At 62.8% G+C, this 48,556-nt stretch carries 45 protein-coding genes and 1 other RNA gene; 24 read left to right on the forward strand and 22 right to left on the reverse strand.

Going from position 1 to position 48,556, the window contains the following annotated elements:
• From FBR05_04010 to hisB, 3 genes are all read right to left on the reverse strand, one after another.
• On the reverse strand, positions 1-291 hold a 291-nt coding region (locus tag FBR05_04010; protein MDL1871351.1), incomplete at its 3' end, for a 1-(5-phosphoribosyl)-5-((5-phosphoribosylamino)methylideneamino)imidazole-4-carboxamide isomerase.
• On the reverse strand, positions 288-890 hold the full coding sequence (hisH, locus tag FBR05_04015) for an imidazole glycerol phosphate synthase subunit HisH (GenBank protein ID MDL1871352.1): 603 nt from the start codon (positions 888-890) through the stop codon (positions 288-290). The genes FBR05_04010 and hisH, both read right to left, overlap by 4 nt.
• Positions 891-941: 51 nt before the next feature.
• A complete protein-coding gene (hisB, locus tag FBR05_04020) occupies positions 942-1,529 on the reverse strand; it encodes an imidazoleglycerol-phosphate dehydratase HisB (GenBank protein ID MDL1871353.1) in 588 nt (195 codons plus the stop codon).
• A 152-nt stretch (positions 1,530-1,681) separates the two neighbouring features.
• On the opposite strand from hisB, the gene bioB reads away from it, so the two are divergent.
• From bioB to FBR05_04045, 5 genes are all read left to right on the forward strand, one after another.
• On the forward strand, positions 1,682-2,719 hold the full coding sequence (gene bioB, locus FBR05_04025) for a biotin synthase BioB (protein MDL1871354.1): 1,038 nt from the start codon (positions 1,682-1,684) through the stop codon (positions 2,717-2,719).
• 179 nt (positions 2,720-2,898) lie between these two features.
• Complete coding sequence (bioF, locus tag FBR05_04030; GenBank protein ID MDL1871355.1) at positions 2,899-4,119, forward strand: 8-amino-7-oxononanoate synthase; 1,221 nt, start codon at positions 2,899-2,901, stop codon at positions 4,117-4,119.
• Entirely contained in the window at positions 4,119-5,432 is a 1,314-nt protein-coding gene (bioA, locus tag FBR05_04035) for an adenosylmethionine--8-amino-7-oxononanoate transaminase (GenBank protein ID MDL1871356.1), read from the forward strand. Before bioF ends, bioA begins: the two co-directional genes overlap by 1 nt.
• 48 nt (positions 5,433-5,480) lie before the next feature.
• Positions 5,481-6,179 (forward strand): dethiobiotin synthase, encoded by a 699-nt coding sequence (bioD, locus tag FBR05_04040; protein MDL1871357.1) that lies wholly within the window; start codon positions 5,481-5,483, stop codon positions 6,177-6,179.
• Between the two features lie 74 nt (positions 6,180-6,253).
• A complete protein-coding gene (locus FBR05_04045; GenBank protein ID MDL1871358.1) occupies positions 6,254-7,327 on the forward strand; it encodes a hypothetical protein in 1,074 nt (357 codons plus the stop codon).
• 74 nt (positions 7,328-7,401) lie between these two features.
• Here the strand turns inward: FBR05_04045 and FBR05_04050 are convergent, their stop codons facing one another.
• Positions 7,402-10,137 carry a hypothetical protein gene (locus FBR05_04050; protein ID MDL1871359.1) on the reverse strand — a complete coding sequence of 912 codons (2,736 nt, stop codon included), beginning with the start codon at positions 10,135-10,137 and terminating at the stop codon, positions 7,402-7,404.
• Between the two features lie 697 nt (positions 10,138-10,834).
• Between FBR05_04050 and FBR05_04055 the strand changes: the two genes are divergently transcribed.
• Positions 10,835-13,315, forward strand: coding sequence for a LysM peptidoglycan-binding domain-containing protein (locus FBR05_04055; GenBank protein ID MDL1871360.1), 2,481 nt, complete (start codon positions 10,835-10,837; stop codon positions 13,313-13,315).
• A gap of 15 nt (positions 13,316-13,330) precedes the next feature.
• Here FBR05_04055 and FBR05_04060 read toward each other — a convergent pair whose 3' ends face one another.
• A complete protein-coding gene (locus FBR05_04060; protein ID MDL1871361.1) occupies positions 13,331-18,298 on the reverse strand; it encodes a tetratricopeptide repeat protein in 4,968 nt (1,655 codons plus the stop codon).
• Between the two features lie 308 nt (positions 18,299-18,606).
• On the opposite strand from FBR05_04060, the gene FBR05_04065 reads away from it, so the two are divergent.
• From FBR05_04065 to FBR05_04100, 8 genes are all read left to right on the forward strand, one after another.
• Positions 18,607-20,367: a hypothetical protein gene (locus FBR05_04065; protein MDL1871362.1), complete on the forward strand. Its 1,761-nt coding sequence runs from the start codon at positions 18,607-18,609 to the stop codon at positions 20,365-20,367.
• A 3-nt stretch (positions 20,368-20,370) separates the two neighbouring features.
• The gene (locus tag FBR05_04070; protein MDL1871363.1) at positions 20,371-22,098 is read left to right on the forward strand and encodes a hypothetical protein; all 1,728 of its coding nucleotides are present in this window, start codon (positions 20,371-20,373) and stop codon (positions 22,096-22,098) included.
• Between the two features lie 43 nt (positions 22,099-22,141).
• Entirely contained in the window at positions 22,142-22,600 is a 459-nt protein-coding gene (smpB, locus tag FBR05_04075; GenBank protein ID MDL1871364.1) for an SsrA-binding protein SmpB, read from the forward strand.
• A gap of 158 nt (positions 22,601-22,758) precedes the next feature.
• Positions 22,759-23,150: a transfer-messenger RNA gene (gene ssrA, locus FBR05_04080) on the forward strand.
• Positions 23,151-23,298: 148 nt separating this feature from the next.
• Positions 23,299-23,526: a hypothetical protein gene (locus tag FBR05_04085; GenBank protein ID MDL1871365.1), complete on the forward strand. Its 228-nt coding sequence runs from the start codon at positions 23,299-23,301 to the stop codon at positions 23,524-23,526.
• A 112-nt stretch (positions 23,527-23,638) separates the two neighbouring features.
• Positions 23,639-23,854, forward strand: coding sequence for a hypothetical protein (locus tag FBR05_04090; GenBank protein MDL1871366.1), 216 nt, complete (start codon positions 23,639-23,641; stop codon positions 23,852-23,854).
• Positions 23,855-23,941: 87 nt separating this feature from the next.
• Positions 23,942-24,409, forward strand: coding sequence for a hypothetical protein (locus FBR05_04095; protein ID MDL1871367.1), 468 nt, complete (start codon positions 23,942-23,944; stop codon positions 24,407-24,409).
• Between the two features lie 62 nt (positions 24,410-24,471).
• Positions 24,472-25,125, forward strand: coding sequence for a hypothetical protein (locus tag FBR05_04100; GenBank protein MDL1871368.1), 654 nt, complete (start codon positions 24,472-24,474; stop codon positions 25,123-25,125).
• 98 nt (positions 25,126-25,223) lie between these two features.
• Here FBR05_04100 and FBR05_04105 read toward each other — a convergent pair whose 3' ends face one another.
• From FBR05_04105 to FBR05_04140, 8 genes are all read right to left on the reverse strand, one after another.
• Entirely contained in the window at positions 25,224-25,532 is a 309-nt protein-coding gene (locus tag FBR05_04105; protein ID MDL1871369.1) for a hypothetical protein, read from the reverse strand.
• Positions 25,533-25,568: 36 nt separating this feature from the next.
• Entirely contained in the window at positions 25,569-26,033 is a 465-nt protein-coding gene (locus tag FBR05_04110; GenBank protein ID MDL1871370.1) for a hypothetical protein, read from the reverse strand.
• A 16-nt stretch (positions 26,034-26,049) separates the two neighbouring features.
• Entirely contained in the window at positions 26,050-26,367 is a 318-nt protein-coding gene (locus tag FBR05_04115; GenBank protein ID MDL1871371.1) for a DNA-binding transcriptional regulator, read from the reverse strand.
• Positions 26,368-26,715, reverse strand: a complete 348-nt coding sequence (locus FBR05_04120) for a type II toxin-antitoxin system HicB family antitoxin (protein MDL1871372.1) — start codon at positions 26,713-26,715, stop codon at positions 26,368-26,370.
• Entirely contained in the window at positions 26,712-26,945 is a 234-nt protein-coding gene (locus FBR05_04125) for a type II toxin-antitoxin system HicA family toxin (GenBank protein MDL1871373.1), read from the reverse strand. The genes FBR05_04120 and FBR05_04125 overlap by 4 nt, the downstream gene beginning before the upstream one ends.
• A 209-nt stretch (positions 26,946-27,154) precedes the next feature.
• The gene (locus tag FBR05_04130) at positions 27,155-27,571 is read right to left on the reverse strand and encodes a helix-turn-helix domain-containing protein (protein ID MDL1871374.1); all 417 of its coding nucleotides are present in this window, start codon (positions 27,569-27,571) and stop codon (positions 27,155-27,157) included.
• A gap of 8 nt (positions 27,572-27,579) precedes the next feature.
• Positions 27,580-27,768 carry a type II toxin-antitoxin system HicA family toxin gene (locus tag FBR05_04135; GenBank protein MDL1871375.1) on the reverse strand — a complete coding sequence of 63 codons (189 nt, stop codon included), beginning with the start codon at positions 27,766-27,768 and terminating at the stop codon, positions 27,580-27,582.
• Between the two features lie 135 nt (positions 27,769-27,903).
• Positions 27,904-29,142 (reverse strand): DUF2252 domain-containing protein, encoded by a 1,239-nt coding sequence (locus tag FBR05_04140; protein MDL1871376.1) that lies wholly within the window; start codon positions 29,140-29,142, stop codon positions 27,904-27,906.
• A 376-nt stretch (positions 29,143-29,518) separates the two neighbouring features.
• On the opposite strand from FBR05_04140, the gene FBR05_04145 reads away from it, so the two are divergent.
• Positions 29,519-30,958 carry an MFS transporter gene (locus FBR05_04145; GenBank protein MDL1871377.1) on the forward strand — a complete coding sequence of 480 codons (1,440 nt, stop codon included), beginning with the start codon at positions 29,519-29,521 and terminating at the stop codon, positions 30,956-30,958.
• Complete coding sequence (locus FBR05_04150) at positions 30,955-31,506, forward strand: GNAT family N-acetyltransferase (GenBank protein MDL1871378.1); 552 nt, start codon at positions 30,955-30,957, stop codon at positions 31,504-31,506. The genes FBR05_04145 and FBR05_04150 overlap by 4 nt, the downstream gene beginning before the upstream one ends.
• A 3-nt stretch (positions 31,507-31,509) precedes the next feature.
• On the opposite strand, the gene FBR05_04155 is transcribed toward FBR05_04150, so the two are convergent.
• Together FBR05_04155 and FBR05_04160 are read right to left on the reverse strand one after the other, a co-directional pair.
• Positions 31,510-32,139 carry a class I SAM-dependent methyltransferase gene (locus FBR05_04155; protein ID MDL1871379.1) on the reverse strand — a complete coding sequence of 210 codons (630 nt, stop codon included), beginning with the start codon at positions 32,137-32,139 and terminating at the stop codon, positions 31,510-31,512.
• Complete coding sequence (locus FBR05_04160; protein ID MDL1871380.1) at positions 32,121-32,756, reverse strand: 2-hydroxychromene-2-carboxylate isomerase; 636 nt, start codon at positions 32,754-32,756, stop codon at positions 32,121-32,123. Before FBR05_04160 ends, FBR05_04155 begins: the two co-directional genes overlap by 19 nt.
• A gap of 38 nt (positions 32,757-32,794) precedes the next feature.
• Between FBR05_04160 and FBR05_04165 the strand changes: the two genes are divergently transcribed.
• Positions 32,795-33,310, forward strand: coding sequence for a methylated-DNA--[protein]-cysteine S-methyltransferase (locus FBR05_04165; protein MDL1871381.1), 516 nt, complete (start codon positions 32,795-32,797; stop codon positions 33,308-33,310).
• A 48-nt stretch (positions 33,311-33,358) separates the two neighbouring features.
• The gene (locus tag FBR05_04170; protein MDL1871382.1) at positions 33,359-33,880 is read left to right on the forward strand and encodes a hypothetical protein; all 522 of its coding nucleotides are present in this window, start codon (positions 33,359-33,361) and stop codon (positions 33,878-33,880) included.
• Between the two features lie 110 nt (positions 33,881-33,990).
• Here FBR05_04170 and FBR05_04175 read toward each other — a convergent pair whose 3' ends face one another.
• Together FBR05_04175 and FBR05_04180 are read right to left on the reverse strand one after the other, a co-directional pair.
• Positions 33,991-34,422 (reverse strand): glyoxalase, encoded by a 432-nt coding sequence (locus FBR05_04175; protein MDL1871383.1) that lies wholly within the window; start codon positions 34,420-34,422, stop codon positions 33,991-33,993.
• Positions 34,415-35,173 (reverse strand): glutathione S-transferase family protein, encoded by a 759-nt coding sequence (locus FBR05_04180; protein MDL1871384.1) that lies wholly within the window; start codon positions 35,171-35,173, stop codon positions 34,415-34,417. The genes FBR05_04175 and FBR05_04180 overlap by 8 nt, the downstream gene beginning before the upstream one ends.
• Before the next feature lie 107 nt (positions 35,174-35,280).
• Here FBR05_04180 and FBR05_04185 point away from each other — a divergent pair, with 107 nt between their 5' ends.
• From FBR05_04185 to FBR05_04210, 6 genes are all read left to right on the forward strand, one after another.
• The gene (locus tag FBR05_04185) at positions 35,281-36,873 is read left to right on the forward strand and encodes an NAD(P)/FAD-dependent oxidoreductase (protein MDL1871385.1); all 1,593 of its coding nucleotides are present in this window, start codon (positions 35,281-35,283) and stop codon (positions 36,871-36,873) included.
• Positions 36,874-36,953: 80 nt separating this feature from the next.
• Complete coding sequence (locus tag FBR05_04190) at positions 36,954-38,933, forward strand: VCBS repeat-containing protein (protein MDL1871386.1); 1,980 nt, start codon at positions 36,954-36,956, stop codon at positions 38,931-38,933.
• Between the two features lie 148 nt (positions 38,934-39,081).
• Complete coding sequence (locus tag FBR05_04195) at positions 39,082-39,636, forward strand: hypothetical protein (protein ID MDL1871387.1); 555 nt, start codon at positions 39,082-39,084, stop codon at positions 39,634-39,636.
• A gap of 18 nt (positions 39,637-39,654) precedes the next feature.
• Positions 39,655-41,304, forward strand: coding sequence for a hypothetical protein (locus FBR05_04200; GenBank protein MDL1871388.1), 1,650 nt, complete (start codon positions 39,655-39,657; stop codon positions 41,302-41,304).
• A gap of 93 nt (positions 41,305-41,397) precedes the next feature.
• Positions 41,398-42,642 (forward strand): VCBS repeat-containing protein, encoded by a 1,245-nt coding sequence (locus FBR05_04205; GenBank protein MDL1871389.1) that lies wholly within the window; start codon positions 41,398-41,400, stop codon positions 42,640-42,642.
• 173 nt (positions 42,643-42,815) lie between these two features.
• Positions 42,816-43,487: a peroxiredoxin gene (locus FBR05_04210; protein ID MDL1871390.1), complete on the forward strand. Its 672-nt coding sequence runs from the start codon at positions 42,816-42,818 to the stop codon at positions 43,485-43,487.
• A gap of 79 nt (positions 43,488-43,566) precedes the next feature.
• Here FBR05_04210 and FBR05_04215 read toward each other — a convergent pair whose 3' ends face one another.
• From FBR05_04215 to FBR05_04235, 5 genes are all read right to left on the reverse strand, one after another.
• Complete coding sequence (locus FBR05_04215; protein MDL1871391.1) at positions 43,567-44,283, reverse strand: DUF4215 domain-containing protein; 717 nt, start codon at positions 44,281-44,283, stop codon at positions 43,567-43,569.
• Between the two features lie 546 nt (positions 44,284-44,829).
• Positions 44,830-45,621: a hypothetical protein gene (locus FBR05_04220; GenBank protein MDL1871392.1), complete on the reverse strand. Its 792-nt coding sequence runs from the start codon at positions 45,619-45,621 to the stop codon at positions 44,830-44,832.
• 186 nt (positions 45,622-45,807) lie between these two features.
• The gene (locus FBR05_04225) at positions 45,808-47,007 is read right to left on the reverse strand and encodes a hypothetical protein (GenBank protein MDL1871393.1); all 1,200 of its coding nucleotides are present in this window, start codon (positions 47,005-47,007) and stop codon (positions 45,808-45,810) included.
• On the reverse strand, positions 47,007-47,600 hold the full coding sequence (locus tag FBR05_04230; protein MDL1871394.1) for a hypothetical protein: 594 nt from the start codon (positions 47,598-47,600) through the stop codon (positions 47,007-47,009). Before FBR05_04230 ends, FBR05_04225 begins: the two co-directional genes overlap by 1 nt.
• A 215-nt stretch (positions 47,601-47,815) precedes the next feature.
• Positions 47,816-48,277, reverse strand: a complete 462-nt coding sequence (locus FBR05_04235) for a hypothetical protein (GenBank protein MDL1871395.1) — start codon at positions 48,275-48,277, stop codon at positions 47,816-47,818.
• Between the last annotated feature and the right edge of the window lie 279 nt (positions 48,278-48,556).

The raw sequence follows: 48,556 nt of genomic DNA on the forward strand, positions 1-48,556 counted from the left end.
GACGCCGTCGCCGATATATTCCCCCGCGGTCGCCACCGAGCGGATACCGCCGCCGACCTGCAGCCTGGCCGGGACCTCGCGGGCGATGCGGGCGATCAGCTCGCGGTGGACGGGCTTGCCGGCCTTGGCGGCGTCCAAGTCGACGATGTGGATCCACTTCGCGCCCTCCTCGGCGAAGCGCCGGGCCAGGGCGAGCGGGTCGTCGGAGTACTGGGTGACCTGGTCGTAGTCGCCCTGTTGGAGGCGCACGGCCTTGCCGTCTTTCAAGTCGATGGCGGGAAATAGGATCATAGTTTCACGAAGCGTTTCAGCAGGCCCAGCCCCACCTTTTGGGATTTCTCCGGGTGGAACTGGGTCGCGAAGATGTTGTCGGACTCGAGGCTCGCCGCGAACTCGAGGCCGTAGTCGCTGACGGCGGCGATCGCCTTCTTCTTTTCGGGCGCGACGTAGTAGCTGTGCACGAAGTAGACGTAGTCGCCCTCCATGCCCTCCAGCAGCCGCGGCTTGCCCTTCAGCTTCAGCCGGTTCCAGCCCATGTGCGGGACCTTCAGGCCCAGCTCGGGCGAGAAGCGCCGGACCTTGCCGGGCAGGATGCCCAAGCCCCGGTGACGCCCGCCTTCCTCGCTCTCGTCCATCAACAGCTGCATGCCCAGGCAGATGCCGAGGAAGGGCCGGCCGGAGGCGATGAACTCGCGGATGGGCTCGATCAGGCCGTAGCTCTCGAGATTGGCCATGCAGTCCTTGAAGGCGCCGACGCCGGGCAGGATGAGCTTGTCCGCCTTCGCGGCCCGCTTGGGGTCGCGGGTGACGGCGCATTTCCCCCCGACGTCCTCGACGGCCTTCGAGACGCTGCGGAGGTTGCCCATGTCGTAGTCTAAAATGGCGATCATGCGAATCCGCCGGGACCGTTTTCCCGCTTCGAGGACGGGTACGAACGGACCTTACAGCGCCCCTTTTGTCGATGGCACCCCGCGCACCCGAGCGTCCTTCTGCGTCGCCATGTCCACGGCCTTGGCGAAGGCCTTGAACATCGACTCGACGATGTGGTGCCGGTTGCGGCCGTACCAGACGTTGATGTGCAGGTTGACCAGGGCGGCGTTGGTGAAGCCCTGGAAAAATTCCGGCACCAGCTCGACGTCGAAGGTCCCGATGCGCCCGGCCTTCAGCTTGGGGTTGTAGATCATGCAGGGCCGCCCGGCGAAGTCGACGGCGACGGTGGTCAGGACCTCGTCCATCGGCAGCGTGAAGTGCCCGTAGCGCCGGACGCCCTTTTTGTCGCGCAGCGCCTGGGTGAAGGCCTCGCCCAGGGCAATGCCGACGTCCTCGACGGTGTGGTGCAGGTCGACATGGACGTCGCCCTTGGCCTTGACCGTCAGGTCGAAGAGCCCGTGCTTGGCGAAGGCCTCGAGCATGTGGTTCAAGAAGGGGATGGGCGTGTCGACCTTGTACTTCCCCCTCCCGTCAATGTTGAGCTCGACGGAGATCTGGGTTTCTTTGGTATTGCGGACGATTTTGGCCTTTCTGGGCATGGGGAGGCGAAGCTAGGGGATTTTGGGGGGCTTGTCAAACCCGCCCCGCGCCCCTCTATCTAGTTAAAATGACTCGCCCTTCCTAAAAGCCGTTGCCAGCCGGTCGGACCTTGTGTTTTAGGGACCGGCGGTGGGTGTGAAGAAGAGGACTTATGGAAATCCTGCACGATACCTGTGAGATCGCCCGACGGGGCATCGGCCCCGAGCAGGCCCTGGCCATCTTTCGCATGGGAGACGCGGAGTTCTTCGAAAAGATCCTCCCGCTGGCCAAGTCCCTCCGCGAACGCGCCTTCGGCAACCAGATCAGCTTCTGCTCCATCGTCAACGCCAAGAGCGGCGCTTGCGTCGAGAGCTGCAGCTTCTGCGCCCAGTCCAACTCCTATAAGGGCGCCCAGGCGCCGGTCTATCCCCTGATGTCCGCGGATAAGATCCTCGAGAAGGCGAAGGAGGCCGAGTCCTTCGGCGCCACCGAATTTTCCATCGTCACCAGCGGTCGCGGCATGACCAAGCAGAAAGAGCTCGACACCATGGTCGACGCCATCAAAAAGATCCGCGAGCAGACCGACGTCGAGACCTGCGCCTCGTTCGGCTTGATGAGCCGCGAGGACCTCCTGCGCCTCAAAGAGGCCGGGATGATCCACTACCACCACAACATCGAGACCGCGCGCTCCTACTTCCCCAACATCGTCCAAAGTCACAGCTGGGAGGACGAGGTCGCCACCGTCAAGAACGCCAAGGAGCTGGGCTTCGAGGTCTGCTGCGGCGGGATCTTCGGCATGGGCGAGTCGGTCGAGCAGCGGGTCGAGTTCATCTTTCAGTTGAAAGACATCGATCCCGATTCCATCCCGATCAACTTCCTCAACCCCCGCCCCGGCACGCCGCTGGCCGACAAGCACGACCTGACCCCGCTCGACTGCCTGAAGATCATCGCGGTGCTGCGCCTGGCCATGCCCGATAAAGAGCTTTTCGTCTGCGGCGGCCGCGAGGTCAACATGGGCGAGTGGCAAGACAAGATGTTCGACGCCGGGGCCAGCGGCACCATGCTCGGCAACTATCTCACCACCCAGGGTCGCAGCCCCGAGCAAGACCTGGCGCTGATTCGCAGCCAGGGCCTGGTGCCCGTGGCGCCGCACCGCAAGGCTAAGCCCGCAGAGGACGCCTCGGTGTCTTCCGCTGCAGTAGGTGCCTGAGCGTTACGCTTTTGTGGTGCGAAATCCGCGACGGGCCTCGGAACGGGTCCTGTCCGGTCTGCACCCCCACCGTGCTCGCAGGCTGCGCGCGGCGGGGGGCCCCCGCCCGGCCACCCATTCCAAGGCCCGTCGCGGATTTCGATCCATTATGGTTTAGGGTAGTTCTTTTCCGAATTATTATGGGATTCGAACGACTCCATAAAGCCCTCGCGGGCCTCGAGACGGCGGGATTGCGCCGGGACCTGAAAGAGATCCAGGGCGCGCAGGGCCGCGTCCTGCGCCATCAGGGGCGCGACTATCTCAATTTTTCCTCCAACAACTACCTCGGCCTGGCCGATCACCCCGCCCTGCGCGAGGCCGTGGAGCGGGGCCTGCGCGATTGGGGCCTGGGCTCCGGCGCGGCACGCCTGGTGACCGGCTCGCAGGGACCGGTGCACCGCCTGGAAGAGGCCCTGGCGGAGTTCAAGGGCACGGAGGCGGCGCTGGTCTTCAACTCCGGCTACCACGCCAACCTGGGCGCCCTGAGCTGCCTGCTGGGGGAAGGGGACCTGATCTTTTCGGACGAGCTGAATCACGCCTCGATGATCGACGGGATGCGGCTGAGCAAGGCCGAGAAGCTCGTCTACCGGCACAACGATCTCGACGACCTGGGCGATCGCCTGCGCGCGGCGCGAAGGCGCGCGGCGCCGGGGGCGCAGTTTTTGATCGCGACCGAGACGGTCTTCTCGATGGACGGCGACCTGGCTCCCCTGGAATCTTTGCTGCGACTGGCCGAGGAGTTTGACGCGTGGCTTTACTTGGACGAGGCCCACGCCACCGGCGTCTTCGGCCCGACGGGCGCGGGGCTCTTCGAGACCCTGGCCGGGCGCGGGCGCCACGCGGACCGGGTGATCCAGATGGGGACCCTGGGCAAGGCCCTGGGCTGCTTCGGCGCCTACATCGCCGGGCCGCGGGTCCTGGTGGATTTTTTGGTGAACCGGGCGCGGCCCTTCATCTACACGACGGCCTTGCCGCCGGCCTTGGCCGAGGCCGCCCGCGAGGCCCTGCGAATCGTCGTCGGCGAGCCGGAGCGGCGGTCGGCGCTGTGGGATCGGGTGCGGGATTTTGACGCGGGCGCGGGACGGGCGCGGTCCCCGATCGTTCCGGTGCTGGTGGGCGCGGCCGAAGCGGCGGTGGCGATGAGCCGCGCGCTTGCGGAACGCGGGTTCTGGGTCTCGGCGATCCGCCCGCCGACGGTGCCGCCGGGGACGGCGAGGTTGCGGGTGACCTTGATGGCGACGCATACCAAGGAAGACGTGGCGGCCTTAAGGTCGGCACTGCAAAATGTAGGGACGAACCTTGTGTTCGCCCCCGAGCACGGAGGGGAGGGCGAACACAAGGTTCGTCCCTACAAATCCTGATGCACTCGAACGCCCAACACCTCAAAGACCTCGACCGCCGCCTCGTCTGGCACCCCTTCACCCAGATGCAGGAGTACATGGCCGAAGAGCCGATGATCGTCGAGCGCGGCGAGGGCTGCCACTTGATCGACATCGAGGGGCGGCGCTACCTGGACGGCGTCTCCTCGCTGTGGGTGAACGTCCACGGCCACCGCCGCGCCGAGATCGACGCGGCGATCCGCGCCCAGCTTGACAAGATCGCCCACTCCACCCTGCTGGGCCTGGCCAACGTCCCCTCCATCGAGTTGGCCGAGCGCCTGCTGCAAGTCGCCCCGCGCAACCTGAAAAAGGTCTTCTATTCCGACAACGGCGCCACCGCCGTCGAGATCGCGCTCAAGATGGCGTTTCAGTATTGGCAGCAGCGGGGCGGCGCCGACGCGAAGAAGATCCGTTTCGTGACGCTGCGCGACGCCTATCACGGCGACACCCTGGGCTCGGTCAGCGTCGGCGGCATCGACCTCTTCCACAAGGTCTTCCGCCCGCTGCTCTTCGAGTCCCTGGTGATCGAAAACTTCAGCTTCGAGCAGGCCAGCGAGCTCTTCGCGAGACACTCGGGCGAGATCGCCGCCTGCGTCGTCGAGCCGATGATCCAGGGCGCCGCGGGGATGCGCACCCAGCCGCCGGGATTTTTGACGCACCTTCGGAAGCTTTGTGACGCGCACGGCGCCTTTCTGATCTGCGACGAGGTGGCGACCGGTTTCGGGCGCACGGGGAAGATGTTCGCGGTCGAGCACGAGGGCGTCGCGCCGGATTTCCTCTGCCTGGCGAAGGGGATCACCGGCGGCTACCTCCCGCTGGCGGCGACGCTCACCACCGAGCGGGTCTTCCAGGGCTTCTGCGGCGCCTACCGCGACTTCAAGACCTTCTTCCACGGGCACAGCTACACCGGCAATCCCCTGGCCTGCGCCGCGGCGCTCGCCAATTTGAAGATCTTCGAGGAGGAGCGGGTGATCGAGCGCCTGCAGCCCAAGGTAGCCTTGCTTAGCGAGGCCTTGCGGCGCTTCGCCGCGCACCCCCAGGTCCGCGAGGTGCGGCAGATCGGCCTGATGGCGGGGATCGAGCTGGTCGCCGATAAGGCCGCCGGGACGCCTTATCCGCTGGAGGCGAAGATGGGATTTCGGGTCTGCCGCGCGGCGCGCGAGCGGGGCGCCCTGCTCAGGCCGCTTGGAAACGTCCTGGTCGTCTTGCCGCCCCTGGCGATCGAGGCGCGGGACTTGCAGGCCCTGTTGGAAATTTTATGGGAATCGCTTGAGGAAACGACGCGCAATCTCTAGATCCCCAAACTTAGACACTTCGGCACTGCGACACGCCGACACTTGACTATGGCAGGACTCTTCATCACCGGCACCGATACCAACGTCGGCAAGACCCTCGTCACCGCGGGCCTCGCGGCCTACCTGCGCGAGCGCGGCGTCGACGCGGGGGTGATGAAACCGGTCGAGAGCGGCGGGCTCTCCGGCGCGCCTTCCAGCGATTCGGTCTTCCTGAAAAAAATCTCTCAGTCCTCCGACGACCTCGACCTGATCAACACCTATGCCTTCGAGCCGCCGCTGGCGCCGGGCGTGGCGGCGGCGCTGGAGGGCGTCGAGATCTCCTTCGACCGCATCCTCGAATCCTTTCGCCGCCTCGAGCTGTTGCACAAGACGGTCCTGGTCGAGGGCGCTGGCGGGCTGCGCGTCCCGCTGGGTCCGGGGCGCTGCGTGAGCGACCTGATCGCCGCCCTCGAGATCCCGGTCCTGGTGGTGGCGCGGATGGGCCTGGGCACGATCAACCATACGCTCTTGACTCTGGAGGCCCTGGAACGCCGCGAGATCCCGGTCGCGGGGATCGTCCTCAACTGCGACCGGAAGGAGGCGGACCCCTCGGCCAAGCACAACCTGAAGACCCTGGCCGAGTGGACCTCGGTACCGATCTGGGGCGTGATCGCCCACCTGGACAGGCCGCGGGACCGCCGGGAGATCCTGGGCAAGATCAAGGTCGGGATCGGCGCGGCGGTGGAACGGTATTTCGGGATCGCCTGAGGCCGAAACCTTCCAGGGTTTGGAACGACAAGATTGGAATAACGGGTTAGGGAGTGACGACGAGTGCCGACAAGATGAATAAAGCCGAAACCAATTCCTCCGTCTGGATCGGCGGTCCCAAGACCGACCTGATCTTCTTCTGCTTCGGCTGGGTGCCGGTGTTTCTGGCCTTCGTCCTCGCCTTCGAGGCGGGGCGCAAGCAGGATCTGTGGCCCGCGTTGATCGCCTTCGTCCTGATGATCAGCTTCATCCACCGCCATCTCACCTTTCCCTTGGTCTACGCCGACCCCGACCAGCTCGCCGCGCGCAAGAAGGCCTATGTCCTCTTTCCCTTCCTCTTCTTCCTGCTGACCCTGGCGGGCATCCTCTACGTCGAGCCGGGCCTGGGCCCCAAGGCGAGGCCGGTGCGGCCCTTGCTGGCGGTCTTGGTCTTCCTCTCGGTGGTCTGGAATATCTACCACACGCTGATGCAGAAGATGGGTATCCTGCGCGTCTACTCGCGCAAGGCGGGCTACGGCCGGCCCTGGATCGACAAGGCGATGATCTGGGTCTGGTTTCTGTTTCTGCTCCTGCAGCTGGCCTCGAGTCCCAAGGTGCAGCAGGAGGTGGTGCGCTTGAGCGCCGCCGGCAGGATGCTCAACCGCGTCTTCGAGCCGTTGCTGCCCGTCATGCCCTATTTGGCGGGCGCGGCCCTGGCCGCGGGCCTCGTCATCACCGGCTTTTACCTGAAGCAGGAATTCTCTCACCGCGGCCGCTTCCACTGGCCGAAGAACCTCTTCGTGCTGAGCGTCCTGCTGCTCTACGCCACGCTGGGCTACGACTTCGTCGCGGGCTACGCGGCCTTCGGCTTCTCCCATGCCATCGAGTACATCGCCTTCGTCAACGTCTTCTCCCGGCGCAAGTACCTCGCGCGTCCCGCCGAGTCCTCGCCGCTGGCCGCCTGGATCCGCCGCCAGGGTTGGAGCTTCGGCGTCTTCGCGGCGGGGATGGTGACGATCTTCCTGCTTTGGCGCCATTGGTCCTGGACCACGCTGGGCTGGTACATCCTGGCGAGCAGCTTTCTGCACTTCCTCTATGACGGCTGGATTTGGAAGGTCCGCGACCCGAAGGTGGCCCAGCCGCTCGGCATCCGCCCGCAGGAGGCCTGAGAAAATTTTCGCTTCAAAAATAGAAAGAGGGAACCCCTCGCGGGATTCCCCCTTTCCTCTTCCAGGTCCAAAACTTATTGCAGCGAAGCCAGGTCGGTGACCGCCGTGATCTCCTCTTCCTCCTCGGAAGTTTCCGGCGCTTGTCTGAAAAGGCCCAATTCGCGCTCGAAGACCCGAGCGATGCCGTCGGAGCAGGAGAGGATCTTGTCGCCGCGGTCCACCGCGCTCTTCGGGCAGCGGACGCCGCGCAGCTGCTCGTAGACGAGGCGCTGGTCGACGCCGCTGCTCAGGCAGAGGCTGAGCAGGCGGGAAATGGTCTCGGTCTGCGCGCTGGCGCAGGTGCCGGTCGGGCCGAGCTGGGCGCGGACCTCGTAGGGGCCCCGCGCGTCGCGGGCGAAACTGACGTGCATCGGACCGCAGCCGGTGTGGATGAGGCGGTTGCTCGCCTGCAGGACCTCGGGCCGGGGGCGGGGCCGGATGCCGGGCGCGGCGCCGGACGCCGGGTCCGCGACGCCCAGGATGGAGGCGGCGAGGGAATGGGCGGCGGGTTCGGGGGAATCCGCAGTCTCGGAGACCGAGGCCTCCGGTTCGAGGGCCGGCGAATTCTCGGCGGCGAGGCCTGCGGCGTCGGACGCCGCGGCCTCGTCGGAGACCGCTTCGTCCACCGCGGCGGCCAGGTCCTCGAGGCTCAAGACCAAGGAGGCCTCCGCCGCCTCGGCGGCGAGGGGGGCGGTCTCCGCCTCCGTCGCCTCGGGGATCGACGCTTCAGGGAGAAAATGGTGTTCTCCGGCGATGCGGACCTGGCTCAGGCCGTAGCCGCGGGCCGCTCGCAAGAGCTCGACCAGCGCCTCGTGGGTCAGGGCCTCGGGGAGCCCCAGCTCGCCCGTCACCGGCAGGTCGCAGTGTCGCTGGGCGGCGCCGAGGATCTTGAGGGGCCACTCCGGGGCGATCTCAGCGCGCTTGGCGAAAAGCCGGCGCAGCGGGCGGGGCGCGGACTCGGCCTCGCGGACGCTCTGCTTTTCGAGCACCTCCGCCGCGATGGTCTCGTTCCAGACCCGGCGGCGCTGCGCGATCTGCTGCAAGAGAGCGAGCGGGCGCCCTTCCTCGACGACGGAATCGAGCGGCTCGAGTCCGGGGCTGACCTCGGCCAAGTCGGCCAGGCTGACCTCCGCGCGGATCGCCAGCAGGGCCTCGTGCCGCGGCGCGAGCTCGACGGGGCCTTCGGCGGGGGGCTCCCGTCGCTCGGTCAGGGCCGCGGCGGCGGCCTGCGCCTCTTGGCGCAGGAAGCGAAAGATCTTTTCGGCCAGGACCACGGCGTCCTCGCTATCGTAGGGGATGCCCAGCTTCAGCAGAAGCTCGGCAAAGCCCATCACGCCCAGGCCCAGGCGCCGCGGCGTCTCGCGAGGGCTCTCATAGCCGGCGGCGGCGACCTCGAAGAGATTGTCGAGGAAGTGCACCGCGGTGCGCGTCATCCGGCGCAGCTTGGCCCAGTCGACGTCGTCGCCGGCCCCGACGATGGATAAATTAAGCGAGCCGAGACTGCCCCCCTCGTATCGGCTTAGCGCGGGAGTGCCGCCGGGATGGCCGGTCTCCAAATGGCTGAGGCGGGAGTTAGCGCGGGCGCCTGAGGCCTTATCGAAGCAGACCAGGCTCGGCTCGCTTTTCTTCCAGGTCACTAGCAAAACGTTTTCGAGGGCGGAGAGATCGGCTTCCTCCTCCGGGACCCGCCACTCGAAGCGAAACTTGGGATAGTATTTTCCCGAGAGGGCCAGCTCGGCCAAGGCCGCCGCGTCGGGATGGTCCGCGGCCAGGCGCAGGGCCACCGAGGCGGGCAGGGCCTGATCGTCGGGGAGCGCCATCAGGCAGCACTCGACGCCCGAGAAGAAGCGCTCGAGGCTCGCGGTCGCGCTGGATGCGTAGGCCTTCGGCGCCTCGAGGGCGAAGACTACCTCGCCGCCCCTTCGCCACAACGCCGCGGCCTCGTCCAAGAGGGCGGGCAGCGCCTCGGCGTCCATCCGCCAGCGCAGGGCCGTCGGTCCCCAGCGGCGGGGCGGGGAGTCGGGGCCCTCGAGGAATTGGAAGAGGACGGGGAGCTGCGGGTAAAATTCTTGGTTGGCCATCGCGTTGAAGAACTCGACGGCCAGGATCTCCGGCTCGCAGGCCCCCGGCCCTTGGGCCTCGGCACCGGCGGCGAGCGTCGCGATCTCGTCGTAGAAGGCCTCGAGGCGCGCGGCGAGCTGCGGGTCGTCGAGGCCGAAGACCTCGCGCATCCGGCGCAGGGCGCGGGGCGAGACCTTGACGCCGGCCTTCGGCGGCAGGGGGCGCCCCGAGGGCGCCGCGCCGCGGGGCTGCAAAAATTTTTCGAGGGTGGGGAGTTGGGCGGCGGCGAGCTTGGCGGCCGGCGTTTCGGCGGAAGACTTCGCCTCGGGGGCGGGCTCCGGCGGGATCTCGGCGTCGGGATAGAGGGTGACGGTCGGCTCTTCCTCGGGCCGCGTTGCGACCTTGGAGCGGCGCCGGCGGATCTCGATCAGGCCGAGCTCCTCCAGTTTGAATTGCACGATCTCGCTGATGAGCTCGGGGCTTAAATGGGGGTTGGCGCGGCGCTTGAGTTCGGCCTCGACCTCTTCGCCGATCTGTTGGGCCAGCTCGGGGCGCAGCCGCTCGTTGCCCAGCGAGAGCAGCTCGCTGACCAAGCGTTGCCGGTCGAAGAGGGGGGCTTGGCTTTGGGGGGCGGGGCGAACCGTGGATAACTTCCTCCCCGAAAGGTCCTTTTTTACAGCCGAACTCGTTCGCATCCCTCGTTCCTCCATCGAGCTATCCACAGGTCCATTCACAAGTTATACACAGTATATTGGGGCTGTGACTCCTAAACACCACAAGATCTTGTGGTCTGTCAAACATTCGCGTCGGGGACCGGCGGGGGCAAAATTGAAAAGACTCGACATTTTGCGGGCTTGACCGGGAGAAAAAAATTGCGGCGCTTAAGGCGCGGGCACGGGCTCGCGGCGGGTCGATTTTTAAGCCTTTGAAACTCCACAAAAAAATCCGAGGTGAATTTTTTAGGAGGGTCGCGGAGGCGCGAAAAAAAATCGGAGCCGAGGCCTTGTTTTCCGCCTTGCCGTCGCCACAGTGTAAAAAAAGAAAAAAACTCCCTGGGGTTTTTGCACTGAGAAGGGCGAGGCACGCGATCGCGGGGTTTTTGAGAGAGGTCTCGCGAGGGAAGGGAGCGCCTTTCCTCGTGAGATTGCGAGCGCCGTCGCGAAAGAAAAATCATCACACGGCGCGTCAAGCGTCTTGACATTTTCGCTTGAAAGATCAAAGGCTTTGCTACGGGATTTTTCTTGCGATTTTTTTTTTGAATCGAGATAGAATCTTTTGGCGCCTTGGGCGTTAAGCGGAAAAGGCCCCGGACCTGGGCCTTTCCAAATCACAATCGAATTTTTTCTGCGCCGACGCGACGGATGTCGCGCGAAGGGCGCGGGTATTGTTCCGGAAGAAAGGCGCGCGATGCGACGAATACTCCTCCCGATCCTAGCTGCGGTCCTGCTGGTCAGCGCCTGCGGTTCCTCGCCCAAACAAGCCAAGCCCCATCACGCCAAGAGCAAAAAATACTCCGATCTCGCCGTCGACTCCGACGGCCGCCGCGGCGGATTTTCCAATGCTCGGGGCCGCTCCACTAGCGAAGACGAGGCCTTGAGCCTCGAGGACATCATCTACGACTCCTTGGGCCAGAAGCACGCCCCCGGCGTCCGCTACTCCCGCTCCTACGCGGTCGAGGAGGGCAAGTTCGACATCCCGATGACCTATAACGATCGGGTCCAGAAGTGGATCGACTACTTCACCGGCCGCGGGCGCGGCCACTACGAGCGCTACCTCTCGCGCTCGGGCCGCTTCATCCCCTACATGCACGCGGTGCTCAAGAAGTACGGGATGCCCAAGGACATCGTTTATCTGAGCATGATCGAGAGCGGGTTCAACACCCGCGCCAACTCCTGGGCCTCGGCAGTGGGTCCCTGGCAGTTCATCAAGTCGACCGGGGCGCTCTACGGCCTCAACGTCGACTACTATGTCGACGAGCGGCGCGACGTCGAAAAGTCCACGCACGCCGCCGCGCAGCACCTGAAAGATCTCTACGACGAGTTCGGCGATTGGTATCTGGCCTTCGGCGCTTACAACGCGGGCGCGGGCAAGATTCGCAACGCGATCTCGCGGCACGGCCGAAATTTCTGGGACATGGCCGACGGCAACTACCTGCGGCAAGAGACCAAGGATTACGTGCCGAAGATCCTCGCGGCCGCCATCATCGGGCACAATCCGGCGAAGTACGGCTTCCGCGACGTCAACTACCAGGCCCCCATCGACTACGAAAAAGTAAAGATGAGCTCGCCCACCGACCTCGAGGTCGCGGCCGAATGTGCGGGGGTCGACCCCGACCTGATCCGCCTGCTCAACTCCGAGCTTTTGCAAGACATGACGCCGCCGCACATCCCGGGCTATACGCTCAAGATCCCGCGCGGCACGCGCGACCGGTTCATGCGCAAGTACGCGGCCTTGAGCCCTTCCCAGCGCATGCGCAGCATCGAGTACGTCGTGCAGCGCGGCGACTCGCTGGGCGAGATCGCCGACAAGTTCGGCGTCTCTGAGGCCCAGATCGCCAAGGCCAACCCGGGCGACGTCGAGGTCCGCAACGAGAAGCGCACCGAGAAGGTCAAGGTCTACGGCAAGCGTGGCAAGGCCAAGTGGCAGAAGCGTACCTTTACTGTCGCGCGCTACGAAGTCGATCCCGGCAGCCGCCTGACCATCCCGCGGGGCCGCGGCGGTCGCGGCGATTCGATGAGTGACGACGCGGCCGCGCACGCCGCCAAGGGACGCTTCGGCATCAACGTCGCTAAGCTCGGCAGTCCGGGCGACGAGAAGGCGAAAAACAAGAAGGACAAGAAGAAGGACAAGGCCAAGCCGGAGCAGGAGGAATTGCGGGTCGCCCAGCGCGAGCCCTTGCCGGCCGCGCCGGTCGAGGCGGCCAAGCCCCCCGTGCGTCACGACGACCTCGCGATCGAGGGCGATCCCTATGCCGGCCGCGAGGCGCGGCGGGCCAGCGCGGAACCGGCGGCTGCGGAGACACCCGAGGCGCCGGCCCTTCCGAAGAAAGATTCCCCCGGCGAGTTGGTCGCGGGCGGGCCTTCCGACGCGGTCGAAGGTGCCTCCGACAAGGCCAACGCAAATCGCGAGACGCCCTTGGCCTTCAACGACCGTCCCGCCGGCGCGGCGCCCGCCCCGGCGAGCGCCGAGGCGCCCAGCGACGCGCAGCTGCGCGAGGCGGTGGAAGGCGTCCGCAAGACCGACGATTTGGCCCTAAGCCCGGGCGAGGCCGCGGAGGCCTCCGCGCCGGCGGCCGAAGCCGCCGCGCCGGCCGCGGCCCAGCCGGTCAAGGCCGCTTCCTATCACACGGTCAAGCGCGGCGAGACCCTCGCGGGCATCGCGACGAAATACGGCGTCTCGGTGGCGGATCTCAAGGAGTGGAATCCCAAGCGCCTCAAGGGCGGGCTGAAGTCCGGGACCAAACTGGTGGTTTACGGCGAAAAGGCCCCGGCCGTGGCCGCCCCCAAGGGTCGCACCGGCGCGGCGGCGAAATCTTCGCCGCTCTACACCGTGAAGCGCGGCGACACCCTCTCGGAGGTCGCGGCCCAGCACGGCGTCTCGGTGGCCGACCTCCAGCGCTGGAACGGCAAGAAGGTTGCCAACGGCTTGTTGACTGGGACCAAGATCGTCGTCAGCGATCCGGGCACGAAGGCCCCGGCCTCGACACGGGTGGCGAGCGCCGCCCCGGCCAAGGCGAAGGTCGTCAAGTATAAGGTCAAGCGCGGCGACAATCTCACCACCATCGCGCGCAAGCACGACACCACCACGCAGGAGATCCTCAAGCTGAACGGGCTGAAGAGCCCGAAGGTGTTGCCCGGGGCGATCCTCGTGGTGCGGCGGGGGAAATAAAGGAAAGGTTCGCCCCTACTTGTGCCGCTCCTTCGCCTTCTTCAGCACGTTGTAGAAATGCCCCTGCGACACGTCGAGCCACTTGATGGCCGTGTAGGCCTTCTCCCCGGAGGCGACGTAGGCCGCCCAGAAGATATCCTCTAAATAATCGCGCAGCGATTTGCCTTCCGTCAGGACGAAGCCGTCCTGGTAGAGCGCGTTGCCCTTTTCGTTCAGGTTGAAATCCTTGATCCGCTTGTAGAAGGTCGCCATCGAGACTTCGAGGGATTGCGCCGCGCCGATCGGCTTGAAGTCGGCCGCCGCGTAGGCCTTGGCGAAGATCACTTTTTCGTAGTCCTCCCAGGTGCGCCGCGTGTCGTAGCGGTTGTGGGCGTCGATCTTTACCGTCGGCCCTTCCTCGGCGCGCGCGCTGGCGCCGGAAGCGGTCGACGAGGGCGCCTCGGGCCGCGGCGCCGCCGCGCTGCGCTTGCCGAAGTTCTCCGGCAGGGCCTTGGGCGTCAGCTCGCCGCCCTCGGCCAGGGCGCAGGCGACGCGGATCGTGTTCTCCAGCTCGCGGATGTTGCCGGGCCAGTCGTATTCCAAGAGGCGCTTCATCAAACTCCCGCTCACCTTGGGCGCCTTCTTCAGGCCGTGCTCCTTCGCGTAGCTCTCCGCGAAGCGCTCGACCAGCGGCGGGATGTCCTCGCGGCGCTCGCGCAGCGGCGGCAGGGGGATGCGGATCTGGCAGATGCGGTAGAAGAGGTCCTCGCGGAACAGGCCCTTCGCGATCAGGTCCTCGAGGTTCTTGTGGCTGGCGCTGACCACGCGCACGTCGAACTTCACCGGCTTGGAGTCGCCGACCGGGATCACCTCGCCCTCCTGCAGGGCGCGCAGCAGCTTGACCTGCAGCCCCATGTCGAGCTCGGCGACCTCGTCCATGAAGAGGGTCCCGCCGTCGGCCTCGACGAACAGGCCCTTCTTGTCCTTGTTCGCGCCGGTGAAGGCGCCCGCCTTGTAGCCGAAGAGCTCGCTCTCGATCAGGTTGGGCGGGATGCCGCCGCAGTTGATCGCGACGAAGCGCGCCTGGGCGCGCGGCTTGTTGTTGTAGTGCAGCGCCTTCGCAATCAGCTCCTTGCCGGTGCCGGTCTCGCCGTTGATGAACACCGAGATGTTGGTCTCGGTGATCTTGTCGAGCAGCTTGAAGACCTCGTACATCGGCTTGCTGCGGGCGACGATGTTCTCGTAGGCGTACTTGGTGGGCAGCTTGCCCGCGCCCTCGCCGAGCAATTCGTGGTAATGCCCGGCCTCTTCCTCCGCCTTCTCGAGGCGGGCCTTCAGCTCGGCCTGGGCCCTTTCGTATTGTTCGAACAATTTTGCGTTCTCGATCGCGATCCCCGCCTGGTCGCAGAAGGCCTGGAGCAGGGGATAGCGGTCCTTGCGGAAGGCGCCCGGCCGGTAGCGGTGGTCGAGGTAGAGGACGCCGACCGTCTTGTTGCGCGAGTGGATCGGCAGGCAGAGGATGGAGCGCAGCTTGAGGATCATCACGCTCTGGTACTCGTTGAAGCGCCCGTCCTGGCTGGCGTCGTCGGACTCGACCATCTCGCCCGTCTGCAGGGCCTGCTCGGCCACCTTCGAGGAGATCTCGGTCAGGTTGGGGTTGACCGCGGTGTTGATCGAGGCCCGCACCTCGAGGGCCTCGCGCTCGTCGAGCAGCAGGATCAGGCCGCGCTCGGCGCCGGAGAGCTCGAGGGCGTACTGCAGGACGCTCTTCAGGACGAAATCCAGGTTGGTCTCGGCGTTGATGAAGCGGGTGAGCTGCAGCAGTTTGGCGTACTCGCTCTCGGCGACGGGGCTGAAGTAGACCGAGCCCTGCGCGACGCGCGGACCGGCCTCGATCGCGGCCTGCGTGACCGCCGGCTCGCGGGCCGCGGCGCCGCTCTCGAGGAGGTTGGCGAGCTTGGTCAGCTCGATCTGCTGCTCGGCGTCGGGCTTTTCCTTCCGCAGGGCGGCGAGGATCTCGCGGGCCTTGTCGGCCTGCCCCTGGTCGGCGTGCAGCTTCGCCTGCGTCAGGCGGATCGGGAAGCGGCGCGCGGCGAGCGATTCGTGGGCCTCGGCCAGCTCCCAGGCCTCGCGCAGCGCGGTCGCCGCGGCCTCGTAGTCGCGCAGGCGGCGGTAGACGTCGCCCAGCTCGAGCTTGGCCGAGCAGAGGAAGTACTGCTCGTAGGCGCCCTTCGAGCCCATCGAGCCGATCAGATCCACGACCACCTTGAGGTGGCTGACGGCCTCCTGCGGCCGGTCGAGGTTGTTGAGGATGCCGCCGATATTGGTCTCGATCCCGGCCAGGCTTTGGAAGTCTTGGATGCGCTGGGCGATGGCCAAGGCCCGCTCGTAGTACTTCAAGCTCTCGGCGTACTCGTGGCGCAGGTGGTGGAGGTTGCCTAAGCCGTTGTAGGCGCGGAGCAGGAGTTCGAAGTTCTTCTGCCCCTTGGCCAGCTCGATGCAGCTGCGGAAGCTCTCGATGCTCTTGGCAAAATCCTTGAGCGCCAGGCGGATCTCGCCCAACTGGTAGTGGCAGCGGGCCTGAAGGACCTCGTTCTTGTTGCGCCCGTGAAATTCCAGCTCTTCCGTGAACCAGCGCCCCGCCTCCGCGTGCTTGCCCTGCGCCATCAGGACGGCGCCCAAGTCGTTGTTGACGACGCCGCGCTGCTGCTCGGCGCTCAGCTCCTTTTTTTGTCGGGCGTAACTCTCGGCGAAGATCGCCTCCGCCTCCTTCAGGTCGCCCTCCAAAAATCGGATGCGCCCCAGGTAGTTTTCGTTGACCAGCCGCCGCACCAGGTCGCCGCCCGGAAATTCGTCCATCAGGGTCAGGGCCGCGTGGAAGGAGGCCTTGGCCTTCTCGAGGGCGTGGGAGCGCAGGTAGGCCGCGCCGAGGTGCTCGTAGGCGGAGACCTTGAGCTTCACGTTGTCCCCGCTGCTGGGCAATTTCTTGATTTCGTCGCGCAGCTTGTCGAAGTGGGCGAGGGCCTCGGGGACGCGGTTGAGCGAGATCAGCTCCTCGCCGATCTTGAGGCGGATCTTGGTCGCCGCCTCGAGGTCGTCCCCCGCCAGCGGCTCGGCCAGGCGCAGGTTGTCGAGCGAATCTTGGGAAAGCCCCTTGCGGCTCAGCCGCCGCGCCAGTTCGAAGAGGGCCTCGCGGGCCTTGGCGCCCTCCCCGGAGCGGCCGAGATGGTAGAGGGCCTCGTCGGATTCCTTGTCGCGCTTGGCGAAGGCCTTCGCCCAGGCGGCGTGGCGCCGGCGCGCCTCGGCCTCCGGCGTCTGCCGCTCCAGCCAGGTCTTCAAGTAGGGATTGGCGATGCGGTAGCGCTGCGCGGACTCGTCGCGCTGCAGGTAGCCTTGGTTCAGCAGCTCCAAGACCCAGTAAAAGAGATCCTCCTCGCCCGAGACCTCGCTCAAGAGCTCGGCGGAGACGGGCTCGGGGTGCAGGGCCATCCAGGTCAGGACCTCGCGGGCCGGCTGGTCCAGCTTGGAGAAATCCTGGGCCAGGGCGGCCTCGAGGGTCTCGGAGGCGCGCGCGGTCGAGAAGTCGATGCCCAAGTCCTCGAGGGTCTCGGCGCTCCAGCGGCCGTTCTCGTCGAAGAGGGCGCCGCGGCGGATCAGCTCTTCCAGCAGCTCGGTCAGGAAGCGCGGCGAGCCCTGGCTGCGGCGCAGCAGCTCGTCGACCAAGGCCTCGGGCGGCTGGGGCAGGGCGGTCAGGGCCGCGAGGTAGTCGCGGACCTCGGCCTTGCCGAAGGGTTTCAGCGGAAGCACGGTCGCGCCCGGCAGCTCGCCGAGCTCCTCGCGCGTCGCCGCGACCGCCAGGACGGGGCGCTTCAGGCTGAGCAGGCTTAAGGCCAGCTTGCGCAGCTCGGCGGCGCTCAAGTCGTCGTAGATCAGGCAGCTCGACTCGTGGATCTCGGGCAGCTCGGCGCCCGTCAAGTTCTGCGTGCGGACACCGGCGAGCTGCGATTGAAACCGGATCTCCTTGAGCAGCCGCGTCTTGCCCAGGCCCTCCGCGCCGCTCACCGCGACCAAGCGGGCTTGGGCGCCGTCTCCGCCCTGGCGGAAGACTTGGTCGAACTCTGCCTGGAATTTTTTCATCTCCCCGGCTCGGCCGATCAGCTGCGTCTCGTTGGGCAGGTAGCTGAGCGAGGTCGCCTCGGTCTCGAGCGAGATCTTCTTCCCGGAGAGCCGGGCGAGCAGGCGCAGGGCGTTGCCCGCGGTGGCGGGGCGCTCGGCGGGATTCTTCTTCATCAGCTGGGCGAGGGTCTCGGAGAAGGCAGGCGAAATTTGCGGATTGGCCTCATGGGCGGGCGGCGGCGTCAGGCTTTCTTGGCGCCGCAGCATCTCGCTTAGGGCCTTCGCGGCGAAGGGGTTCTTCCCCGTCGCGCATTCGTAGAAGGTGACGCCCAGGCTGTAGAGGTCCGCCCGGGTGTCGGGGCTGTTGCCCAGCACGATCTCGGGCGCCATGTAGGCGGGCGTCCCCGCGAGCTGGCCGCGCGGGCGGAAGCCGGCCATGCCGCAGTCGATGATCTTCACCTGCTCGCCCTCGTGCAGCAGGAGGTTTTCGGGCTTGAGGTCGAAGTGCGGGATGCGATGGGTGTGCAGGTATTCGAGCGCGCGCAGGGCCTGGATGAAAAATTCCTCGAGCCGCTCGGGCGGCAGGCCGCGCGTGGCGTCGTAGAGGTTGCCGCCGGAGACGAACTCGCTCGTATAATAGTGGCGTCCCGTCGCCTCGTCGGTGCCGAAGTCGACGATCTTGGCGATGTGCGGGTGGGAGAGCTGCTTTAAGAGGGAGAACTCCGCCTTGAAGTGGGCGGCGGCCTCCTGTGGGTTGAGGTTGGCGATGGCCTGCTTGAGCAGCTTGAGGGCCAGCTTCTGCTTTCCCTTCTGGACCAAGTAGACCTCGCCGGCCAGTCCCTGGCCCAGGGTTTTCAGCACCTGGTAATCCTTGTCGATGGTCTGCATTCCGCAACTCCGGGCCCCGGCGGGGCGATAATATATTGGAAGAAATCTTTTTCTTACGGGGGCCGTCGGGCACACGGCCTTAAATGTAATGAAAAATCAGGGGGTTGTTAATCCTACCCGCACCGTCATTACAGAAATTATACATTTCTGTCCCCCGACCCGACTATCAAAATTCTATAAAATAGAACAATTTCTTAAGGGAAGGGCCTCCTCTTCGGAGCCTGGCCACAAGCCGAGGCTTTCACAGGGGAATCAGGCCTGCTAAGGTTATCCGAGCGGGGGCGCGAGGGTATTTTGGAGCGTAGGGAATGAAGCGGAACATGTGGCACATCTTGGGGTTCTTTCTGGCCGCCCTGCTTTGGGGCTGTGGCGGTGCGGGCGGTCCTGCCGCCGGCGCCGGCGGCGCCTTGGACGGCGGCGGGAATTTCGCCGCGGGGCCGGTGTCCCTGCCGGCGCCCAGCATCGTGGCGCCCGACGCGCCTGTCACCTGGACCAGCATCTCCTGCACCAACACCCCCGGCCCCAACTTCGAGTGCCGCGGGACCTCTCAGTCGGTCCTTCCCAACACCGAGATTCAATTTCGCATCTTCGCCCCCGCTGCGGCGGTGCCCCGCGACACCTTCACTACCGTCGCCGACGCCCAAGGCGTGTGGTCGGTGACCCGCGCCGGCGAGGCGGGCGAGTCCGTCGAGATCTGCCCCAAGGAAAACGGCGTCTGCGGCTCCTTCCGTCTCTACAAGCTGCCGCCGGAGGGTGGCGTGGTGGACGGCAATTCCGGGACGATGAAGAACTTAGTGATCGACCCGCAGGGTGACAGTTGGCACTCGCGGCTCATGCCGAAGAGTTTTAGGTTGGGTCGTCTCGTCGCCTCCTGGTTCGTGCCGGAGGCGCGGGCCCAAGAGGCGCTGCGTCCCTACACCCCCATCTTTTGCGGGGACCTGACGTCTTTCGAGATCCTGGAGGCCGTCGGCACGGCTCCTGTCCCGAAGTGCGACCTGTTCCGGGCCCAACGCGGCGGCGGTCCTTCGATACGCGCCGTTACCTTCGACAATTGCCAGCAGAGCGACATCCGCTCGGTGGTCAGCCTGCGCCACCCGCGCACCGGCCAGCCGGTCTTGCTGGTTGCGGTGAAGAACCGCGTCCACGTCGTGGAGACGCAGCCCTCGCCGCGCATCGTGTGGGCCTATAGCTTCCCGGGCGACGTCGTTTCTATCTTGGATCAGGGAGATCGATTCGTCGCCGTCGTCAATGCCCCCACCGGCGTTGCGCACAATCTTTACTATGTTGATCTGAGGCAGAAGGCGCCGGAAGGCACGGGCTGCTACCCCGCCCTCGATTGGTTGAAGGGGACGGAGAACGTCACCTCGTCAGACAGCTTAAGCGAAACCTTCACGATGGTGGTCTACAAGCAGCCGGGCGTCTACCAGGTGATGCTGGGCCGGCACGTCCCGGGCAGCACGGCCTTTCGTAATCAGCCCTGGCCGCTGCTGCCGCCTTCCAACACGCCACTGGAGGCCCGAATCCTCAAGGTCGAGCAGAACTGGGTCTGGGTCGCGGTCCTGAACGCCGCGCAGAAGAACATCAAGATCGTGAAGCACTTCATGCCCGACGCCGACGTCCTCGTCCTGGGCGGCGAGCCGGATCCAGTGCAGGAGATCGCCCTCGAGGGACTGTCGCTGGGAACCGGCAACCTGAGTGTCTTTCGCCCGCACCTCTTCAACGTCAACCGCGAGACCCGCGAGCTGGTCTTCGTCGACGTGTCGGAGCAGGGCTCGAAGTTCGTGGCGATCCCCTACGCCTGGGTGGACGGCAACGTCGGCCCCGTCCGCACGGCGAGCGTCACCGACTTGGGCGGCGCCAGCCCCGCCTCGTTGCGCCGGGACACCAGCGAGGCCGGCGCCGGCTGGGCCTACAACGACGGCACTTGGCAGATCCGCCGCGTACGCACGCAGCGCGAAAATTTGCAGATTCAGCTGCCCGCGCATCTTCTGACGGAGGGTGTGCCGGTACAATTCTACCTCCGGGACGGCGCCGCTCCGGCCCCTGCGACGGAAGAGGATGAGGAATAAGCGATGAAATTTCCCCGCATCCATGGCGTCGCCGCGTTCTGCGGCGCCCTGATCCTGGCCGCCCTGCTTGCCTGCAGCGGCGGCGCGGGCCCCGGCGCCGAGGGAATGGCCGGCGGTCCGATGGACGGGAGCGGCAACTACGCCGCGGGCCCGATGTCCTTGCCCGCGCCCAGCATCATCAACAAAGGCCTGGTGAGCTGCGAAAACGTCCCCGGTCCGACGGTGCAGTGCCGCGGCACCGCGGGCGCGGTGCCGGCCAACGCGCGCGTCAAGCTGACCGTCTACGGCCGCCACATCGCGGCGGCCCCGCACTGGAGCGATTGGCTGGTGCCGAGCGCGCAGGCCGTTCCCGGCAACACCTCCATTTGCAACGCCAACGGGGCGGGCGCCTTCGGTCTGGCGGGCGAGTGCTCGGTGATCGCCGCCACCGGCGAGAAGATCGGTATCTGCGTCGCGAGCGGCGACGCCTGCGTCAGCGCCGAACTGCTGTTGACCGTCCCCGTCGAGGGCGGCGTCGTCAGCGGCGCCACCGCCACCATCAAAAGCATGTCGACGACGAGCGACGGCTACATCATCTTCGGACGCCGCGCCGAGCCGCGCAAGGAATCCGCATTTGCCTTCCGTTGGACCGACCTGTTTTTCGGCACCGCCCGCGCCCAAGAAGTCGAGGGGGCGCCGAAGTTGACCCTGCCGCCGGCCGTCGCGGCGAGCTGTCCCGGAAATCCGAACGCGCAGGTGGATCTTGCGGAGACCTACAAGGCCCCCGAAGGGCAATGGCTGACGATCAAGGCGCAAAAGGGCGGTGCGGTGCAGGAGTTGTTCCAACTTCCCGGGACCCAGGACGACTTGCAGGCGATCAATGCCGACAAGATCGGCAACATTACTTATATCTCGGTGGCGATGAAGAATACTTTGGTGATTGTGCACCGTGATTCGAAGCGGCCAATGACGCAGATCGTGTTTCCCGCCTCGATCAAGTCGATGCGCGGCGGCTCCACGATGGAAGTTTTTCTGGAGGTGCCGAAGGGTGAGCCGTCTTTATACGAGGTCAAGGCGGACAGCTTCGAGACCCAATGCGTCGATACCGTCGAGTCCAATTCCCTGACGCGCCCCATCTCCTTTTCCCGCTCCATCGGGCAATACCGTCCGCCCGGCGAGGGCTTCCGGGTGCCGCAGCCCTTCGGTGTCTCCGGCGGGGTGGGCGAGAACGAGCCGACGGCGGATTTTCAGTTGGTGTATTCTCAAGAGGGGCAGGGCGATATCCCCGCCTTCGAAGGCGTGATCCACCGCCAGGCGACGCCCCTGAGGGATTTTTATATCCTGGCCGTGACGCAGGAGCGCGCGCAGATGGCGGTCTTGGATCCCGCCGCCAACCGTATCTTGTTCTTCAGCCGCGACTTGGTCTCGGGCGAGAACCACATGACGCCCTTGTCGTTGGAAGGGATCACCGTCAGTCCGGTCGCGATGAAGTATGTCAATCAGGACAGGTATCCCTATTTCTTCGTGGTGCTGGACTCCAACGAGCGCGGCGCCAAGGCCGTGATGATCCCGTTGAACCGCAGGGCCGAGGGCGGCGAGCTGCAGCCTTATCTGGCGGGCGTCCGCTCGGTCGACTTGGGGCCCATCGTCGCCGACACGCTCGAGCTCAACCAGATGGCCTTTTGGGAGTGGGCCACCTTCGACCGCGTCGGCGGGCAGGTGAAGACCTTCGTCCTGGGTCCCCGCGATTGACTTTCCCCGATATCTCTGATGTTTTTGCGCCCCGAGGTCCAAGATGGGCGGAAAGCCGCTTTGCGAGAACCGCAAGGCACGATTCAATTACGAGATTTTGGAGAAGTTCGAGGCGGGCATCGCCCTGCTGGGCAGCGAGGTGAAGTCGCTGCGCGAGGGCGGCGGCAACCTCGCGGACGCCTACGCGCATTTCCAGCGCGGCGAGCTGTGGCTGGCCAACGCGCACATCGCGCATTTCAAGGCGGCGAACCAGTTCAACCACGAGCCGACGCGGCAGCGTAAGTTGTTGATGAAACACCAGGAGCTGGAACGCCTCCAAGGAAAAATCCAGGAGAAGGGCTTGACCCTGATCCCGATGAGCTTATATTTGAAGAACGGCCGCGTGAAGGTCGAGTTGGGTTTGGGGAAGGGCAAGAAGGCCCACGACAAGCGCGACACGATCAAGAAGCGCGAGAGCGACCGCGAGCTGAAGCGGGTGCAGAAGTCGCTCAAGAGGTTTTAGTTCGGTCTTTTACAATGATGGCAAGCTCTTTTGATTCGTCGATGTATTCCCCATGCTGTTAATGATGAAGGTACCTTAACCGCTGGGGGTTGAAGGGGGAGGGCGGAGCCCGCCCCCTGGGCTTTAGCCGGGACGGACTTGCTCCGGCCCGGCGAATAGGGGCTGACATGGCTTCGACGGAGATTCGGAGGTGCCTGTGGCAGGCCGAGGAGTATGGACCTCGTCAAAACTATGCAAAACCACAATTGCCAACAGCAATGTGATCAAGGTGGACTTCGCTCGCAAGAGCGTTGCTCCCCTCGCCTTAGCGGCCTAATCCGCTTAGCTAAGCCGTCCCCCCCGTCGCGCCCATAAGCGGGGTCAGGGCGTCATTACTTGGGCTAGCGAGCGCCGGTGCTTAGGACGGCGTGAGCGAAACAACTCTTAGGCTGGTCCAGGGACGATCCTGTCGGCGGGGTCGAACTGGATAAGAATAAATACACCGAATAAGCCTGTAGAAGCATGTATCGAAGGTCTTCGGACGCGGGTTCGATTCCCGCCAGCTCCACAAAAAACCCACCTATTTGGTGGGTTTTCTTTTTTAGGAATAAAAAAATATAAAAAAGACGCAGGTATGAAAATCGGTCGAATTATCCCGATCTAGTTCGAAATTCGAACCTCCGTCTTCAGGGGTTTCATTAGACCTTTTGGAGATTTACTTGGATGAGACATACAGCCTGAATGGATTTCTGGATGCTGAAAAGAGGCTCCGTTTCATAATTGAACTTGTCAGCTCCACCATCTATCGCGTGAAAGATGATATCCAATACATTTTTAGGTTGGCAGACGAGGCCCGCAAAGCTCATGAAGTTGAGCAAGCTGCACAAGATGTACTGCAAAGAGCTGCTGGAAAGGTCGCTTCGACTCCAGAAATTGAGAAGGTCTAATTGTTCAAAGTCAAGCGGGCTCCGGGAAATTACCGGGGCCCGCTTATTGTGTCCTCAAGCAATATGGAAGTGTTTGATTACCCCCAATTTTCCAACCCCTAAGCTGAATGCGATGGCCACCGCGGTGGGCGATATTGCCGAAATGAGCCTGAGCACACTACGCACGGTCAAAAAATTCCTAGAGGACATATCGCCCGGTAATCCGGACTCGCAAGCTTTGCAGGATCTTCTCTTGCTTGTTGCTGACTCCATCAGTCGGATCAATGATGATATTGTGTATATTTCTGGTTTGAATGAGAAACCTAGCGATTGTAATGGAAAAATATGAAACGCCTGAAATGGGGGTAGTGATGAGTGTCATGCTATTTAGAGGATGTTATTGACTCTAACAATTTTAGCCGTTTAATTTATCCGAGTGAATTTCAACGTTGAAAAACTGTTGGGGTATTGGGGAGCCGGGCTTTCAACTGTCCTTGCCATCCTGAAGATTTATGATTTTTACTACGACAGAGTACACATCAAGGTGAAAGTGAAGGGCGGATGGAGAGCTGGGCCGGTCAGCCCTTATGGAGATAAAGATCTTATTTTGATTTCAGTCTGTAACGAAGGAAGGAGATCGGCCACTATAACGAAAGCAGCCCTATTAATGCCGCGGACGATTGACCACAAGTATGTGGTTTGTCTTGATTCTATCACGGCGGTGAGGCCTGTAGACCTTACTGAAGGAAAAGCTCACGACTATGTGATAGTTGAAGATGAAGTCAAAAAGCTAGGAAGCATTAACCCTCAAAAATATGTAGCAGTTGTTTATGATGCCACAGGAAAAGGTTATTGGTCTCATGGTCCAATCAGAAGATTGTGGCGGGTAGGGAGATGGGCATAGACACAGACGCGGTCAACTACAGGAGGGTGAAACATCTCTTATTGGCTGTTGCCTAATTCTCCATGAATATTGCTGAGGTAAAATTGAAAATCGATGCTAGCCAACCTTCTCATATAGATTTGATAAGGTTAATGGTAGCGATTAACGATATTCAACGAGCAAACCGTTGCATGATTGCCGATATTGTTCCGCCACCAAATGTTCCAGTAATTGGTTTTGATAAGGATTCTAGAGGTTACAATTTATATTTTGTTCGTCTGGTTTGTGGTCACCTAAAAGAAGGATTGAATGCTTTTAGAAAACTTGTCCAGGACCCTATTGCGAGAAAAATTATTCTTAACTGGGAGGGAGAAAAAAAACGAGTTTACGAAGTTTTGTGTAAAGCTTCTGACCCTAACGATCCTCAATGTTTTTTTAAAAAGGAACTTGCCGACTTGCGAGATGATGCCTGTTTTCATTATCCGTATGAAAAATTCCAAAACCAAATTACAAATGATTCTAAAGAAGGACTTCCTGCAATTATTTATGCAGGAGAAACTTATGGAGAAACTTATTATCGATATGCTGACGATCTCATTGCTAGAATCATTTTTAAAACCGCAAATGGAACTGAGGATGGATTTAAAGCTCTCATTGCACAGGTGAGAGATCTTCAAAGAGATTTAACTATATTTGTTGACGCCTATTTATCGGACTCCGGATTGATAGACGGATGATCCAGGTATTTCTAAATTAAAACTGCGCCTGCGATTGTCCTTATGTGAATTAGGCTAACAAAAATCCTGCTGAAAGATGGTCCTTTCTATTGAAAAACTCATAGAGTTAGTTGCCCATGTATTTGTTTATATCCGGTACGAATTCCCAGTATTGCTGGAATGAATAAAATCAAAAAGGTTTTAATTCGAAATCCCATTCTTTGTTCCTCATGAATCCCAAGTAAGCCTGGCGCGAAGAAACTTATGATGAGGATAATCGCAAGCGTAAGAATGAATATCGTTAGAACGGATGGAGGGCTTTCACTTTCCTCTTTTATTTTTGTAATGGGAAACCAATAGGCGGCGCTCATAATCAGCCAAAGTAAGACTGCTTGGACCACCGAGCGCATGATTTCCCACCATTCCATAGGAATTGTCCTTGTTGACTGCGTAGGTTCTTATTTTTATGCCTTGTGTTTCAAGGCAATTTCGAAGCCGGCAGGATCCTTTCCGATAATTTCGTCCCCAAAATAAGTATCGGTTTCGATTTGTCGAAGATGTCCGACGAGATAATCCCAGCTTCGCTTCGTCGTTCGTTGAACAATGCCAAAATAGGTGTAGTCCTCCGACCGTCGGGAAGGAGAAATGCAATCCACCAGTCGAACTTCGAGAAGCCCCGCTTCTTTTTCCCTACGAGGATGGATGTAAATCGTCTCGCCGATAAAATATTCCGGAGCATTCTCCCCCTTGGGCTTTTTCTTGCTCCGAGATTTTGGAGCTTCGAGTCCAAGCTCGATCAACCGTTGATGAGTCAGTTTGTCGTCGATGCGTCTATGTTTCCGACTGAGTTGCTTGGCTTCTTGCCTGGGACCCCGAAAAGCGCCGCGGCCTTTCTTTGAACCACTATGTTCCGTCTTTAAGTATCTCATGGGTATTCTTTCTGAATCATGCGACCGCACTGATGCCGTATTTCTCAACCAGTGAAAGTAATTTAAGGGCCGGGCCAGAAGGGCGCTTTTCTCCGCGCTCCCACTTGCTAACCAGGCTTATCGTGACGTTCAGATAATTGGCGAAGACTGCCTGGCTTACATGTTCCCTCTGGCGAAGCGCCTTGATCTTCTTCGGCGTCAGGGGCTGGATGGGCGTCAGGCACGATTCGTCAAAGCGGCGCATTGTTTGCTTGTCGATCATGCCGGCTTCATGAAGATCGCCTGCAGTTTCGTGAATGGCGGCTTTGACTCCTTTTTGGTACGTCTGATTCATCTAACCGACCGATTTCTCCAAAATCTCCTCGACGAGACGATTCAACGACTTGCCGTTGCCTTCAGCCTTGAGGACCAGGGCCTTATGAATCTGAGGTCGGATGCGTGTCATGAACTTTCCTGAATATTTCTTCGTGGCTACCGGCTCCGGAATGGGATTTCCCGCCGCCTTGGCGCCCATGATCCAGGACTCGATGGCATCTTCGGCATTGCGAGCCGCTTCTTCAAAGGTCGTTCCGTGCGTGGCACAGCCCGGAAGTTCGGGGACCTCCGCGATATAGGCGTCATCTTCCGGAGACCAGTAGATTCTCACCCCGTATTTGTATCCGCTTTTCTTTTTTGCTTTCATAACAGCCCTCCTTTTTTCAGGACCGCCTTCACTTGCTTTTGCTGGTACGGCTTAATCTCTTTGCTGTGAGTCGCTATCGTTATTGGGTCGAAACCGGCTCGAAACCATACTTCGTGAGAGCCCTTTCCGCCTATTTTGTTGAAGCCAACCCGCTTTAGGAGCGTCTCCAGTTCCGCTTTTTTGATCGTTTCATTTTCAAGTTTTGCCAGGAGTTTCTTGTTGTTGCCCACTTCTGCATAGTATCAAAATTGATATTACTTGCAAGGGTCGATTGACGGGGATTTATGAAACAAAATGTGAGGGGTAACGAGGCAGGCCGGGGGCATAATTGGGGGCAATATTTAAAATCGTATAAATAAAATTTATTAATTACAATGACTTATGATGGTTATTCCATAGCCGCCAGCTCCACACCAAACCGCCGAAAGGCGGTTTTTTTTTAGCGCCTCACAATGGTCAGGCATAGACCGGACTTCGGATTGACCGTTTTAACAAAACGATCGATGAAATCGATTCCAGGCATGGATCGCCCCGTCTCATACTGGGCATATGCCCCATGTGCCGTATAATCCATCGCCTTGGCGACTTCGCGAACCGACAGATTTTTGGCTTCTCTTTGCCGTTTGAGGAATAGCGCCATCAAACGAGCCGGCTCGTTGGAAGATACAAGAAAATCCTTTGGGCCTGTGGACTCCACGATAACCTTAAAACCGTTCTTGTTTGCCAGGGTCTCGATCGCATCGGCGATCATTTTTAGGGCTTCCTTTTTGCTTCTGCCTTGCGTCGCTAAGTCCAGTTCGGGGACTTCGACCATCCAAAACTTGCCATCCTTTTGCAGCTTACCCGTAAAATACATAGGACCTCCTATTTCCCCTTGGGCGGATTGTTCTCCGCCTTCTTCAAGATCTTCTTTGCGAGGATTTCTCCGATCTCGCTATGTCTAGGAACCGGTTCTTCCATATCGCCATTCGTCCAAACTTCGTGGTTTCCACCTTGCCTTTTTAGCCACCAGCCGAATGCTTTAAGCTTTCTTTCCACCTCCCGTTTTTTCATTTGAGGATTGTATATATATTTACATACAAATCAAGTAATGAAAGGAGGGGGTAGGGTGTTAGGGTGGTGAAATAATTGGGGGTTAAACTCAGGGAGTTGATGTGAAAATAAGTAATTGCAGGCAATTATGTGTCCTCACCGCTCCACCACCACCTCAATCCTCCCCGCCCGAACCGCCTTTTTGAACAATCCGTAATCCCGCTCGTTCTGGTCGGCGTAGGCCTCCGCGAAATCCGCCACGGCCTCGTCCAAGACGTCGCTTTTCCCCATGTAGCCGGAAAGGAGCGCCGCCGTTCCGGAGCGCGCGTGGGCCCGGGCCAGCGCCCAACCGCAGGCCCCGCCGTACTCCGCCAGGTGCTGGGCGTTGAAGATCTCCACCAAGGGCTTCAGCTTGAAGTCGCGCAATTGCCGAATGTAAAAATCCTTGCCCCGGCTCGAACGGGCCCATCCCAGGAAAATATCGCTGGCCGCCTGCATGATGCGCTGCCCGACCACCACCCGTTGTCCGTGATTTTTGAATGGGCTCTTCCCGGAGTAGGGCTCCAAAACTGAGGACCGCGCCTCCTTGATTTGCAAAATGAGGGGGTCGCCCTCCTGCGAAAGAAACAAGGCTACCATGCAAATCGTCCCCACGCTCCCGATGCCGACCACCTTGATCGCAACGTCGGCGAGTGAATAGCGGTCGTACAAGATCCGCCGTTCGTGCGGCAGGGAGTCCCGATACATCTTGAAGCCGTCATGGACGCGACGGGCGATATCGGGAAATTTCTTTTTATCCGCGTGGTAAATGAAGGGCGGGTCGTCCTTGAACAGGGTTCGGCCGTCCTTCTCCTCCACCAATTTGGGAAAATCCGCCTCCGCGGAGGTCTTGCTGACGGCTTTCTTCAAGCGCTTGCGTCTCAACTTGAGCATTTCCGGGTCCTGGGTGGTTTCGATCAAGGCCTTGGCGTCTATCGAAGCGTACCAAGCCTCCAGCACATTCATCTCGGCGAGCTCGAGCATGCGCTCCCGATAGGATCGAACGGTCGCCAGGGCCGCCTCGCGGCATTGAGGCTTCGACAATCCATTGTTGCGCCCCGCGATGACGAAACTCGCCGCCAGGCGCTTTAGGTCCCACTCCCAGGGCGCGGGGTGAGTCTCGTCAAAGTCGTTGATGTCGAAAATCACCCGGCGTTCCGGGGTGCCGAATCCCCCAAAATTGAGCAGGTGGCAGTCCCCGCAGGCCTGCAGGGTGATTCCGTTGCGGGCCGTGTGCGCCAAATCCGCCGCCATAATCGCGGCGGCGCCCCGGTAAAAGGTGAAGGGAGAGGCGAGCATGCGACCGTATCGAATGGGGATCAGCTCGGGAAGACGGCCTTTGCTGGACTTGGTCAAGATATCGACGGGGTCGGGGCGTGAGGCATGAACCTGGTATGTCGCTTGCGACTTTCGGGAGGTCTTTTGGCGCAATCGCTTGCCGGCATCGAATAATTCATGCCGGGCGATCAAGGCGGGTTGAGCGATCTCTTTGGGGGACATCTTTGGTGCCATGTTTAGGCCTACAGATCCCTTCAACAACGCAAGGTATTAAAATGGTAGGCTTGGGGAACGTCTCATGCAAGCCGAGAATGAATGTATCCTGTGTCCTTATGAATACTTCGGCGGCGGGTCGTGCCGCGCCGGTCCGCAGCAAAATCGTATCCCTTGCCTCCCGAACCTTTTCAAAATACCCTGAACCAGCCTCCAAGCCCCACATCCCGGAGCCTGCTTCGTGAAAGCCCAGCCTAATTCCAACAATCTCTTCGGCCTCACGACCGTCATCGTCCTCCTCGTCTCCGTCGACGCGATGGACAGCATCATGGTGGGGACGGCCATGCCGACAATCCTCGCCAGCCTCGGCGGCATCGGTTGGTACGGTTGGACGGTGGGCGCCTTCGGGCTGGCCAGCTTCGCCGCGATTCCCATCTTCGGCCACCTCACCTCGCGCTGGAGATTGCGCAACGTCATCTTCCTAGCCCTGGGACTCTTCCTCCTCGGTTCCGTCGCCGCGGCCTTGGCGCCGAAGATGAAATTGCTCGTCGGCGCGCGGGTCCTGCAGGGACTCGGCATGGGCGGGATCACCGCGCTGCCCTTCGCCATCATCTCCACCCAATATCCCTCGCAGCACCGCGCCAAGCCGCTGGGCCTGATCTCGCCGGTCTTCGTGGTCTGCGGCCTGCTGGCCCCCTTCCTCGCCTCCCAGCTCCTCGAGCGCGCGGCCTGGCCCTGGGTCTTTTGGATCAACATCCCCTTGGTGCTGATCATCGGCGCCCTCGTGTTTCGCATGCTGCCGCCGACGCCGCCGGCCGCCGCCGCGGGGCCCGCAGCCAAGATGAATCTCTTGGGCCCCATCCTGTTCAGCGTCCTAGCCGGCTTCTCCCTCAAGGCCTTCACCTCGGTCTGGCCGGTGAACCTGATCCAATGGGGGGTCGCCGTGGCGGCCTTGGCCGTCTTCGTCTGGCACGAGCGCCGCCACCCCAATCCCTTCATCCCCGCCGACGCCTTCAGCCTCGCCAAGCCGCTCGGCGCAATCTTCCTGGCGGTGATTTTGGTGCGGGCCTGCTTCGGCGCGGCGCGCATCTACGTCCCGCTCCTGCTGGAAGGCGTCTGGGGCCTGAACGCCCTGGCCGCGGGCTTCAGCCTCACCCTGGCCTCGCTCACCTGGAGCGGCGGCGGATTTTTCGTCGCGGCCAAGCGGGCGACGCGAACGCCGCTCGCGAAGTGGGGGACCCTGCTCATCGTCGCGTCCCTCGCCATGCTCTTGGCGGTCCTGTGGACCCAAAGCGAGGTGCTGCTCGCCTACGGCCTCTGGGCCTTGGTCGGCTTAGGCATGGGCGTCGCCACCTCGATCTACAGCGCCGCCGCCATGCAGCTCGCCGAGGCCTACCCGCGGGGCGTGACCGGCTCGACCCTGCAGCTGGGCACGGCCCTCGGCAGCGCGCTGGGACCGGCCGCCGCCAACACCATCGCCCAGCTGGGATTTTCCAAGGGCTTCGACCCGAAGCTCTTGGACGAGGGCGCCTTGACCGGCGCCTCGCTGCGCTCGCTCCTGCTCGGCGCCAGTTTCGCGCAGGGGCTGGCGATTGTCTTGGCCCTCGCCAGCATCTTGATGGCTTGGCGCTTCTTTCGCTCGCAGCGGCCGGCGGCGGGGAAGGGAGGGGAGGCGGGGTGAAAGAGCTCGTCGTGTCGCTCGAGACGCCGCGGCTGCGGCTGCGCCCCTGGAAGGACTCCGACCTCGAGCCCTTCGCGAGGCTCAACGCCGATCCCCGCGTCATGGAGTTTTTTCCGAAAACGCTGAGCCGCGAGGAGAGCGACGCCGTGGCCGCGGCGATCCGCGCGCGCTTCGACGCCTGGGGCTACGGTTTCTGGGCGGCGGAATTGAAGTCGAGCGGCGCCTTTATCGGATTCATCGGCCTCTCCCACCCGAGCTTCCAGGCCCACTTCACGCCTTGCACCGAGATCGGCTGGCGGCTGGACCCCGCGTATTGGGGCCAAGGCCTCGCCACCGAGGGGGCGCGGGCCGCGGCGGCCTTCGCCTTCGACACCCTGCGATTGCCCGAGTTGGTTTCCTTTACCGTCCCCGCCAATCTCCGCTCGCGGGCCGTGATGGAGCGCCTGGGCATGCGGTGGGACCCCGCCGAAGACTTCGACCACCCCGGCCTGCCCGAGGGGCATCCGCTGCGACGCCACGTCCTGTATCGCCTGAAATCTCCCCAGTAGAATTTATTTCCGGCTCACCACCGCCAGCCAGGGCTGCTCGTGCCGGGGCTTGCCGGCGGGGCGGTAATAATGACGCAGCACCGTGAAGCCGGCGGCCTCGAGGTAGCGGCGGTAGGCCTCGAATTCCATGAAGGTGCCGTAGCGGCCGCCCTGCCAGCCCTCGTCTTGGCCGCGGGGATTGGAAGAGAACAAGACCCCGCCGGGGCGCAGGCTGGTCCAAAACTCGCGAAGGACCCGCGGCAGTTCCTGGGAAGGGACGTGGAAGAGGCTGGCGTTGGCGAAGATCCCGTCGAAACCCTCCGCCGGCAGCTCCAATTTCAAGAAATCCTGCTGCCACACCTCGCAGCCGGAATGCTCGCGCGCCATTCTGCAGAAGGCGGGACAGCCCTCCAGGCCGACCGTGCGGTGGCCAAGGCGGGCGAAGGCGGCCAGGTCGCGGCCCGGGCCGCAGCCGAAGTCGAGGATGTCGTAGCGCTCCTTCGGCGGCAGCGCCTCCAAGAGGGCCTGGATGTTCTGCCGGACGTCGTGGTCCTTCGTGCCCTCCCAAAAATCCGCCGCGCGGCCCTCGTAGTCGGCGAGCGTCCGTTGAGAGATCTCTTCTAAGGTTTGCGGGTCTAAGGTCGTTCGCACCATGCCAAAGCATCCTCCAGGCGGTCGTCGCCCCAAAACAGCTCTTCGCCGACCACGAAGGAAGGCGCCCCGAAGATGCCCAGCGACTTCGCCCGTTCGGTCTGCGCGCGCAGCGCGGCCTTGTTTGCCTCGGCCTCGGCGCGCTTCAAGACCTCCGCGGGTTCTAGGCCCAGGCCGGCAAGCAGCGGGGATAAGACCTCAAGTCGGCCGATGTCCAAGTCCTCGACGAAATTCGCCGCGTAGACCCGGCGCGAAAATTCCGGCGCCCAGCCCTCGCCGGCGCCGAGCAGCGCGATGCGCGCGGCCGGCAGGCCGTTGCGCGGAAACTGCGAAGGCCTGCGGAAGGCCAGCCCGTAGCGCCCCGCGCGCCGCTCCAGGTCGCGCCACATGTAGCGGCCCTTGACCGGAAAGTGATTGAAGGGCGAATCCGTCCAGCCCTGCTCTTTAAAGATCGGCCCCAGCAGGAAGGGGCGCCAGCGCACCTCGATCCCGCGCGCTCGGGCGAGCGATTCGATGCGCAGCGCCGACAGGTAGGAATAAGTGCTGGCGAACTCGTAGAAAAATTCCAAGGTCCTCACCGGGCCCACCGGGGTTTGACTATTTTGGGAAATCGGGTTCATCTGTAGGTGAGGATGTCTCAATGACGCGAAAAAGTCTAATGCCTGTTCGGGAAGATTATATTTCGACACCCCTGGGCGTGATGAGTGTCGAGTACTCTCCGGAGGGGAATCTTCTAAGACTCGAGTTTATGCCGTCGGATTCGGAATCAAGCTCTGCTAGTCCCGTCGTTAGTTCCAAGGCCTCGTCCTTGTCCCTCCAAATAGGAGAATATTTCGCGGGGGCGCGCCGCGACTTCGACATCCCGCTCGCCCCCGAGGGCACCGAATTTCAAAGGCGGGTCTGGGAAGAGCTGCGCCGCATTCCTTGCGGGAGTACCATTTCCTACGCCGAGCTGGCGCGGCGCCTCGGCGACCCGCGGGCCGTTCGCGCCGTCGCCCGGGCCAACGCCCTCAACCCCATCGCCATCCTGATCCCCTGCCACCGCGTCATCGGCAGCGACGGGACCCTGACCGGCTATGCGGGCGGGCTGGAGCGCAAGGCGCGCCTCTTGGAGTTGGAGGGCGCGATCGTGCCCCCGGAGCGACGACAAATTTCCTTGTTTCCCCAAGTTTAAGTTCTAAACTAAGGGCCGCACGGGGCTCATTTTAACGGGAGGTTCGCCATGAGAAGGTTCTCTATCTTCATTTTATTCTTGGCCGTCTCGGCCTTGCCGCTTGGCTCCGGCTTCGCGGCCAAGGCGAAAAAGTCCCCCGCGGACGCGCCCTTCGAGACCCTCAAGTCTCTCCAGGGCACCTGGAAGGGGCAGATCGAGATGGACGGAAAGAAGGAAGAGGCGACGCTGGTCTATAAGGTCACTTCGGGCGGGACCGCCCTCGAAGAGACTATCTTCGCCGGCAGTCCCAAGGAGATGGTTTCGGTCTACTTCCAAGATAAAGACCGCGTGATGATGACCCACTACTGCGCGCTCGGCAACCAGCCCCGCATGCAGGTCACCGAATCGGCCAAGGGCAAGATTCGTTTCGAGATGGTCGACGCCACCGGGATGAAGACGCCGCAGGACCCCCACATGGGCGGGCTGACCCTCACCCTCAAGGACAAGGATCGCTTCGAGCAGGCCTGGGTGCATTACAATCCCGACGGCACCAGCAACACCTCGGTCTTCGCCTGGGAGCGGGTAAAATAATCGCCGCGTTTGACCTGTTACCGATTGCTCCTGCTCTGCCGAGAGAGGAAGATTCCGGTGATCGGCCTCAATATTTACTCCGGCGGGAATAAAATCAGTTTTTCAACAGCTTAATAGCCCCGGTCGCCGACGCGGCGGATGGCGCGACGCCCGAAGATCGCCGCGGGCGAGCGGTAGTGCTTGAACTCGAGCAGGTTGCCCGAGGGGTCTTGCAGGAAGAAGGTGCGGTGCTCGACGGGGGTGCCGGGGAAACGCACCTTCGGCTCTTGGTAGAATTTCAATTTTTTGCGTCGCGCCCGGGCGAGCAGCCGCTTCCAGGCCGCGAGGGTGGGGAAGACCAAACCGAAATGCCGCGGGTAGATCCCGCGCTGCGCCCGCGGCTCGCGGTCGCTGAGCTGGGCCACGATCTGATGGCCGCCCAGCTGGAGGATCAGCGAGTGCTTCGACTCGCGGCCGGCCTTGCAGCCCAAGGACAAGTAGAACTTCTTCGCCGCGGCCAGGCTGCGCACGGGAAAGGCCAGGTGGAAGCGAGGTTCAGCCATGGGCTCGGCCTCGCTTGCGGTAGTCGCGGTAAATTCGGTGCACGTAGCGCCCGAGGGCGGAGTCGGCCCATTGCGCGTTCAGCTTCCTCAATGGCTCCGGCAGGCTGTCGATCGCGGGCCAGGGATAGTCGTGCTCCGGTGGCGTGAAGAGCGGCGCCAGGAGCGCCGCGGCCGCCATGTCGGCGCGGCCGAAGCGGCCGCCGACCAGAAATTCCCGGCGCGCCACCTCGCGGTCCAGGCGCCGCAGAGCCTCGTCGAGGGCCTGCTTCGAGCGCTTCACCGGATCGGGGTAGATGTTCATACTCTTGCGCATCAGTCGCTTTACCAAGGGATAGGTGAAGAAATATAAATATTTTCCGTACCAGGCCTGCTGCTCCAAGATCAGCTTCGGCATCAGGCTGGGCTCGTCGAGCAGGTAGTGATAGAAGTAGCGCCGCAGGTGCTTGCCGACCTCGGCGTCGCAATATTCCTCCCACTCCAAGGCCTCCTTTTGCTCCCCGGCCTTCTCCGGGATCAGGGGAGGGGAGGGGATGGCCGTCTCGAGAAACTCGAGAATGTTCGTCGAGTCCTGCAGGATCTTGCCCTCGTAGTCCAGGATCGGGACGCAGGTGCGCTTGGCCAGGCGCTTGGTGGTGAGGATGTGCGGGCCGGGCAGGAGGTTGACGATCTCGTAGGGCAAGCCCTTGTAGTCGAGGGCCCAGCGGCTCTTCTCGCAGTAATGAGAGATGGGAAATTGGTAGAGTCGGATCATCCGGGATCCTTAGGAGACGAAGGCCTTGACGCCCGCCCTGATCTGATCTTGACTGGGCGTTCCAAGCGCATCATGGGCCCAAGCCCTCCGCATTTCAAGGGAGAAACATGCCGTCGCAAATCTACAAACCCGAAAAGGTCCAAGGCCCCTTCGACGCTATCGTGATCGGCTCCGGCATCGGCGGGCTGGCCGCGGCCGGGCTGCTGGCCCGCGAAGGGCGCAGGGTCCTCGTCCTCGAGCGGCATTACGTCGCGGGGGGCTTCACCCACACCTTCTCCCGCAAGGGCTACGAGTGGGACGTCGGCCTGCACTACGTCGGTGAGGTGCACCGGAAAAATTCGATCCTGGCGCGGGTCCTCGAGGCCCTGACCGGCGGCGCGCTGCAGTGGAACAAGATGCCGGCGGTCTACGACCGGGCCTGCTTCGGCGAAGAGGTCTTCGACTACGAGGCGCCGCGAGAGCGGCTTCGGCAGAGGCTAGAAGAAAGATTTCCCCGCGAGCATGGGGCCATCACCGAGTATTTCCGCCTGGTCGACGAGGTGAACGGCGCGGCGAAGAGCTTCTACATGGCCAAGGCCCTGCCCGCGGCGCTGGGCGCCCTGGCGGGTGGGCTGCTCTCGCGGCGTTTTCATCGGCTTTCCGACTGTACCACCTACGAGGTGCTCTCGGGCCTGACCTCCGACCCCAAGCTGATCGGCGTCCTGACCGCGCAGTACGGCGACTACGGCCTGCCGCCCAAGCAGAGCAGCTTCGCCATCCATGCCCTGGTGACCCGGCACTATTTCGACGGCGGGAATTACCCCGTCGGCGGCTCGGGCCGCATCGCCGAGACGATGGCGCCGGGCATCGAGGCGGCGGGTGGACAGATCCTGGTGAAGGCCGAGGTGCGCGAGATCTTGCTGCGTGGGGGACGCGCGGCCGGCGTGAGGCTGAGCGACGGCCTCGAGATTGCCGCGCCGCTCGTGATCAGCGACGCGGGGGCGGGCAACACCTTTATGCGCCTCATCCCCGAGTCGGAAGGGCGCGTCGCCAAGATTCGCCGGGCCCTGCGCGAGATCAGGCCCTCGGCCGGCCACCTCTGCCTCTACGCCGGGCTCAAGCACTCCGGCGCCGAGCTGGGGATCACGCCCACCAATTACTGGATCTACCCCGGCTACGACCACGACCGAAACCTCGAGCGTTTCCGCCGGGACCCGGAAGCCCCTTTGCCGGTCTGCTATCTTTCCTTTCCCTCCTTCAAGGACCCGGCCTGGGAGGCGCAGCATCCGGGGCGCTCCACGATCGAGGCCATCACCTTCGCGCCTTACGACTGGTTCCGGCGTTGGGAGGCGACCGAGTGGCGCAAGCGCGGCGCCGACTACGAGGCCCTCAAGGAGCGTTTCGCCCGGCGCCTGCTCGAGCAGTTGGACCGCTGGGTCCCGGAGGTTCGAGGCAAGATCGATTACTACGAGCTCTCCACGCCGCTCTCGACGCGGCACTTCGCCAACTACCCGGAGGGCGAGATCTACGGACTCGACCACACGCCGCGGCGCTTTCGCCAAACTTGGCTCAAGCCCCGCACGCCGATCCCGGGGCTCTTCCTCGCCGGACAGGACGTGGTCAGCGACGGCATTGCTGGGGCCTTGATGGGCGGGGTCTTGGCGGCGGCCGCCGTCCTGCGACGCAATGTCTTGCAGGATTTAATGAAGCCGCGCCCCTGAGGTATTTTCTTGATTCCATGAGGGAATTTTTCTAGGGTCCCCGCGGGTTCTGAACCATTCTATACAATAAGGAGCATTCCATGAGTGTGAAGCCTCTCAAAGGGGCGCTGGGCCTGAGTGTCCTCGCCGCCTTCAGCGTCGGAGCGATTTCCGCCTCGGCCCAAACCTTCGATACGCCGCCCAGCGATTTTATCCTCGAGCCGCCTCCGGTTTCGGGCGAGACCTTCTTTCTGCCGCCCCTCCCCACCACCTTGAATATCGGCAATTTCGATTCCAGCGTCACCTCATCCGTGACCGGCGCCGAGCTCAACGACGTGGTCGTCATGGGTTTTCCCGCTTTCAACGACGATCCCGAGTCCCTGACTCACCGGATCTGGACCATCGTTCACGACAGCGGCAGCAACACCCGTTCGCTCACTCAGAGCGACCCCTCCGACATCGTGGTGACCTCCGAGGAGGAAACCTTCTATTTTCAGCCCTCCAGCGTCCAGGTCACCGACCTGAACGGCGACGGCCAGAATGACTTGGCCTTCATGGATCCTTCCAGCTTTTTCTTGAGAGCCGTCGAGCCCGTCCCCGAATTGTCGGCCCAATTCAAGTTCCAAAAGTCGGGCAGCGGCAATCCCGCGAGGGTCCTGGGTATCCCGGGGCAAGGCTCGGCGCCCTTCTTCGCCACCTCGATTAATGAGCTCGGTTCGCAAAGCGACGATGCCAGTGCGCCGGCGCCGTTTTTCTCCGAGATCTCCCAGCCGGTCCTGGCCATCGGGGATTTCGACGGCGACGGGGTCTCCGACCTGGCCTTCTATGACTTCATCGCCGCCCTTGCCCAAGGGGTGAACGGCGATCTCGCGGCGGTCCTGCAGAACAACGGCACCTTGAACCCCCTGCCGCGCACCGACACCGTCTTGAACGTCCCCAGCGACGTCGGCGACCAAAACGGCGGCTACAACGTGGCCGCGGCCGACCTCGACGGCGACGGTATCACCGACTTGGTCATCACCTTCGACGTCGACAACGGGGACACCGCGGGTCCGGACCGCCTCTTGGCCTTCTTCGGCAACGGCGACGGCACCTTCAACCCCGACCCCGCCGTCAATGTCGCCTTGAGCGACGGAGATCTGCACGGCTTGGTGATCGGCGACTTCGACGGCAATGCCTTTTTGGATTTCGCCCTCTCGAATGCCGGCCTCAGCGACGGACCCTCGACCGCCGGCGAAGTCTTCGTGATCCTCTGCGGCCCCGGCACTCCCGCGGCTTGCAGCCTGACCACGCTGACCTTGCCTCAAACCGTCGTCACCAATCTGGCCTCGGCCGACTTCAATAGCGACGGCTTGGACGACCTCGCCTTCACCCAGTTGAGCTGCACGACAGATCCCTGCGACAGCGGCTCGATCGTGGGTAATGTCGGCGTCTACCTCAACCAGGGCGGCGCCTTCGGCAATTCCCCGGACCAAACCCTGCTCTTGGGCGGGATCGAGACGCGTCAGTTTCTCCTCCAAGTCGTCGCGGGAGACATCGACGACTGCGGCGGGCCCGACCTGGCCTACATCGGCATCCAGATCCCCGAGGAAAGCCCCGAAGTCACGCCCACGATGAAGCTCGCGACGCTCGCCGGCGATGTCAAGCTGGGGCTTATCGGTACTACGACCAGCTACGCCTCGGTCGCCTTCAACGCCAACGAGGCCCCCGTCGCCGACGCCGGCGAAGGCACTCAAACCCCGGGCGGCATCCTCGTGGGCGGCGATCCCACCTGCGCGGATCCCTCCGACGACACCCAGGCCATCCTCTGGGAAGTGGTCTCGGGCACTGCGACGATCAGCGATCCGACCGCTGCCAACCCGGTGATCACCAACGCCAGCATCGGGGCGGTCCTGCAGGTCACCTGCACGGACGCCTGCGGCCTCTCCGACAGCGACACCGTGACCATCACGAACCCGACGCTTCTGGAAGGTTCCGGCTGCAGCCTCGGCCTGACCTCGGCGGCGGTCTCCCCGGCCGCTTGGGCCCTGGGGTTGATCGGCCTCCTGCCGATGCTGGCCCTGCGGCGCCGCTCGCGGTAAAGAAAGCAATAGCTTGTGAAAGCGAAAAACCCGGATCCGCGAGGATCCGGGTTTTTTTTTAGGGGTAAAACGCCGGGCTCGCAGGGTTGAACTTTCATTTGGCAAGGATCCTCCCAAGGGTTAACCTGCGGCCCTCAAGGGAGGAACCATGAAAAAACTCGCCGTTGCCGTCCTGTTTTCGCTGCTCGGTTTCCAAGCCTCGCTGCACGCCGCCCCGCCGGCCGGTCCCGCGGCCGACAAGGCCGCCGTGCAATTGATGTTCGTCCAATCCGCGAAGGGCGTCGCCTTCGACGGAAACAAGATGACGCTCAAGGGCATCAGCCCCTCGACGCTCTTCTTCGCCGACCGGCCCGAGCGCATCACCGGCCACCTGACGGTGCCCGCCTTCCTGAAGGAATGGGACGCCGGCAAGGACAGCTTCAAGTCCGACCCTCCCAACGCCACGCTCTCGATCTTTTCCGACAACAAGGTGGACTACGTCGTGGTCGAGCTGATGAACCCGGTGCTGAACGGCGAGGATCTCACCTACGAGGTGCGCGTCCTGCAGGGCACGCCGCCCGCGAAGGGCGGGATCAGCTCGCTCTTCATCGACTGGTATTCCTATCGCTGGGGGGATTACTGCCACCGCAATTGGTATACGGGGGCGGTTTACTGCTATCGCCCCGGTTGGTACTATTATCCCGGCTACCGCTACTACTGGTAAAGCGGACCCCCTGGGGTTATGATGATTTCCTGCGGCAATTCCTTGCCGTCGGGGAGGAATTTGGGGCGCTATTCCAAAATTTCGCTTACTTTATCCGTCTTGGCCTGTCTGTCCGCCTGCGGCGCCGGGGAGGCGCCCCAGGGACCTTCCGGGCCCCCGCCGGTTTCGGGAGGCAGCGACGCGCTTCCGCCGCGCTTGCAGAACGCCACGCCTGCCGCGGGTGCCGTCGAGGTGCCGGTGACGGCGGAGGTGTCCATCGTCTTTGACGAGACCCTGGATGAGGCAACGACCCGGTTGCGCGGCCTGCGCCTGTTTCGCGGCGGCGACGAGGTGACGGGGCAGATCGTCCCCTCGCCGGCGGGAGTGACCTTCGTGCCGCTGGAGACGCTGGAGTACGGCTCCGAATACGAGGCGGTGGTGGACGGCGGCGTCTCGGATCTCGCGGGCAATCCGCTGGGATCGGAAATCCGCTGGGGCTTTCGCACCGAAACATTTTCCAGCGAGCTGCCCCTCGTCTTCCTCGATCCGCTGGGCGTGACGATCCCGGACGAGCCGAAGATCCCTGCTCGTCTGCGCCTCGAGGGCGGCGACGGCAGCGTCGATTACGAAGGCTGGGCGGGCGTCGAGATCCGCGGGCACTCCTCGCAAAACGCGCCCAAGAAGCAGTACGGCTTCGAGACCTGGGACGAATTCCAAGACGAGGTCGAGGTGGAGTTGTTGGGCATGCCCGAGGAGAGCGACTGGATCCTCCAGGGAAATTATTTCGACTCGAGCCTGCTGCGCAATTACTTCGCCCTCGAGCTGAGCCGCGCGACGGGCCGCTACGCTCCTCGGATGCGCTTCGCCGAGCTGTTTTTGGCCCTCGCGCCCGGCGACCCCCGCTATTGGGGCGTCTATGCCGTGATGGAGAAAATCAAGCGCGACGCCAACCGCGTCAGTCTCAAGAAGCTGGAATCCGACGACAACGCCGAGCCCGAAGTCACCGGGGGCTATCTCCTGGCGATGGACAAGCTGAATCCCGGAGACCTCTATTTCGAAACCGCGCTCGGCACCCGACTGCTCTACGAGTACCCAAAGGGCGAGGACATCACCGCCGCCCAGGCGGCGTGGATCCAGGGCTACGTCGAGGGCTTCGAGGCCGCGCTCGCGGGCCCGGATTTCCGCGATCCAGTCTTGGGGTACCGGGCTTTCCTAGACGTGGAAGCCGCGGTGGATTTTTTCCTGGTGAACGAGCTGCTCAAGAACGTCGACGCCTTCGCCTTCAGCACCTTCCTGTCGAAGGAGCGCGGCGAGAAGCTGCGCCTGGGACCGGTGTGGGACTTCGACCTGGCCATGGGAAACCTGCTGGGCGGAGGCCTGGGCGCGCCGGAGGGTTGGCTGCTTTGCGAGGGGCGGTGGATCGGCCGCCTGCTGGAAGATCCGGATTTCGCCGCCGCCGTCGCGGATCGCTATCAGGAGCTGCGCGCGGGGGCCTGGAGCGATGCCGCCCTAGCCGCTGTCCTCGACGAGGCGACGGAGGCCCTGCGCGAGGCGGGGCCGCGCAACGACCGGCGATGGTATCGCCGTCAGGACTTCACCTTCGAGGGCCGCGGCGCGGAGCTGCGCGTCTGGCTGACGGCCCGCCTGGCCTGGGTCGATTCGCACATAGAAAACCTCTGCCTGCCGTGATATAAAGGGGCGAAACTTCCGGGGGCGCGCGGGACGATAAGGACCGCGGCTTGGGGTCGCCGCGTTACCGCGGATTAATAGAAAGGAATCCAAATGCGTACATCTTCCTGTTTTCGTATCTCGGCCTTGTCAGTGATGCTTTTCACCCTCGCCGCTTGTGGCGGAGGCAGCGGTGGGGGTGGCGGTGGCGGTGGCGGCGGTAATCAGGGCCTCGCCAACTTGAATTTCGGGGCGCCGACTTCCTTGGTCGCCGGCAACGCGGCCTCCGTGCCAGCCAAGGCCCAGGCCCTCTACGTCGGCGATTTCACAGGCGACCAGAAGCTGGACTTCGCCGTCCTCAACACCGCGGTCGGGGTCTTCGTCGGCAACGGCAACGGGACCTTCCAAAATCGGCTGGACGCCACCTCCCTGGTCACGAGCCCGTCCGCACTGGCGGCCGGGGAATTCGACGGCCAACCCAATGTCGAATTGGCAGCGACCTTTCCGGGCACGACCCAAGTCGACATCTACTTCGATCCCAATCGCGATGGGCAATTCGCCGACAACGCCCCTTTCGCCATCCTCAACGGCAGCAGCCCCGAGGGATTGGCGATCGCCGATTTTACCGGCGACGGCAAGGACGACATCGCCGTCTCCAATTCGGACGGAAGCCTGACGGTCAAGGTGAACACGGGCTCCGTCACCTTCAACGATTTTTCCTTTTCCTCGGCCGGCAAGCTCAACAGCCCGCGCAACGTCGTTGCCGGAGACTTCAACGGCGACGGCCGTCCCGACTTGGCCTTTGCGAATTTCGGCGGGGACAGCCTGACGGTCTGGATGAATAGCGCCAATGCCAACCCGGCCTTTCTCTTTCCGGGCTCCAATGCCGACAATTCGCTGGCCCTGCCTACGGGCGCCGGCGTCCAGGGCGTGACCGCCGCCGACTTCAACGGCGACGGCAAGCTCGACTTGGTTGCCGCCAATCCCGGCACCAAGAACGGCAGCGTCTTCCTCAACCAGGGCAACGGGACCTTCGGGAGCGCCGTGACGGTGCCCGCCGGCGCCGACGCCTTCGCGGCGGCCGCGGCGGATTTCAATCTCGACGGAAAGATGGATCTGGTCATCGCCAACGCCTTCGGCGTCAACGGGGTGGACGGAGACTTCTGCGTCTACCTCGGCAAGGGCGACGGCACCTTCGACGCCCCCAAGACCTTCACCGCCGGCAAGGACGCGGCCGACCAACCCAACCACCCGCGCTCGGTGGCGGTGGGCGATTTCAACGGGGACGGCAAGCCCGACCTCGTCATGGCGGGTTCGCCGGGCGACACGGCGATCGTAGTCTTGAACACCTCCAATTGACCTTGCCGGTTTCGCGATAGGCGCCCGGCGGGGCGCCTTTTTTTTTTGGGCATTCCCGAGGATTTTCCCGGCCATCCCGCTTGCCACCGGCGGCGTCCGGACTCCCGCCTTGCCGCCTCCGCGGGGCCGTGATATTTCCCGAAATCGCCCCCAAGAAAAACATAGGAGGAAATATGAGCAACGCCACCGCCACCCCCGCCGCCCCCGAGGCAGCCCCCCGCATCGAGCTCAACGGACCGGCCCCAGACTTCGAGGCCAACACCACCCACGGCCCCATCCGCCTCTCCCAGTGGGAGAAGGACAAGTGGGTGATCCTCTTCTCGCACCCCGCCGACTTCACGCCGGTCTGCACCACCGAGTTCATGGAATTCGCGAAGATGTACGAGGAATTCAAAAAGCGCAACGTCGCCCTGCTGGGCGACTCGATCGACAGCGTCTACAGCCACATCGGCTGGGTGAAGAACATCGAGAAGAATTTCGGCGTGAAGATCCCCTTTCCGATCATCGCCGACCTGGACCAGAAGGTCGCCCGGCTCTACGGCATGATCCACACGCCCAGCGCCGCGACCGCAACGGTTCGCTGCGTCTTCTTCATCGACCCCAAGCGCAACGTGCGCGCGATGGTCTACTATCCGCTCAACGTGGGCCGCAACTTCGACGAGATCCTGCGCGTGGTCGACGCCCTGCAGACCGTCGACAAGCACGGCGTCGCCTGTCCCGCCAACTGGCGGCCGGGACAGGAGGTGATCGTGCCGCCGCCGGTGACCGCGCAGGCCGCCGACGAGCGTGTCGCCGACAAGTCCCTGCAGGTCACGGATTGGTATTTTTCGAAAAAGAAGATCTAGCCTCGGCACCGCTCGCCCCTCGCGGTTCGAGCGGGCTTTTCATGCAAAAACGCCGGTCCCTTGGACCGGCGTTTGTCGTTTAGCGGTCCTTCCGGAATAAGCCCAGCAACCCCGCGGAAAGAAAAGCCAGGGCGGCGCAGGAAAGATAGGGCGGGCTCAGCCAGGTCTGCTCGACCATGCTGCAGCTCCAACCGCCGGTTCCTTCGGGGCCGGCCATCGCCTGGACAAAATCGTCACCGAGCGTCTCGTCGCCTTTCGCGGTCTCGGCCGCCGAGACGGGCGAGTTTGAGCGGTTCTCTTCGTCCTCGGGAAGGGAGGGCGCGATAGGCGCCTCCTCGGCCGCGGGTTTTGGCTCGATTTGGCAAAAGCGGTCGCAGCCGTCGCCGTCCGCGGTATTGCCGTCGTCGCATTGTTCGTCCTTGGTCGTGAAACCGTTGCCGCATCCCGGCTCGAGAGGAAAGATCGGCTTCATCTCTTGGCGGCATTGGGCGTCGCAGCCGTCGCCGTCCGCGGTGTTGCCGTCGTCGCATTGCTCGTCCTTGGCGTTCACGGCACCGTCGCCGCAATAAGTTTCCACCGGGAAGATCGGTTTGGGCGCCTCGATTTGGCAGAAGATGTTGCAGCCGTCGCCGTCCACGCCGTTGCCGTCGTCGCACTCTTCCGGCGCGGCGAGCATGCCGTCACCGCAGCCGGCGGGGACTTTAAATCCCCCGGCCTCTTGCCCCGACGCTTGCCGAGCCGCACCCCAGGCGATGAGGGCGAAGAGGGCGATGAGAATTATTTTTCCTAGCTTCATATTTCCTCCTTAAAGCACGAGGCCTCCCTGCCTCGCGAATTCCATCTTTTGGTAAAGCAAGGCGTGTGCCAGGTTAATTTACTGATTTTATTGGATAAAATATTAGGAGGTCGACGGTATGTACACAGGTTGGACTTGAATCCGCACAGCTTGAACAAAGAAAAAAAACCGGGGCCCCCGATGGGGGCCCTCGGCCCGGGCCTTTGGCAAGGGGTCCTCCGGCCCTAAACGGATTATTTTTTCAGGGGGGCCGCCGATTTGACGGCGAGGTGAGCGGCCGATTTCACCGCCAAGTGCTCCGCGGACTTGGTCTGAAGTTTTTTCGGCCCCGAAGCGGAACCGGCCTCGATCCCGCCCAGCAGGCGATAGGCATAGAAGCCCTCGCGCGTCTGGGAGGGGAGGGATCGCACCGGGAGTCCTCGCGTCGCGCCGGCGATTCCCCGATCGACTTTCCAAGATGGGCTTCGGCCCGAGTAGAGGCTGGGATCTCCGCGATCCACGGACATAGGTTTCATATTTCCTCCAAAATATTTTGGGTGGAATGTCTTAGGCCGCAATGAACACGAGCCCGTCCTTGACGCCGTCGTGCTTCGCGACGGGGATGTCGCCGTCGCTGATCTTCCAAACCACCGGCGAGAGCTCGACTGGGGCGCTCTTCGGGGCGGCGGTCGCGGGCTTGGCGACCTTCGCGGCGGTGGGCTTCGCGACGGGGGCGTGCTTCGCGGCCAGCTCCTGCTTCTGCATCGCGTGCCACTTCGCCTGATGGGCGTTTTGCTCTTTGAAGCGCGCGGCGAGGGCGACATTCTCGGAGACGTGGCGCTTCTCGAGGGCCTGCTTCTCGCCGGCCTGCTTGTCCGCGAAGATTTTCTTGTCGGCGGCCTGGGTCTTTTCGAAGGAGGCGATCTGCTCGGCCGAGGGTTTCTTCGCGAGGAACTTGGCTTTCACCTCTTTTTGATGGGCCTCGAAGGCGCCCAGCTCGGCCTTCTGCTTCCCGCCGAGGGCCTTCTTCTCGTCCTCCTGCTTGCCGTAGAGGGCCTTGGACTCGCCGAGCTGGCGGCCCTTCAATTTGGCGACCTCGACGTCCTGCTGCTGCTTCAACTCGTCGGCCTCGCGCAGCGTGCCCTTGGGAGCGGTCTCCGCCTTCGCGCTGGTCTCGAGCTTGCCGAGGCCGACCGAGGCCTGCTTCGCGGCGCCGACGTCGCCGCCGGCGGGCTTCGCGGGCGCCGGCTTGGCGCTCTTGGCACCGAGGAGGCCGCCGAGGATCTGGGAGACCCCGGCCATATCCAGCATCATCTTCACGTCCACCGAACCGCTGCTTTTTCCCGCTCGATTGATCATTTTCGTGCCCTCCATTATTGCGTTCTGCAGCTATGTATTACAATCGGGATGCCAAATTTAAATACATGTAATTATTAATAATTTTTAAAAAATCGCGCCGAAAACACCCCTGAACTGGCACAATATGTACCGAATGACGACACATCTTGAACAGTCGGGTTCCTGCCCGGGCTAGTGGCCTCGCGGTTAAAAATCCGGATCCGAGGCCTTTTGGGGCAGAGGCGTTTTGGGCAAGGGCTTGCCGGCCTTCGCGTAGAATTCCGGGTGCGCGCCCTTGTCGAGGCTCAGGAACTGGGCCTTGTTCAGCTTCAGGCGTTTGCCCTCGAAGACGGCGAGAAACTCGTCTTGCGACTTGTGCTTCCAGAGGTACACCGGCGCCTTCGCGGTGGGATAGCCCTCGACGGGGATGGTGTAGTTTGCCGCCTCCGCGTCGCTGACGCCGGTGAAGCTGGTCGGCCCGGAGCTCGCGGCGGCCGCGGGTGTTTCCGCCTTGGTTGCGACCGGCGCCTCGATTTGGACGGGCGCGGGCTTCGGCGGGACGGGCTTTGGAGCCGCGGGTGCCTCGGTCTTGAGGGCCGGGCCGGTCTCGCCTTTCGGCGCGCTGGGCGCCGGGGGGACTGGGACCTTGGGAACTTCAGGCGGCGTATGGATCGGCGCGGCGACTTTGGGAGCGGCTTTCTGCGACGGCGGAAGTTTTTTCGGGGCCGCGGCCTGGGGCTTCGAAACGACCGACGCGGTTTTAACCGGGGTCTTCTCGGGCTTGGGCACCGCGGCCTTCTTCGGCATTTTTCCCGCGAGCGTTTCGGCGGGCGCCTTCGTCGGCGCCGGGATCGCGACCAAGAGCGGCGCGCCGTAGGTCCTCGGAAATTTTTTCCCGAAGGCGCGGTAGCTGCCGGTGGCGTAATCGTAGGCCGGGGCGCGGTGCCGCGCCTTCATGAGCCTCTCGTAGACGCCGCGGTCGTGCTCGAGGCCCTTGCGGTAGGCGCAGAGCAGCGCGTCGGCGTTGTGATATTTTTGCTTGGCCTTCGCCGCGGTCGCCTCGAGCTTCGCGATCGTGCCCGGCTTCGCCTTGTCCTCGCGGGCCTTCGCGACCGCGGTCCGGGCCCTCTCGTAGCCGGAGAGCGCGGCGTTGTATTCCTTTGCCGCCTTGGCGTATTCCTGTTTCGAATTTTTCAGGTTCTCCCGCGCGGCCTGCAGGGCCTTGTCGGCCGCCGGATCCGCGGCGGGCTTCGCCTTCGGCTCATGCAGGCGGCGTAACTCGAGTCCCGCGACGAAGAAGTCGGGCTTGCCCTTCGCGTCGCGAGGCACGGTAACTTCCTTGCCGCTGAGGCTGTCGCGCAGTGCTAAGACCATCGGGGTTTTGGCGATCGCGGAGGAGCTCTTCATCACGCCGCCCCCTTCCGCGTCGCGCTCAGCGCCGCGTGGTTTTTCGCGAGCGTCGCGCCGGTCGGACCGCTCAGCTCCTCGCCCGCCGGGGCGAGGCCCTTCGCCGGGAGCGAGGGCTTCGCCAGCTTGGCCCCGGATTTTTCCATTTGCTGTTGCGCGCCTTTGGCCGCGAGGGCCTTCTGCTCGTATTTTTTCTTCGCGACACTGGCCTTGGCCGAGAAGAGCTTGGCCTCTTTCACTTTGCCCATCGACTTGAAGGCCTTCGCCGTGTTCTCAAATTTCTCGTACTCGGCCTTGGCCTGGGCGAGCTCGGCCTCGGCCTTCGTGACGCGGCCTTTCGCGGCCTCGTATTCGCCCGGCTTTTTTCCGACGCCGGCGGTCGCCGCCTTGTCCACGAAGAAGGAAGGCCTGGCGAGCGGCTTCGGCTGCCATTTCCCGTGGTGCAGCTGCTTCAGACCGTAGCTCGGTTTGTGGAAGGCATCGGCCTTGGGGCTCGACTCCTTGCCGGGCTTGAGGAAGCTGGGTTGCACCTCGATCGGGGTCGAGGGGGCCCGGGGGCCGAAGAATACCTTGGAAAAGCCGTCTAATGACATCGTGTGCTCCTTGAGGCCTAAGAAGCCTCGAGCTTAGATAAAGCAAGCGGGATGCCATAAATAACTATTTAAAATTATTAATGTTATTTAGATTTATTTCAAAAGGCAGTCTTCGAATCTGCGCAAGCTGCACGCCGAACCTGCGCAAGTTGTAAAGGCGGGCGAAAAAAAACCCGGCCGAAGCCGGGTTTCGAATGAGGAAGGGTTGAAAGAAATTAAGCCTGTTTCTCCAGCGCCACGCAGGCGGCGGGGTTTAAGATCTCGTGCATCTTGGCCAGGAAGGGGCAGTCGGTCTGGGCCAGGTAATCCAGCATCAGCCGGTACTCGCGGTGGCCCTGCTTCTGCATCAGGTGCCGCGCGGTGGCGAGCGAGACGCCCTTGTTCTCCTCGACGATGCGCTCCAGGGCGTTGACGAAGCCGTTGAGGCGATTCAAATCCTCTTGGATCTGCTGCTCGGCGCTGAGCGAGCCCAGCTCCGGCAGCTGCTCGGGCGAGATTTCCAGGGCCAGGACGCTCATGTAGAAGTCGTAATCGGCGATCTGGCTGCGCAGCTCATGGATGTCCTCCATGGCCTCGAGATAGACCGAGATCTTCCGCTGCTTGGCCTCGCGGCGCTCCTGCAGGTCGATGATCTCGGCATTGCGGATGATCTGCGTCTCGTTCTGGAACCCGTTCATGCATACCCCCTTTGTGCCGCCTCGCCCGGAACCGTCAGGCGGCGCTACGGGCTAGTAAAGCAAGGGGAGTGCCAGAATACTTTACCTTGAAATCATTAACTTATTTGGTTTTTTGCCCTGTCGCTTCAGTAGAAATCATTCACATTGTGAGCACTCCGGTTACAAGTTTTCCAAAAATTTCCCTGTAGAGAGTCAGGACATGTTGGAGGGTGAGGAGGTTTTTGAGCAGGAATGACGGGGTAAAAAAGTAGGTATCCTCGAGATTTTGGGTTAAAGGAT

The sequence above is a fragment of the Deltaproteobacteria bacterium PRO3 genome (genome assembly GCA_030263375.1).
Taxonomy (GTDB): domain Bacteria; phylum UBA10199; class UBA10199; order DSSB01; family DSSB01; genus DSSB01.

Excerpts from the sequence above, each read along its gene's own strand:
- FBR05_04045 (MDL1871358.1), top strand. The coding sequence starts at position 6,254 with ATGAATAAAGCCGAAACCAATTCCTCCGTCTGGATCGGCGGTCCCAAG.
- FBR05_04175 (MDL1871383.1), bottom strand. The coding sequence starts at position 34,422 with ATGGCTGAACCTCGCTTCCACCTGGCCTTTCCCGTGCGCAGCCTGGCC.
- FBR05_04105 (MDL1871369.1), bottom strand. The coding sequence starts at position 25,532 with ATGGAATGGTGGGAAATCATGCGCTCGGTGGTCCAAGCAGTCTTACTT.
- hisB (MDL1871353.1), bottom strand. The coding sequence starts at position 1,529 with ATGCCCAGAAAGGCCAAAATCGTCCGCAATACCAAAGAAACCCAGATC.
- FBR05_04195 (MDL1871387.1), top strand. The coding sequence starts at position 39,082 with ATGAAAAAACTCGCCGTTGCCGTCCTGTTTTCGCTGCTCGGTTTCCAA.
- FBR05_04180 (MDL1871384.1), bottom strand. The coding sequence starts at position 35,173 with ATGATCCGACTCTACCAATTTCCCATCTCTCATTACTGCGAGAAGAGC.
- FBR05_04090 (MDL1871366.1), top strand. The coding sequence starts at position 23,639 with ATGGCCACCGCGGTGGGCGATATTGCCGAAATGAGCCTGAGCACACTA.
- FBR05_04065 (MDL1871362.1), top strand. The coding sequence starts at position 18,607 with ATGAAGCGGAACATGTGGCACATCTTGGGGTTCTTTCTGGCCGCCCTG.
- FBR05_04115 (MDL1871371.1), bottom strand. The coding sequence starts at position 26,367 with ATGAATCAGACGTACCAAAAAGGAGTCAAAGCCGCCATTCACGAAACT.
- FBR05_04225 (MDL1871393.1), bottom strand. The coding sequence starts at position 47,007 with ATGAAGAGCTCCTCCGCGATCGCCAAAACCCCGATGGTCTTAGCACTG.
- FBR05_04100 (MDL1871368.1), top strand. The coding sequence starts at position 24,472 with ATGAATATTGCTGAGGTAAAATTGAAAATCGATGCTAGCCAACCTTCT.
- FBR05_04130 (MDL1871374.1), bottom strand. The coding sequence starts at position 27,571 with ATGTATTTTACGGGTAAGCTGCAAAAGGATGGCAAGTTTTGGATGGTC.
- FBR05_04110 (MDL1871370.1), bottom strand. The coding sequence starts at position 26,033 with ATGAGATACTTAAAGACGGAACATAGTGGTTCAAAGAAAGGCCGCGGC.
- FBR05_04220 (MDL1871392.1), bottom strand. The coding sequence starts at position 45,621 with ATGATCAATCGAGCGGGAAAAAGCAGCGGTTCGGTGGACGTGAAGATG.
- FBR05_04155 (MDL1871379.1), bottom strand. The coding sequence starts at position 32,139 with ATGGTGCGAACGACCTTAGACCCGCAAACCTTAGAAGAGATCTCTCAA.
- FBR05_04055 (MDL1871360.1), top strand. The coding sequence starts at position 10,835 with ATGCGACGAATACTCCTCCCGATCCTAGCTGCGGTCCTGCTGGTCAGC.
- FBR05_04230 (MDL1871394.1), bottom strand. The coding sequence starts at position 47,600 with ATGTCATTAGACGGCTTTTCCAAGGTATTCTTCGGCCCCCGGGCCCCC.
- FBR05_04190 (MDL1871386.1), top strand. The coding sequence starts at position 36,954 with ATGAGTGTGAAGCCTCTCAAAGGGGCGCTGGGCCTGAGTGTCCTCGCC.
- FBR05_04050 (MDL1871359.1), bottom strand. The coding sequence starts at position 10,137 with ATGGAGGAACGAGGGATGCGAACGAGTTCGGCTGTAAAAAAGGACCTT.
- smpB (MDL1871364.1), top strand. The coding sequence starts at position 22,142 with ATGGGCGGAAAGCCGCTTTGCGAGAACCGCAAGGCACGATTCAATTAC.
- FBR05_04070 (MDL1871363.1), top strand. The coding sequence starts at position 20,371 with ATGAAATTTCCCCGCATCCATGGCGTCGCCGCGTTCTGCGGCGCCCTG.
- FBR05_04160 (MDL1871380.1), bottom strand. The coding sequence starts at position 32,756 with ATGAACCCGATTTCCCAAAATAGTCAAACCCCGGTGGGCCCGGTGAGG.
- FBR05_04135 (MDL1871375.1), bottom strand. The coding sequence starts at position 27,768 with ATGAAAAAACGGGAGGTGGAAAGAAAGCTTAAAGCATTCGGCTGGTGG.
- FBR05_04120 (MDL1871372.1), bottom strand. The coding sequence starts at position 26,715 with ATGAAAGCAAAAAAGAAAAGCGGATACAAATACGGGGTGAGAATCTAC.
- FBR05_04165 (MDL1871381.1), top strand. The coding sequence starts at position 32,795 with ATGCCTGTTCGGGAAGATTATATTTCGACACCCCTGGGCGTGATGAGT.
- FBR05_04205 (MDL1871389.1), top strand. The coding sequence starts at position 41,398 with ATGCGTACATCTTCCTGTTTTCGTATCTCGGCCTTGTCAGTGATGCTT.
- bioD (MDL1871357.1), top strand. The coding sequence starts at position 5,481 with ATGGCAGGACTCTTCATCACCGGCACCGATACCAACGTCGGCAAGACC.
- bioF (MDL1871355.1), top strand. The coding sequence starts at position 2,899 with ATGGGATTCGAACGACTCCATAAAGCCCTCGCGGGCCTCGAGACGGCG.
- bioB (MDL1871354.1), top strand. The coding sequence starts at position 1,682 with ATGGAAATCCTGCACGATACCTGTGAGATCGCCCGACGGGGCATCGGC.
- hisH (MDL1871352.1), bottom strand. The coding sequence starts at position 890 with ATGATCGCCATTTTAGACTACGACATGGGCAACCTCCGCAGCGTCTCG.
- FBR05_04060 (MDL1871361.1), bottom strand. The coding sequence starts at position 18,298 with ATGCAGACCATCGACAAGGATTACCAGGTGCTGAAAACCCTGGGCCAG.
- FBR05_04215 (MDL1871391.1), bottom strand. The coding sequence starts at position 44,283 with ATGAAGCTAGGAAAAATAATTCTCATCGCCCTCTTCGCCCTCATCGCC.
- FBR05_04235 (MDL1871395.1), bottom strand. The coding sequence starts at position 48,277 with ATGAACGGGTTCCAGAACGAGACGCAGATCATCCGCAATGCCGAGATC.
- FBR05_04170 (MDL1871382.1), top strand. The coding sequence starts at position 33,359 with ATGAGAAGGTTCTCTATCTTCATTTTATTCTTGGCCGTCTCGGCCTTG.
- FBR05_04185 (MDL1871385.1), top strand. The coding sequence starts at position 35,281 with ATGCCGTCGCAAATCTACAAACCCGAAAAGGTCCAAGGCCCCTTCGAC.
- bioA (MDL1871356.1), top strand. The coding sequence starts at position 4,119 with ATGCACTCGAACGCCCAACACCTCAAAGACCTCGACCGCCGCCTCGTC.
- FBR05_04210 (MDL1871390.1), top strand. The coding sequence starts at position 42,816 with ATGAGCAACGCCACCGCCACCCCCGCCGCCCCCGAGGCAGCCCCCCGC.
- FBR05_04200 (MDL1871388.1), top strand. The coding sequence starts at position 39,655 with ATGATGATTTCCTGCGGCAATTCCTTGCCGTCGGGGAGGAATTTGGGG.